This is a genomic window from Microbacterium binotii, assembly GCF_021398715.1.
GTDB classification, from domain to species: Bacteria; Actinomycetota; Actinomycetes; order Actinomycetales; family Microbacteriaceae; genus Microbacterium; species Microbacterium binotii_A.
Map to the genome: position 1 here is coordinate 1,968,944 of NZ_CP090347.1, position 56,822 is coordinate 2,025,765.

Below are 56,822 nucleotides of genomic sequence, written 5' to 3' on the forward strand. Positions count from 1 at the left end.
TGCCCATCGATGTTGGTGTCTGTAACATTCCCGTGACAGCGCCTCGCTACCGTGACCGTGTGCGAGTCATCATCATCGGAGCAGGCATCGGCGGAACGAGCGCGGCGATCGCGCTCGCTCGGCTCGGCCACGACGTCCACGTCTACGACCAGATCCGCGAGAACCGCCCCGTAGGCGCCGCGCTGTCGCTGTGGCCGAACGGAGTCAAGGTCCTCAACTGGCTCGGCCTCGGCGACGAGGTGGCCGCGCTGGGCGGCCGCATGGACTACATGGCCTACGTCGACGGGCTCGACGGCGACGAGATGTGCCGCTTCAGCCTCGACCCCGTCACTCAGCAGACGGGCCAGCGCGCCTACCCGGTCGCCCGCGCCGACCTGCAGGCACTGCTCATGGACACGGTGGGTGCCGACCGCATCCATCTCGGAATGCGGATGACCGGCATCTCGGAAGCCGACGACGAGGTCACCGTCGCATTCGAGGACGGCAGCAGCGCCCGGGCCGATCTCGTGATCGGTGCAGACGGCGCACGATCCCTGACGCGCGAGTATGTGCTGGGCACACCGACCGAGCGCCGCTACTCGGGCTACACCAACTTCAACGGACTCGTCCCCGCTGATCCCCGCATCTCCCCCACCGACCAGTGGACCACGTACGTCGGTGAGGGCAAACGCGTCTCGGTCATGCCCGTCGCCGGCGACCGCTTCTACTTCTTCTTCGACGTGCCCCAGCCCTCGGGGATCCCCTACGACCGCAGCGAGGGCGTCGCACCGCTGAGGGAGGCATTCGCCGGGTGGTCCGAGGGCGTGCAGGTGCTCCTCGACACGATCGACCCGACCGCGTCGCTCAACCGCGTCGAGATCTGGGACATCGATCCGTTCCACACGTGGACGCGCGGTCGCGTTGTTCTCCTCGGGGATTCCGCGCACAACACCGCCCCCGACATCGGTCAGGGCGCCTGCTCGGCTCTCGAGGACAGCTTCGTGCTCGGGCTGGTCTTCGCCACCACGACCCTCGGTGTCGCAGATGCGCTCCGGCGATACGAGGCGGCCCGTACGGCGCGTGCCGGCGACCTCGTGCTCCGGGCGCGCAAGCGGGCGGCCGAGACCCATGGCTTCGACCCCGAGACGACCGCCGCCTGGTATGCGGGGCTGCGCCAGGAGACCGGCGAGAACGTCATCCGCGGAATCGTCGGCAACATCGTCGACAGTCCCGTGACGATCGGTGGGCTCCTGACCTGACAGGCAGGATCCCGCTGATCGGCGACAGTCTGATCGCTATCGTCCGACCGCGCACTCCCTAGAGTCGAACCATGCAGGATGCACGCAGCTACTTCTCCGCGAAGCTCGCCCACGAGACCGACGCCTCGGATGTCTACGCCGCTCAACGTGCCGGTGAGGAGCTCGTCCTCGTAGATGTGCGCAGCGCCGCCGCCTGGGATCAAGGTCACATCTCCGGCGCGATCCACCTGCCGTACCGGGATATCGCCGAACGCGCCGCGGAGCTGATTCCCGCCGGGTCCTCGGTCGTCGTGTACTGCTGGAGCCCAGGATGCAACGCGGGTACGAAGGGCGCGCTCGCTTTCACCGAGGCCGGCTACGAGGTGAGAGAGATGATCGGTGGATACGAGTACTGGGTGCGCGAAGGTTATCCCGCCGAGAACGCCTCCGGGCCTCTCCCGCGGCATCGTGACCCGCTCGTGTCGATCGTCGCGCCCGAGTAGTCTCCGCGCTCAGGCGGAGACGTCCAGGCTCTCCTGGAAGAGCTCACCGGCCGAGCCGCTGAACACGGCGGGCTCTGCGGCGGCGTCGCCGTCCACGACGTCGCAGACCACGGCCGTGACGTTGTCGCGCGATCCGCTGTCGAGAGCGAGAGCTACGAGGGCCGCAGCGGCCTGCGCAACGCCACGGTGGCGGAGCAGTGTCAGGCCGATCTCCTCGTCGTCCAGGTAGTCGCTGACCCCGTCACTGCACAGCAGCCACCGGTCGCCGATGACGGTGTCGCGCTCGGCGATGGACACGACGTCTTCCTCACCGCCGCCGAGCGACGCCGTGATGATGTTGCGCCGCGGATGCGACGCTGCGGCCTCGGGCGTCAGCAGACCGCTGTCGACAAGCGCCTGCACGTACGAGTCGTCTCGCGTCTCCCGACGCAGCTGGGCGTGCCGGAGAAGATACGCACGGGAGTCCCCTGTGTGGGCGAGCAGCAGCCGATCCTCGGGTGCGACGAAGACACCGGTGAAGGTCGTCGCCATGCCCTGAAGTGAAGGATCACGCCGTACATGGGCGCGCAGGTCCCAGTTCGCCTCGCGGATCTGCACCAGCAGCTGCTCGGCATCCGTCGCCGCCAGCGGCGAGGGGACGAGCCGGTGCACGAAGGCTGCGGAAGCGAGATCTCCCGAGGGCCCTCCCCCGACGCCGTCGGCGACGGCAGCCCCCCAGGACGCGGTGAAGGCCGCATCCTGGTTGGAGGTGCGGTAGCGGCCGATGTCTGAAACGGCGGCCGCGTCGAGCCTGATCGGCACGGATCAGTGCGCGAAGTACCCGCGGTAGTACTCGTACACCCAGCCGACGATCGCCACGGCGAAGATGCCGAGACCGATCGGAAGCATCCAGGTGCCGACCGCGAGACCGATCGCCGCCACTGCTGCGGATGCCGCGAGAACGAGCGGCCACCACGACCACGGGCTGAACTCGCCGAGCTCAGGATCGCCGTCGTCGATGTCGGCCGTCAGCGTGTCCTCGGGAAGCTCGCCCTGCTGCGCCTTGTAGACGCGGTGGGTGTAGAACCCGATCATGAGCGCCATGAAGGCACCGAACAGCAGGGCGACCGACCCGACCCACTCGATGGCGTTGTGCCAGGCGAGATCGGGGTGGGCCAGGATGTTCCAACCGGTGTAGACGACGTCGATGAAGACGAAGAACCCGACCAGGATCCACCACAGGTTGATATTGGTGCGCACTTACTTGACCTCTCCGTCGGCCGCATCGACGACCGGGGCGTCAGGGGCATCCTTCGCGGGTCCCACACCCACCGGCACGGCGGCCTCGGGGTGGTTCAGATCGAAGGCGGGACGCTCGGAACGGATGCGCGGGATGGACGTGAAGTTGTGGCGCGGAGGCGGGCAGCTCGTGGCCCACTCCAGCGATCCGCCGTAGCCCCACGGGTCGTTGACGGTGACCTTGGGCGCGGTGCGCGCGGTGATCCAGACGTTCAGCAGGAACGGGATGACCGATGCGGCCAGAATCATCGAGCCGATCGTCGAGACCTGGTTCTGCCATGTCCAGCCATCGGCGGACGAGTAATCCGCGTAGCGGCGGACCATGCCGTCGACGCCCAGCCAGTGCTGGATGAGGAAGGTCATGTGGAAGCCGATGAACAGGATCCAGAAGTGGATGTACCCGAGACGCTCGTTGAGCATCTTGCCGGTCCACTTCGGCCACCAGAAGTAGAATCCGGCGAACATCGCGAAGACGACGGTTCCGAAGACGACGTAGTGGAAGTGGGCGACGACGAAGTACGAGTCGCTCAGTGCGAAGTCGAGCGGCGGCGAGGCGAGGATGACACCCGTGAGACCACCGAAGACGAACGACACCAGGAAGCCGAGCGAGAACACCATCGGTGTCTCGAACGTGACTGATCCTCGCCACATCGTCCCGATCCAGTTGAAGATCTTCACACCGGTCGGCACCGCGATGAGCATCGTCATGAAGGCGAAGAACGGCAGCAGCACTGCGCCCGTCACGTACATGTGGTGCGCCCAGACGGCGACCGACAGGACGGCGATGGCGATGGTTGCGTAGATCAGCGTCTTGTATCCGAAGATCGGCTTACGGCTGAACACCGGGAAGATCTCCGACACGATGCCGAAGAACGGCAGCGCGATGATGTAGACCTCCGGGTGACCGAAGAACCAGAACAGATGCTGCCACAGCAGGACGCCGCCGTTGTGCGGGTCGTAGATGTGAGCGCCGAGCACGCGGTCCGCGGCGGCAGCGAAGATGGCCGCGGCCAGAACGGGGAACGCGAGCAGGATCAAGATGCTCGTGACGAGCGTGTTCCACGAGAAGATCGGCATGCGCCACATGGTCATGCCGGGGGCACGCATCGTGACGATCGTGGTGATGAAGTTCACCGCACCCAGGATCGTTCCGAAGCCCGAGATGCCCAGACCCAGCATCCAGAGGTTTCCTCCGGCGCCTGGGGTGAAGGATGCGCTCGCGAGCGGCTGATACGCGAACCAGCCGAAGGAGGCGGCGCCCGCGGGCGTGAGGAACCCGGCGACGGCGATCGTGGAACCGAACAGGAAGAGCCAGAAGGCGAAGGCGTTCAGTCGCGGGAACGCGACATCCGGGGCACCGATCTGCAGCGGCAGGATCGCGTTCGCGAAGCCCGCGAACAGCGGCGTCGCGAACATGAGCAGCATGATCGTGCCGTGCATCGTGAACAGCTGGTTGTACTGCTCCTTGGTCGGGATGATCTGCATCCCGGGCTCGAACAGCTCGGCGCGGATGATCAGCGCCATCACGCCGCCCAGCAGGAAGAACAGGAACGACGCGATCAGGTACATGTACCCGATGGTCTTGTGGTCAGTGGAGGTGATCCACTTGACGATGATGTTGCCCTTCTGCTCGATCCGCGAGGAGCTCAGCAGAGCTGCCTGACGCGGCGGCAGGGTCGTCGGGCGGGAAGGCGCTTCCTGAAGCGGGACTGTCGTCGCCATGATCACTCGTCTCCCTTGGCGGTTGCGCCGGTGCCCGGCAGGTTGCCCAGTCGGTCGTAGGCGTCCTGGATGTCGCCGGTCTGACCCTTGTCGCGCAGGCTCTCGAGGTACTGCTCGTACTCGGCGTCGCTGACGACCTTGACGTTGAAGAGCATCATCGAGTGGTACTCGCCGCACAGCTCGGCGCACTTGCCGGCGTACGTGCCCTCACGGGTCGGCGTGAACGACCAGTAATTGTCACGGCCGATGTACATGTCCTTCTTGTACAGGAAGTCGATAATCCAGAAGGAATGGATGACATCGCGGGACTCGAGCTTGATCTTGACGCTCTTGTCGACGGGCAGGTAGAGCGTCGGCAGCTGCGACTGGTCGACGTTGCCGGCGGCGTCGGTCTGAGCCTGGATGCCCATGGACCAGACGGCGTCGTCGCCGGAGGCTTCCTCGCCGTTGTACTGGAAATCCCACGCCCACTGCTTGCCGATCGCGACGATCGACACGTCGGGGTCGTCGGTCTGGGTCTCGAGGGCCGCCTGGTCACGCGCGGTGAAGGCGAAGAAGCCGACCACGAGGATCAGCGGCACGATCGTGTAGAAGATCTCGATCGGCATGTTGTAACGCAGCTGGACCGGCAGGCCCGTCTGGCCGCGGCGACGACGGTAGGCGATCATCGCCCACAGCATCAGACCCCACGTGATCACGCCGACGGCGAGCAGGACGATCCAGGAGTTGACCCACAGCCCGGCGACCATGTCGGTGTGGTTCGTCGCAGCCTGGCCGTCCTCGGTGAATCCGGGAAGGAAGCCGTGCAGCTGGGTCGGGCTGCATCCGGCGAGGATGGCAGCCGTCGCGATCCCCAGCGGAAGAACGGCTAGTCGGATTCGACGTTTCGAAGGCACGGTGCACCTTTCCAGGTCACGAATAAAGCTTCCTTCAGTCTAGAGCAAGCTCACACCTGATTCAGGCCACGCTTCCAGCCCGGAACGACGAATCGGCGCGGCCGGATCGCGTGAAAGCGAGCCCGACCGCGCCGATTCTCGGCGTGTCGCGGGGTCAGTGGAAGCTGTCGCCGCAGGCGCAGGATCCCGCCGCGTTGGGGTTGTCGATCGTGAACCCCTGCTCCGAGATGGTGTCCTTGAAGTCGATCTTCGCCCCGTCGAGGTACGGGACGCTCATGTCGTCCACGACGACCTCGACGCCGTCGAAGTCGACGGTCTGGTCGCCGGCGAGCAGGCGCTCGTCGAAGTAGAGCTGGTAGATCAGTCCGCTGCACCCGCCGGGCTGCACGGCCACGCGCAGACGCAGATCGTCGCGGCCTTCCTGCTCGAGCAGGTTCTTCACCTTGGCGGCGGCGTCGTCGGTGAGGGCCACGCCGTGTGCGCGGGCCGTCGTTTCGTTCGACAGGGCGGTGTCGGTCATGACTCTCCTTGTGTACTGCTGGGTACGGTGCGATGACGTCGGATGCAAGGCGGTGCGCCCGCACGGGGACGGATCACGCCGATTCTACGCCGCCGATCCGCATCGAGGGCGGGTTCAGCGCCGTTCGTTCAACGACTCCAGCAACGACGCCTCGGCCAGCACGGCGTGACGGAAGGTGTCCAGGTGCAGGGACTCGTTCGGGCTGTGCGCCCGCGAATGCGGATCCTCCACTCCGGTCACCAGGATCTGCGCACCCGGGAACTGCTCCACGAGCTCCGCGATGAACGGGATGGAACCGCCCACGCCGACATCGACCGGGTCGACGCCGTAGCCGGTGGCGAGGCTCGTGCGGGCCACCTCGACGGCCCAGCCCTCGGTGTCGACGAGGAAGCCGTCGCCGAGGTCGATTTCGGAGAAGGTGAGCTCCGCACCGAACGGAGCGCGACGGCGCAGGTGGTCCTCGATCGCGGCGTACGCCTCGCTCGCCGATTGCCCGGGAGCCACGCGGGCGCTCACCACGACCGAGATCTCCGGCGCCAACGTGTTGGATGCGGCGGCGACGCTCGTCGCGTCGATGCCGGTCACCGTCACCGAGGGCTTGTTCCAGATGCGCGACAGGATCGTGCCACGTCCGATCGGCGCGACCCCGGCCGGAAGACCCGCCTCCGAGCGGAGGGTCTCCTCCGTGTAGTCCGGGGTGGGCGCGTCGCGTTCCGTGAGACCTTCGACGGCCACGGCGCCGTCGTCGTCCCAGAGCGTCGCGAGCAGCTTGATCGCCGCCATGGTCGCGTCGGGAACGGCGCCGCCGAACATCCCCGAGTGCGAGGCGTGCTCGAGCGTGCGCACCGTGAGCGTGAAACGGGCGTTGCCGCGGAGCGACACCGTCAGCGCGGGAGTCACCGCATCCCAGTTGCCCGAGTCCGCGACGACGATCACATCGGAGCGCAACTGATCACGGTGATCGGTGAGGAACTGCGCGAAGGAGCGGGAGCCGTACTCCTCCTCACCCTCGATGAACAGCGCGATACCCAGCGCGAGGTCTTCGCCGTGAACCTCGTGGATCGCGCGCAAGGCGGCGATGTGCGCCATCACCCCTGCTTTGTCGTCGGCGGCGCCGCGTCCGTACAGACGCCCGTCGCGCACCGTGGGCTCGAAGGGAGGCGTCTCCCAGAGGGCGTCGTCTCCGGGCGGCTGCACGTCATGATGCGCGTAGAGGAGCACGGTCGGCGCACCGTCGCGCGCGGCGCGCGTGGCGAGAATGGCGGGCTGACCCACCTCGTCGGTCCCGGGCACGGCCGAGCGGGCGATCTCCACCGAGTCGAAGATGCCGATCCCCTTCGCGAGCGCGGCGATCGCCTCGGCGCTGCGCACGAGTGCGTCCTGGTCGAAGGCGGGCCACGCGATCGAGGGGATGCGCACGAGCGCACCCAGATCGGCGAGGGCGACGGGGATGCCGGCGGCGGCCGCTTCGTGAACGGCCCCGTTCCTGGGATTCTCGGAGGTCATGCGGGTAATCTTAAGGCGCACCCCTCCCCCGTTCTTTTGAGGACCATCGTGGCCAAGACCTCTGCCGACTCCGCCGCGCACGACGCGCCGAGCACTCCGACGACCGGCAAGGGGCGCGCGACGCCCACCCGTGCCGAGCGCGAAGCCGCGCGCAAGCGCCCCCTCGTCGCCGACACGAAGGAAGCGAAGGCCCGGGCCCGCGCCGAGCTGCGAGAGCGGCAGGAGAAGGCGCGCATCGGCATGGCCAACGGCGACGACCGCTACCTGCAGGCGCGCGACAAGGGCCCGCAGCGCCGCTTCGTGCGCGACTGGGTCGACTCCACGTGGCACGTCGCGGAGCTCGTGATGCCGATCATGGTCGCGGTGCTCCTGCTCATGTTCGTCGGCATCCCGGCGATCCAGGTCTACGCGTACCTGGTCCTGTGGGCCTTCATCATCGTGGCTGTGCTCGACATGGTGATCACTTCGATCCGGGTCAAGCGCGCCGCACGAGCGAAGTTCGGCGAGGACCGCATCGAGAAGGGGCTCGGCTTCTACGGCGCCATGCGGACGGTCCAGATGCGCTTCATGCGCCTGCCCAAGCCCCAGGTGAAACGCGGACAGCGTCCCGCCTGATCGAATCGAGGAAGCGGCCGGCCCCTCTGGGACCGGCCGCTTCCTCGTCTCAGCGCACGCGCGACGACGAGACGGCGAGGCCCCTGTTGATCTGCCGCGCCCAGAACGGTCCCCGGTACAGGAATCCGGTGTACCCCTGCGTCAGGGTCGCGCCGGCATCCAATCGGTCCTGGACATCCTGCGCGGTCTCGATGCCGCCGGCCGCGATGACGCAGAAGTCCGAGGGCACCTCCTCGCGGACGATCCGCAGCGCCTGGATCGCGCGCTCGCGCAGCGGCGCGCCCGACAGACCCCCGGCTCCCGCGGCCTCGACGATGTCGGGCGCTGTGCGCAGCCCTTCACGGGAGATCGTGGTGTTGGTGGCGATGACTCCGTCGAGCCCCAGCTCCACCGCCAGGCGGGCAACGGCGCGAATGCCGTCGTCGGAGAGGTCGGGAGCGAACTTGACCAGTAGCGGCGTCGTGCCGGATGCGGCGCGCACCGCCTGCAGCAGGGGCCGGAGCGTGTCGATCTCCTGCAGGCCGCGCAGCCCCGGCGTGTTGGGCGACGACACGTTGACGACCAGGTAATCGGCGAGGGGCGCCAGCAGACGCGCGCTGCGGACATAGTCGTCGACGGCATCGTCGACCTCGACGACGCGGCTCTTGCCGATGTTGACGCCCAGAACGGGTCGCTTGCGCCTCCGGCGCAGTCGCCGCAGACGCGCAGCAGCCGCATCCGCCCCCGCGTTGTTGAAGCCCATGCGATTGATGACGGCGCGATCGGGGATCAGGCGGAACAGACGCGGGCGGGGGTTGCCGTCCTGCGGCACGGCGGTCACCGTCCCGACCTCGACGTGTCCGAAGCCGAGCGCGTACAGACCGGCGGCGGCCACCGCGTTCTTGTCGAAGCCCGCGGCGACGCCGAAGGGCGAGTCGAACTGCAGCCCGAGGGCGCGAACCCGGGACTGGGGGGCCGGACGCGTCAACGCACGCGCGATCGGCGTGAGCGGACGCACCCCCAGCGCCCGGATGACGAGCATGGCGGCGTGGTGCGCCGTTTCAGGATCCATGCGGGACAGGACGCGGCGAAAAAGCAGGTCATACATCGCCAGCCAGGCTATCGCTGCCGAGCCCGGCGTCGCGCACCGTCAGTCGGCGGCCGGCTCCGAGGCGGCGGCCGCGCGCAGCTCGTGATCGGCGCGCAGCTGCGCGATCGACGACTCGAAGTCCTCGAGCGACTCGAAGGCCTGATAGACGCTCGCGAACCGCAGATAGGCGACTTCGTCCAATTCGCGCAGCGGATCGAGGATGGCCAGTCCGATCTCGTTGGTGTCGATCTGCGAGCTGCCGGTGCGGCGCAGGATCTCCTCCACGCGCTGCGCCAGCAGGGCCAGATCGCCGTCGGTGACCGGGCGTCCCTGGCAGGCTTTGCGCACCCCGGAGACCACCTTGTCGCGGCTGAAGGGCTCGATGACCCCCGAGCGTTTGATGACGTTCAGGCTCGCCGTCTCGACGGTCGAGAAACGCCCGCCGCATTCTGGGCACTGACGACGACGACGGATGCTGAGTCCGTCATCGGTCGTACGGGAGTCGATGACGCGGGAATCGGGATGGCGGCAGAACGGGCAATGCATGACCAGGCCAGATTAGTCCTCGAAACGGGCCTCGACGGCCTCGCCGTGCGCGGGCAGCGCTTCGGCGCGGGCGAGCGTGACGATCGCGTCGCGCACCTCGGCGAGGGCGGCGCGGTCGTACTCGATGACCTGTTGCGGTCGGAGGAACGTCGATGCGGACAGACCCGCCGCGTACCGCGCCTGGCCACCGGTCGGCAGGACGTGGTTGCTCCCGGCGAGGTAGTCGCCGAGGCTGACGGGTGCGTGATCGCCCACGAAGACCGCACCCGCGTTGACGAACTCGTCGACGCGGGGCTCGGACAGGTGTATCTCGAGGTGCTCGGGCGCGTAGGCGTTGCTGAAGGCGATCGCTTGGTCGATGTCGTCGACGAGGACGATCGCCGACTGCGGGCCGGACAGCGCCGCCGCGACCCGCTCCGCGTGGCGGGTACGCGGCTGCCGGACGGTGAGCTCGACGCTCACCCTCTCGGCGAGCCCGGCGGACGGGGTGACCAGCACGGCTGAGGCCTGCTCGTCGTGCTCGGCCTGGCTGATGAGATCGGCGGCCACGAGCGCCGGCTGCGCCGAGTCGTCGGCGACGATGAGGATCTCGGTCGCCCCGGCCTCCGCATCCGTCCCGACGAGCCCCGCCACGGCACGCTTGGCCGCGGCGACGAAGTTGTTGCCGGGGCCGGTGACCACATCGACCGGGTCGAGATCGAGCGACGCCACGCCGTAGGCGAGGGCTCCGATCGCGCCCGCACCACCCATCGCGTAGACCTCGTCGACGCCCAACAACCGTGCCGCCGCGAGGATCACGGGGTGGATGCGGCCGCCGAACTCCCGCTGCGGAGGCGATGCCAGCGCAACGACGGATACGCCCGCCACCTGCGCGGGCACCACGTTCATGACGACGCTCGAGGGATAGACGGCCTTCCCCCCGGGCACGTACACGCCGACGCGTCGAACCGGCTGCCACCGCTGCACCACGCGTGCGCCGGGGGCGAGCTCGGTCGTCGTGGGCGGCGGGACCTGGGCCGCAGAGGCGGCCCGCACCCGGAGGATCGCCTCGTCGAGCGCCTCGCGGACCTCGGGGGCGAGCTCCGCGAGAGCCTCGTCGAGGTGGGAGGCCGGAACCCGTACCGCGTGGTCGGCGACGCCGTCGAAACGCTCCGCCTGCTCGCGCAGCGCCTGCTCGCCGCGCGCGGCGACATCATGGACGATCTGCGCCGCCGCCGTCAGAGCAGCTTCGCGCGCCATCTCGGCACGCGGGACAGCGGCCAAGAGCTCGCTCGCGGAGAGCGTGCGACCGCGCAGATCGATCGTCTGAAGCATCCCTTCAGGCTACCGTCTCGAGCATCCGGTTCCGCGCGTACGTCAGCCGCGCGTGACGCCGGAGACGTCGTGCAGGTAGCCGATGCGACCGTCCTCGTGGCGCACCACGAACACCTCCCCGCGGTCCTCGATGACCAGCGCCCACGCCGTCGCGTCCACGCGGAAGATCGGCACGCCCATCTCGTCAAGCACCTCGCGCTCCTCGGGCACGAGCGCCCAGAACGCCTGCGACACCGGGATCTGCTCGGTGGCGGGCTCCGCGGCGGGAGTGAGGCCCTCGTCGTATGCGGCGGTCTGCGCGTGTGGGTCGGCGTACACGTCACCCGTGGTCGCGAACAGCGCGGCTGCCTCGTCACGGACAGGCTCGGCGGACGGCGCCCATCCTGCCTCCGAGTGCGCGACCGGGTACGTCGCGGCGGGTGCGGCGGTGTACGCGACGGGCTCAGGTGCCGGACGCTGCGCGATGGGGCGGGCGCCCCTCGCGACGCGGTGGGAGACGGTCTCCGCGCGGTACTCGAAGTCGTCCTTGAGGCCGGGGATGAAGGGGGCGATCGCCGTGAAGACGACCCCGGCGGCCATCAGCACGAGTTCGACCCAATGGACCCAGCTGCCCAGCCCCGGAAGCGCGAAGGATTCCCAGATCATCTGCACCCACACGACCGCCGAGACGGCGAACGCGACGGATGCGAACTGGTCGATGCCCAGCGAGCCCACGCGGCGGATGCCCTGGGGCGAGAGCCGACGCAGCACGATCAGGAACACGGCCACGGTGGGCAGGCCGATCGTCAGCACCCATGCGATGCCCATCGTCCAGACCGAGACGGGGGCGAAGTAGCTCAGGGAGAAGAAGGAGACGATGAACGCGAGGGCCCAGATCCCGAGGAGCACGACCTCGCGGATCGAGAACGGCCAGACGCCGTACTGCGGGGGCGCCGCCGGCTCGTCGTCTTCTTCGAGCGCGTCGAACTGGTCGTCCTCCACGGCGTCGACGAACTCGTCGTCACCGCTCACGACGGGGTTCTCATCGGTCATGTCGCATCCTCTCGGCGCGGGCAGGGGAAAGAGCGAGTCGATCCTAACGGCGACGGCTATGAGAGCTCATAGCGTCCACAGGACGGTCAACCCAGACAGCTGGGACCGAGCAGACCCTTGAGGTCGCCGAACAGATCGGCGCTGATCGTGACCGGATGCGGCACCTCGAACACCTTCGCGGTGCCCGCGCGGTGCAGCTTCAGCGTCACCTCGGTCTCGCCCGGGTGGCGGTGCAGCACGGCGGCCAGCTCCTCCACCACGGACTGCGTCGCCTTCTGCTCGGGGACCACGAGGACGAGAGCGGATGTGGCGTCCACCGCTCCCAGATCCGGGCTGAAGCAGCTCTGGGCGTGCAGGTTCAATCCGTCGTCCCGGCGCGACACGCGCCCCCGCACGACCAGGATCGAATCCGCCTGCAGCACCGACTGGAACTCCGTGTACGTACGACCCATGAACATCACGGTGACCTCGCCGTTGAAATCCTCGACGGTGATCATGCCGTACGGATTGCCGCTCTGCTTCGCCACGCGATGCTGGACGCTGGTGACCAGGCCCGCCACCGTGACCTGATCGCCGTCCTGCACGCTCTCCGAGGACAGCAGGTCGTGGATCGAGGTCGAGGCGTGCTTCGCGAGCGGGATCTCAAGACCGGCGAGCGGGTGATCGGACACATAGAGCCCGAGCATCTCCCGTTCGAAGGCCAGCTTGTCCTTCTTGGTCCATTCCGGCCGCTCCGGCACCTTCGAGACCTGTTGGGGCTCGTCGTCGCCCCACAGACTGTCGAAGTCGAACCCGACCTCGCCGTTGGCCTCGCGCCGTTTGTCGAGCACCGCCTGTTCGGTCGCGTCCTCGTGGATCTCCAGCAGCGCACGCCGGGTGTGGCCCATGGAGTCGAACGCGCCGGCCTTGATGAGCGACTCGACGGTGCGCTTGTTCGCGACGTGCATCGGCACCTTCGCGAGGAAGTCGTGGAAGGAGGCGAAGCCCTCCTTCTCTCGAGAGGCGACGATTCCGTCTACGACGTTCGACCCGACGTTGCGCACCGCTCCGAGCCCGAAGCGGATGTCGTCGCCGACGGCGGCGAAGAAGTTGATGGACTCCCCCACATCCGGAGGCAGGACGCGGATCCCCATGCGACGGCACTCGTTCAGATAGATCGCCATCTTGTCTTTGGAGTCGCCGACGCTGGTCAGCAGCGCCGCCATGTACTCGGCGGGGTAATGCGCCTTCAGATAAGCCGTCCAGTAGGACACCAGGCCGTAGGCCGCGGAGTGCGCTTTGTTGAAGGCGTAGTCGGAGAAGGGCAGCAGGATGTCCCACAGCGCCTTGACCGCGCCGTCGCCGAACCCGCGTTCCTTCATTCCGCCCGAGAAGCCCTCGTACTGCTTGTCGAGCTCGGACTTCTTCTTCTTGCCCATCGCGCGGCGGAGGATGTCTGCTTGACCGAGCGAGAAGCCGGCCACTCGCTGCGCGATCGCCATGACCTGCTCCTGATAGATGATCAGGCCGTAGGTCGTGTCGAGGATGTCTCGCAGCGGCTCTTCGAGTTCAGGATGGATGGGGGTGATGGGCTGCAGCCCGTTCTTGCGCAGGGCGTAGTTGGTGTGCGAGTTCGCCCCCATGGGCCCGGGCCGGTACAGCGCGATGACGGCCGAGATGTCTTCGAAGTTGTCGGGCTTCATGAGCCGCAGGAGCGACCGCATGGGCCCGCCGTCGAGCTGGAACACGCCGAGCGTGTCGCCGCGGGTGAGCAGGTCGTAGGCGGGCCGGTCGTCCAACTCGAGATGCTCGAGGTCGAGCTCCTCGCCGCGGTTGCTGCGGATGTTGTCGAGCGCGTCGGAGATGATCGTGAGATTTCGCAGCCCGAGGAAGTCCATCTTGATCAGCCCGAGCGTCTCGCAAGACGGATAGTCGAACTGCGTGACGATCTGGCCGTCCTGCTCGCGGCGCATGATCGGGATGATGTCCAGCAGCGGTTCCGACGACATGATGACGCCGGCCGCGTGCACGCCCCACTGACGCTTCAGGCCCTCGAGCCCCAACGCGCGGTCGAAGACCGTCTTCGCCTCGGGGTCGGTCTCGATGAGCGTGCGGAACTCGCTGGCCTCCTTGTATCGCGGATGCTCCTTGTTGAACATGCCGCCGAGCTCCATGTCCTTGCCCATGACGGCGGGGGGCATGGCCTTGGTGAGCTTCTCTCCCATGGAGAACGGGAAGCCGAGCACGCGGCCCGCATCCTTCAGCGCCTGCTTCGATTTGATCGTGCCGTACGTGACGATCTGGGCGACGCGCTCCGAGCCGTACTTCTCGGTGACGTACTCGATCACCTCGCCGCGGCGACGATCGTCGAAGTCGACGTCGAAGTCGGGCATGGAGACGCGGTCGGGATTGAGGAAGCGCTCGAAGATGAGCCCGTGCTCGAGGGGGTCCAGATCGGTGATCTTCATCGCGTAGGCGACCATGGATCCGGCGCCGGAGCCGCGACCGGGACCGACGCGGATGCCGTTGTCCTTGGCCCAGTTGATGAAGTCGGCGACCACGAGGAAGTAGCCGGGGAATCCCATCTGCAGGATGATGCCGGTCTCGTATTCGGCCTGCTTGCGCACCTTGTCGGGGATGCCCTGCGGATAGCGGTAGTGCAGCCCCTTCTCGACCTCTTTGATGAGCCAGCTGTCTTCGGTCTCGCCGTCGGGCACGGGGAACCGCGGCATGTAGTTGGCGGAGGTGTTGAACTCGACCTCGCAGCGCTCTGCGATCAGCAGCGTGTTGTCACACGCCTCCGGGTGATCACGGAAAAGCTGACGCATCTCCTGCGCGGTCTTGATGTAGTAGCCGTCGCCGTCGAACTTGAAGCGGTTGGGGTCATCGAGGGTGGACCCGGACTGCACGCAGAGCAGGGCCTCGTGCGCATCGGCCTCGTGCTGGTGGGTGTAGTGCGAGTCGTTCGTCGCGACGAGCGGGATGTCGAGATCCTTCGCCAGGCGGATCAGATCGCTCATGACACGTCGCTCGATGGAGAGGCCGTGGTCCATGATCTCGGCGAAGTAATTCTCCTTGCCGAAGATGTCCTGGAACTCCGCCGCGGCCGCGCGCGCCGCGTCGTACTGCCCCAGACGCAAGCGCGTCTGCACCTCGCCAGAGGGGCAGCCCGTCGTCGCGATCAGCCCCTTGCCGTAGGTCTGGAGGAGTTCGCGGTCCATGCGGGGCTTGAAGTAGTACCCCTCCATGCTCGACAGGGAGCTCAACCGGAAGAGGTTGTGCATGCCCTCGGTGGTCTGACTCCACATCGTCATGTGCGTGTACGCGCCCGAGCCCGATACGTCGTCGCTCTTCTGGTCGGGCGATCCCCAGGCCACGCGCGACTTGTCGCTGCGGTGCGTTCCGGGAGTCACGTAGGCCTCAAGCCCGATGATCGGCTTCACGCCTGCGCCCTGCGCGGCGCGGTAGAACTCGAACGCCGCGAAGGTGTTCCCATGGTCGGTCACGGCGATCGCCGGCATCCCGTATTCGGACGCCGCCTGCGTCATCGCGCCGATCTTGGCGGCGCCGTCGAGCATCGAGTACTCGCTGTGCACATGGAGGTGAACGAAGGAGTCTGCCACCTGTCCAGGGTACGCGCAGCCCCCCGACATCGGACGCCCGATGAGCGCCTTGGACTAGCGTTGCGGCATGGCCACCCCCGAGTTCATCCTCGAACTGCGCCGCATGGTCGGCACGCATCCCCTCACCCTCACGGGCGTGACGGCGGTGATCGTGCACGAGGAGCGCATCCTGCTGGGGCGGCGCAGCGACAACGGCGCGCTGACCCCGATCACGGGGATCGTCGATCCGCACGAGGAGCCCGCCGATGCCGCGCGCCGGGAGGCCGAAGAGGAGGCGGGTGTCCGCATCCGGGTCGATCGCCTCGCCTGGGTGCACCAGATTCCTCGCGTCGTCTACGCGAACGGCGATCAGACGGACTACCTCGACCTCACCTTCCGATGCACATGGCTCGACGGAGACCCGTACCCCGCCGACGGCGAGATGACCGACGTGGGCTGGTACCCGCTCGACGACCTCTCCGGGCTGGATGACGAGATGCGCGCGCGCGTCACCGCGGCGCTCGAGGACGGACCGACGCGCTTCGCCGGGGGTCGGTGATGGCCGCGGACGCGTTGATGACGCGGACGCTCGACGCGTTCCTCCGAGGGCTGCGCCGGGCGACCGGGAACCCGGGCGGCGGCGCCGCGGGAGGTGTCGTGGCGGCGATCGGCGCGGCGCTCGGGACGATGGTCTGCCACTACACGCCCGGTGAGCCTCGCGCACGCGAACGGGCGCTCGCCCTCGATCTGCTGGGCGATCGACTCGTCGCGGGCGCTGACGCGGACGCCGAGGCCTCGGAGAGGCTGGGCGCGGCGCTCGCGCTGCCCGAGTCCCCGGACCGGTCACCGACGGTGTTCGACGCCGCGACGGATGCCTGCGCCGCATCCGCTGCCCTCGGCGAGCTCGCGCTCGCTCTGGCGCGGGAGCTTCGGACGGTGGCGGATGTGGGCAATCGCCACCTCATGTCGGATCTGGCCGTCGCGGCCGACATCGCCGCCGCGGGTCTCGGCGCCGCCGCGACGAACCTCCGCGGCGGGCTCGAGCTGGCTGCGGCGCACGGCGATCCCACCGCGCTGGAGACCGCGCACCGCTCGCTGGTCGACGCGCTGGTCGCCGCCCGCGCCGACACGCGCGCGCTGGCCGACCGCCTCGGCGAGCCCTGACGCTCCCCCTCCCGCGTCTCGCGGTCTCCTGTCTCGCGAGACTGCACTTCCCGCACGAGATCACGGGTGAAGACCGTGATCTCGTGGACGAGATGCAGTCTCGCGGACGAGAGCGCGCGGAAGATGCGGGTCAGTCGCGCCGGAGGATCGCGAGAGCGGCGGCGAGATCCGGCGCGTACTCGGAGGTGAAGGTGACCCATTCCCCGGTCAGCGGATGCGTGAACGAGAGCTCGCGGGCATGGAGCCACTGGCGGGTGAGGCCGAGGCGCGCCGACATCGTGGGATCGGCGCCGTAGAGCGGGTCACCGACGCACGGATGCCGGTGCGCGGCCATGTGCACGCGGATCTGGTGCGTGCGGCCGGTCTCGAGGTGCACTTCGAGCAAGGATGCGCCGGGGAAGGCCTCCAGCGTCTCGTAATGAGTCACCGAATCCTTGCCCTCGGGGCGGACCGCGAACTTCCACGAGTGCGACGGATGCCGCCCGATCGGCGCGTCGATCGTGCCCGCGAGGGGGTCGGGGTGTCCCTGGACGACGGTGTGGTAGATCTTCTCGACCTCGCGCTCCTTGAACGCGCGCTTCAGCGCGGTGTAGGCGCTCTCGGTCTTCGCGACCACCATGAGGCCGCTGGTGCCGACATCCAGGCGGTGCACGACGCCCTGCCGCTCGGCGGCACCGGTCGTCGCGATTCGATAACCGCCGGCCGCGAGGGCACCGAGCACGGTCGGACCGTCCCACCCGAGGGAGGGATGCGCCGCCACGCCCGACGGCTTGTCGACCACCACGATGTCGTCGTCGTCGTGGACGATGCCGAGATCCGGCACCTCGACGGGAACGACCTCGGGCTCGCGTTTGGGCTCCCAACTGACCGAGAGCCAACCGCCTGCGCGCAGGCGGTCAGAGCGTCCGACGATCCGGCCGTCGAGCTCCGCGCCGCCGGCGTCGGCGATCTCTGCAGCGAACGTCCGTGAGAAGCCGAGCATCTTCGCGAGCGCGGCGTCGACACGGACGCCGTCGAGCCCGTCGGGAACGGGCAGGCTGCGCGACTCCATCAGCTCTCGCGGCGGCCGTCACCCGCCGCCGGCGGAGCGCCCGCGTCGGGGTCTGCCGTGGGGAACAGCGGATCGCGCAGCTCACCCGTGCCGAGCGGCGTCACGTCGCCCGACTCGGACGCGTCCTCCGCCTGCGCAGCGGCATTCGAGCGACGCTCGCGCGTCCCATCGAAACGAAGTCCGACGAGGACGAGCAGGGCGACGGAGATCATCATCGTCACGATGAAGATGTCGGCGACGTTGTAGATCGCGGGCATCATCCACGGCGTCGAGATGTAGTCGATCACGTGGCCGACCGCGAATCCGGGTTCGCGGAACAAGCGGTCAGTGAGGTTGCCCAGGACACCGCCGAGGAGCAGACCCAGAACGACCGCCCAGATCCGAGAGCGGATGCGACGAGCGATGACCACGATGGCCACGGCGACAGCCGCCATCGCGATCGTGAAGATCCAGGTCACACCCTCACCCAGCGAGAACGCGGCCCCGGGATTTCGCACGAGGTAGAAGATCAGGAAGTCCCCGATGACGGGCACCGGCTGCTCCGGGGGCAGCTGGGCGATCGCGAGGAGCTTCGCAAACTGGTCGGCGGCCAGCACCAGCACCGCGAGAGACGCGATGATGATGCCGGCCGCCGCCTGACGCAGGGGTCGTCGGTCCGACAAGGCCTTACTCAGAGACCGATGGCCGAGACGGGCGTGCTGGACGAACCGCTGGGCGAGGTCTCGAGGTCGCGGAGCTTGCCCTCGATGAAGCTGCGCAGCTCGGCGCGGTAGTCGCGCTCGAACTGACGGAGCTCGGTGATGCGGGCCTCGAGCGCCTTGCGCTCCTTCTCCTGGCGGGCGATCTCGTCGCGGCCCTTGGCCTCGGCCTCGGCGACGATGGTCGCGGCCTGGGCCTGGGCGTCGGCGATGAGCTGGTCGCGCTGCGCCTTGCCCTCGGCGACGTGCTCGTCGTGCAGACGCTGCGCAAGCTCGATGATGCCGGCCGTGGCTGCGGCACCCTCGGCGGGAGCCGGAGCCGGAGCCGGAGCGGGGGTCGGAGCGGGAGCCGGCGTCTCTGCGACGGGCTCCTCGACGACGGTCTCCGCGGCAGCGGGAGCGGCGGGGGCGCCGGACTCGAGGGCCGCGACCTTCGCCTTCAGCTCATCGTTCTCGGCGATGGTCTTACGCCATTCGACGACGATCTCGTCGAGGAAGTCGTCGACCTCGTCCGGGTCGAAGCCCTCCTTGAACCGGACGTGCTGGAACTGCTTGGTGACGACGTCATCCGGAGTCAATGCCATGATGATTCCTCTTTCGGGGCGTGGCGGCGTGCCGATTTCAGGGGGATGATGCCCGCGGACGGGCCGCTTCAGCCAAGCATAGTCGGCCGTGAATCACCTTGCGAGGGAACCGGTGACCGACAGCAGGATGAAACAGAGCAGCATCGTCAGCGTGAACGCGAAGTCGATCGCGATCGGGCCGACGCGCAGCGGGGGAATGAAACGACGGAACAGCTTGATGGGCGGGTCCGTGACCGTGTAGACGAGCTCAGCGGCCACGAGACCCGCACCGCTGGGGCGCCATTCGCGGTTGAAGATGGGGATGTAATCCAGCACCAACCGCGCGAACAGCACCAGCAGGTAGATCAGCAGCAGGATGTTCGCGATCGAGGCGACGAGGCGGACGACCTCCACGACGCGTTACTGCTGTGCAGCGAACGGCGTCGCTTCGGGGTCGGCCTGCGCGACGGCTCCGTCGCCCGAGACGGCGACGTTCTCCGGCGAGAGCAGGAACACCTTGCTCGTCACGCGCTCGATGCGGCCGTAGAGGCCCAGCGAGAGTCCGCTCGCGAAGTCGATGAGACGGCGCGCGTCGGCGTCGCTCATCTGCGACAGGTTGATGATGACCGGCACGCCCTCGCGGAAGTTCTCGGCGATGATCTGGGCATCGCGGTACTGCTTGGGGTGCACGGTGAGAATCTCGGTCACCGCGCCGACGGACGGCTGACGGACGACCGCGGGGCGGTGGATGGGGGTCACGGGCGCGGCTTTCTCGACGACCTGCTCGGGCTTGCTGCGGCGCTCGCGCACCGGAGCGGGCTGCTCCTCGTAGACCTCTTCCTCGTCAGCGAGGCCCAGGTAGACCATGGTCTTCTTCAGCGGGTTCGACATCGCATCCTCCGTTTGCTCGTCCTCTTCGAGGCTAACCGTGTAGCGGGCGCGGACCCGTGATTGCCGACCCGATCCGCAGGTGTGTCGCGCCCGCGGCGATCGCTTCGACGAAATCACCGGTCATCCCGGCAGAGATCCAGCTCGCCGCGGGCTCGAGTCGGCGCACGCGCGCAGCGTACTCGGCCACGCGGGCGAAAGCCGCGGCGGGTTCTTCGTCCAGGGGCGCCACCGCCATCACCCCGCGCAGGCGGAGGGTGTCGCAACCGAGGACATGCTCGACCAGCGCCTCGAGATCACCCGGGGCGACTCCCCCGCGTCCCGGGTCGTCGGTGAGGTTGACCTGCACCAGCACGTCGAGCGGGGCATCACCCTCGCCGCCCGCCCGCTGCAGCGCGTCGGCGAGGCGCGCGCGATCGATCGTGTGCACGGCGGAAGCGGCATCCCGGATGGCGCGCGCCTTGTTGGTCTGGGCCTGACCGATGAAATGCCAGACGAGATCCAGGAGGTCGGACGTCTCCTCGCGCTTGGTCGACAGCTCCTGCTGACGGTTCTCCCCCACCTCGCGCACGCCGAGCGCGTGAAGCTCACGCACGAGCGACGCGGGGTGGAACTTGGTGACCACGATCCGGGTGATGTCGGTCGCGTCTCGGCCCGCGGCTCGCGCCGCATCCGCGATGCGCTCGTCGATCGATGCCAGACGGGATGCGAGGGTGTCGCCCACTCGTCCTCCAGGAGAATCGGAACGGGCGGGTCGCGGATGTCCGCGACCCGCCCGTTGCGTGCGGCTTACTTCAGGAAGTCGGGGATGTCGAGGTCGTCATCGCCGAAGGCGGAGTCGTACGAGGACGACTCCGACACACCCGCGGTGACCGGCACGGCCGGCGGCTCCTCCGCGGCGGGAGCCTGGGTCGACGCGGCGGCTTCCTCGGCGGCGACGGCCGGCGCGGCCGGCGTCGTGAGCGGATTGACCGCGGGGCGCGTCGCCGTGACGGGCTCGAGGCGCGGGCTGGGCTCGCCGCCGTCGAATCCCGCCGCGATGACCGTCACGCGCACCTCGTCGCCGAGGGTGTCGTCGATGACCGTACCGAAGATGATGTTCGCCTCCGGGTGCGCCGCTTCCTTCACGAGCTGAGCCGCATCGTTGATCTCGAAGATGCCGAGGTTCGAACCGCCCTGGATGGACAGCAGCACACCGTGCGCACCCTCGATCGACGCTTCGAGCAACGGCGACTCGACGGCCAGCTCGGCAGCCTTGATGGCGCGGTCCGCGCCGCGAGAGGATCCGATGCCCATGAGGGCGGAGCCGGCCCCCTGCATGACGGACTTCACGTCGGCGAAGTCGAGGTTGATGAGACCCGGGGTCGTGATGAGGTCCGTGATGCCCTGCACACCGGCGAGCAGCACCTGGTCCGCGGTGGCGAAGGCCTCGATCATCGAGATGCCCCGGTCGCTGATCTCCAGCAGACGGTCGTTGGGGACGACGATGAGGGTGTCGACCTCTTCCTTCAGCTTCGCGACGCCCGCTTCGGCCTGGCTCTGGCGACGACGGCCCTCGAAGGAGAACGGCTTGGTGACGACACCGATCGTCAGGGCGCCGATCGACTTGGCGATGCGTGCCACGACGGGCGCGCCGCCCGTGCCGGTCCCGCCGCCCTCGCCGGCGGTCACGAAGACCATGTCGGCACCGGCCAGCGCCTCCTCGATCTCCTCGGCGTGATCCTCGGCGGCACGTCGGCCGACCTCGGGATCCGCTCCCGCTCCGAGACCGCGCGTGAGTTCGCGACCGACGTCGAGCTTGACGTCCGCGTCGCTCATCAGCAGCGCCTGGGCGTCGGTGTTCACCGCGATGAACTCCACTCCGCGCAGACCCAGCTCGATCATCCGATTGACGGCGTTGACTCCACCGCCACCCACCCCGACGACCTTGATGACCGCGAGGTAGTTCTGGTTCTGGCTCATCCCAGCCCTTTCGTCTCGTTGAACCGACGTCCCTACCGAAGCGTTGAACCTTAAACCTCATGTAAAGGGTTAAAGTATTGCTCGGTATGCAATTCCTGAATCGAAGGTATGCGCCGCACGTCGTGGCGCCCGCAGGCGCGCGGGCGTGTCGCCCAAGTCCCTCGGGATTCGTTGCCGCGGACGTCAGCGGATGACCGGGACCTCGGGCGAGGAGACGTCGTAGACGGCCACGCCGTCCGGTGGCCGCGTCGCCGTCAGCTTCTGGAGCACGAGCGCCTTGAGGGCGGACTCGTCCGCACTCCCCCACACCACGCGGGTGTTCGTCCCCCCGAGGGTGAGCGTCACATCGTCGGCGGTCTTCGCCTCGACCTGCGTCACCTGCGCGCGCAGATCGGCCGGCAGGGCGCGCATCGTCCTGCCGATCGCGGCGAACGCGACGCCGTCCTCACCCCCCGCCGCGTCGACGAGGGGGTATCCCGCGGGCGGTGTCGGCGAGGTCGAGAGCGCGACACCGGCCGCGTCCACGAGGGTGTAGCCGGCCGCACCGGAGATCACCCCGATCGGCGTCCGCTCCACGATCCGCACGACGAGCTCATGCGGCGGGCGTGCTTCCAGCGTATAGCTCTCCACGAGCGGGAACGCCACCAGCGCCGCCTTGATCGAGGACGTGTCGATCGCGGCGAGCGGGGTGCCGCGCTGATCGTCGAGAGCGGCCTCGACGTCGGCGGCCGCCAGCTGCGACGTCCCCACGACGGTGATCTGCTGCACCGCGAACAGGGGGCTGTAGGCCGCGCCGACGGTCGCGATCGTGACGAGCACGAGGGATGCGGCGACGCTCAGCCAGATGATGCGCCGACGGCGCTGGCGGACCGTGAACCGTCGGACCTCGGCTCGCAGCGCCTTGCGGCGGGAGCGGGCGGCGCGCCACACGTCACGCCACCCGACGGGGGCCGTATCCGTGTCGGCGCGTGCGGCGCTCTCACCGCCGGCGGTCGGCGCCGCGTCGGTCGTCGGGGCCGCGGGCGCGCCCTGGTTCAGGAACAGCGGCGCGATCGGCGCCGTCTCCTGGACATCCGCATCCGCGTCGGGGCGAGGAGTCTCCTCGCGCGGCGGCTTCGCCGGGCGCGCGCGCAGGGGCGCGTCGGCGGGCTTCCCGCCTTGCGGTGGCAACGGCGCGGGTCGACGCATTCTCAGTCCTCGGGCGTCGCCGAGGCGGAGAGCGCGCTGAGCACCTGCGGAATGATCTGGTACACGTTCCCGCAGCCGAGCGTGATGACGAAGTCACCCTCACGGGCGATCTCGGCGGTGTAGTCGGCGGCCTCCTGCCAGTCGGTGACATAGTGCACGCGCGCGGGGTCCACGAACGCGTCGCTGACGAGCTCTCCCGTCACGCCGGGGATCGGATCCTCGCGGGCTCCGTAGACGTCGAGCACGACCGTGTGATCGGCGAGTTCCTCGAGCACGCGGGCGAACTCGCCCGACATGAGCTGCGTGCGCGAGTACGTGTGCGGCTGGTGGAGCGCGATCAACCGCCCCGAGCCCACGACCGTGCGCGCGGCGCTCAGCGCGGCCTGCACCTCGGTCGGGTGATGCGCGTAGTCGTCGTAGACGCTCACACCGCGCTCGACGCCGTGCAGCTCGAACCGGCGTACGGTGCCCGAGAATCCGGCGACGGCCCGCACGGCGTCGGCGAACGCGTATCCCCGCGCGAGGAGGACGGCGATCGCGCCGGCCGCGTTGATGGCGTTGTGCTCGCCCGGAACGGAGAGCGACACACGCTCAGACTGCCCCTCGAAGCTCACGGTGAACGACACCGCTGCCGCGGCGTTGATGTCGGTGGCGCGCACATCCGCGCTCTCGTCTGCGCCGAAGCTCAGCACGTTCTCGTGTCGGATGCGGGCGCGCACGTCACGGGCACCGGGGTCGTCGGATGAGATCACGACGGCCTCGGAGGCCTCGTCGGCGAAGCGGACGAAACCGTCGAAGAAGGCCTCGCGACTTCCCCAGTGATCGAGGTGATCGGGGTCGACGTTCGTGATGAGCGCGACCGAGGTGTCGTACAGCAGGAACGTGCCGTCGGACTCGTCAGCCTCGATGACGAAGAGGTCGTCCGCGCCCGAGCCGCTGGACGTTCCGAGCTGTGCGATGACGCCGCCGTTGACGTAGTTCGGGTCGGCGCCGAGCGACTGCAACGCCGTGACGATCATCCCGGTCGAGGTCGTCTTGCCGTGCGCCCCCGCGACGGCCACCAGCGGGCGGGACCCGATGAGCCAGTGCAACGCCTGCGAGCGGTGGATGACGCTCAGACCGCGCTCCTTGGCCGTGACGAATTCGGGGTTCTCCGGCCAGATGGCGCCGGTGTGCACCACCGTGTCCGCATCCCCGAGGTGGGCGGCGTCGTGCCCCACGTGCACGTCGGCGCCGGCCGCGGCGAGCTCACGCAGCGCGCGGGAGTCGGCGCGGTCCGACCCGGACACGCGGATCCCGCGCTCGAGGAACATCTTCGCGAGTCCGGACATCCCGGATCCGCCGATGCCGATGAAATGGGCCGCCGTGATATCGGTGGGCAGGGGAAGGCTCAGGTCGGGTCTGATCATGACCGTCAAAGTCTACGTTCGCCGCGTCCGAGCACGGCTCCGGCGCGCGCGGACGGAGCCGGTCCGCATTGACGACGCACTGCGCCGACGCTACGAAGGAGAGCATGCTCTCGCTGAACGTCGACGCGACTCTTGCCGAACCGCCCTACGCGCAGTTGCGCTCGCAGATCGTCAGCGCGATCTCCGCGGGCTCGCTCGCCCCGGGCGCGAAGCTGCCCACCGTGCGCGCGCTCGCCGACCGGCTCGGCGTGGCGCCCGGAACGGTGGCGCGCGCATACAAGGAGCTCGAAGCGGACGGCGTGATCGAGACGCGAGGGCGTGCGGGGACGTTCGTGTCGTTCGCGGAGGATCCGTTGCGCAGCCAGGCCCAGCGGGCCGCGACGGCGTACGCCGCACACGTCCGTTCGCTCGGCATCACCGAGGAGGACGCGGTCACGCTCGTGACCGACGCGCTGAGCGCGATGCGCTGAGCCCGGTTCAGGCCCGCGCGCGGTCGATCAGCGCGACGACGTTCTCCGTGCCGTGGCGCGTGCCGACACCGACCGATGCCTCCCGCATCCGTGCGATGCGGGAGCGATCCGAGATGAGCGGCAGAATCTCGGAGCGCACACGGTCGGCGTCCAGGTCGGCATCCGGGATCAGTACCGCCGCTCCCGCGGCGACGGCGGATGCGGCATTCAGACTCTGCTCGCCGTTTCCGACCGCATACGGCACGTACACAGCGGGGATGCCGAGCGCGCTGATCTCGCTGACCGTCGCCGCTCCCGAGCGGGAGACGATCGCATCGGCGACCGCGAAGGCGTAGTCCATCCGGTCGATGTAACGTCGCACGACGTAGCCGCGCACCGCCGGGTCGGGGAGCTCCGAGCGCTCCCCGGTGATGTGCAGCAGTTGCCAGCCCGCCGCGAGCACGTCCTCGTAGGCGGCGCCGAACGCGTCGTTCAGCCGCTGTGCGCCGAGCGAACCGCCGAAGACGAGAAGGGTGGGACGCGCGGGGTCGAGGCCGAACGAGGCGGCGGCCTGCGGTCGCAGCGCTGCGGTGTCGAGCGACACGATCTCTCGGCGCAACGGCATCCCGACGACCTCGGAGCGGCGCAGCGGCGTCCCCTCGAAAGCCACCCCTACGGCGGCGGCGCGACGCGCCCCGAGGACGTTCGCCAGACCGGGCTTCGCGTTCGCCTCGTGGACGACCACGGGAACACCCGCGCGCCGAGCCGCGACGTACGCGGGAGCTGCGGCGTACCCGCCGAAACCGACCACGACGTCGACGCCGCGCTCGCGGATGTAGCCGCGCACCTGCGCCACGGCACGCCGCCACCGGGCGGGAAAGCGCAGGGCAGCGGCGTTCGGACGACGCGGGAAGGGAACCTTGTCGACGATGAGAAGCTCGTAGCCGCGCGCCGGGACCAGGCGGGACTCGAGCCCTTCGCGAGTGCCCAGTACGAGGATCTGCGCATCCGGCTCGCGCTCGCGGAGCCCATCGGCGACCGCGAGCAGGGGATTCACGTGGCCGGCGGTGCCGCCGCCGGCGAGGAGATACGTCGTCACCGGGTGATTGTGCCACGAGGCGACGGGGATGCCGCTGAGCGCGCCCGGGGCGGGATGGTGCGCGCGAACGAGAGCAGCACACCGCAAGCTATGAGCACGGACATGAGCGAGGTCCCGCCCTGCGAGAGGAACGGTAAGGGGACGCCGAAGACGGGCAGAAGTCGCAGCACGACGCCGATGTTGAGCAACGCCTGGCCGATGATCCAGACGGTGATGGCGCCGGCCGCGATCCGCACGAACGGATCGTCGGTCTTGCGCACGATGTGGAACGCGCCGACAGCGAAGATCGCGAAGAGGATGAGCACGACGATGCAGCCGATGAGCCCCAGCTCCTCGCCGACGATCGCGAAGATGTAGTCGTTCGCGGCCGCGGGCAGCCAGCTGTACTTCTCTTTCGAGTTGCCCAGGCCCACACCGAACACGCCTCCCCCCGCCAGCCCCCAGATGCCGTGCAGCGGCTGGTAGCAGTCGCCGTAGTAGTCGGCGAGGCAGTCGTTGGAGAGGAAGCTCATGTACCGACGCATGCGGTCCGGGCTCGAGATCGCGAAGTAGGCGACGCCGCCCGCGAAGAGCAGGAGCGGAAGCAGGAAGACCCGCAGCTTCACACCGGAGAAGAACAGACCCGCGAGCATGATGAGCACGAGGATGATCGCGGTCCCGAGGTCGTGACCGGCCATGACCGTGCCGATGACGGCGATGCCCACCGGAACGGCGGGGATGAAGACGTGGCGCCAATCGGCCAGTAGTGTGCGCTTGCGATAGAGGATGTATCCCAGCCAGATCGCCAGCGTGACCTTCAGGAACTCCGACGGCTGCGCCTGCAGGCCGGCGATGCGGATCCAGTTCTGATTGCCGTCGTTCGTGATGCCCAGCGGGGTGAAGACGAGCAGCTGGAAGACCGTCGCCCCGATGAGAGCCGGCCATGCCATGCGCTTCCAGAACCGCAGGGGCATACGAGACGCCAGGAACATGAGCGGGATGCCGATCAGGGCGAACACGCCCTGCTTGATCACGGCGTCGTAGGGTCCACCTCCCGCGTCCTCGCTCGTCGCCGATGTGGCGGAGAGCACCATCACGAGCCCGAAGCCGGTGAGGATCAGCGCCGTCGACGCGATGAGGAGGAACTCGCTGGGAACCGGAGCGAAGACGCGTCCGAGAGAGACCCGTGCGGCCAGTCCCCGCTTCGCGGGCTCAGGCTCCTGCGGAAGGGGCCTGGTCCTCGTCGTGTCGACCACCCGCATCCCTTCCGATCCTCGTGCGCACGGCGTCCGCGAAGCGCGTCCCGCGGTCCGCATAGGACGTGAACTGATCGAAGGATGCGGCGGCGGGGGCGAGCAGAACCACGTCCCCGTCGTGCGCGATCTCCGTCGCCAACTCGACGACCTGCGCCATGACGTCTTCAGTCTCCGTGTCAACGACCTCGAAGACGGGAACCGCGGGCGCGTGTCGCGCGAACGCCGCCAGCACCTCGGTGCGGTCGACGCCGATGACGACGGCGGCTTTCGCCAGGACGCCGCGCGTGGCGACGAGATCCGAGACGTCCACGCCCTTCAGTTGACCGCCGACGATCCAGATGGCGCCGGGGTATGCCGCGAGCGAGGAGGCGGCGGCGTGCGGGTTCGTGGCCTTGGAGTCATCGACCCAGGTCACGCCCGCCGAGGTCGCGACGATCTCGATGCGGTGGGGGTCGAGACGGAACCGGGCGAGCGCCTCACGGATCGCGGCGGGCTCGGCGCCGACCGACCGGGCGAGCGCCGCGGCGGCGAGCACATTGGCGACCATATGGGGCGCGGCGAGCTGCTGGCGGGAGAGCTCCTCGAGAGTCGTGAGCTCGAGGGCGCTGTTGCGGCGGTCGTCGAGGAAGGCCCGATCGACGAGGATGCCCTCCACGACGCCGAGGTCGCTGGGCCCCGGCATCCCGAGGTCGAAGCCGATGGCGCGCGCGCCGTCCACGACGTCGGCCTCCTCGACCATCAGCCGCGTGGCCTCATCGGCCTTGTTGTAGACGCAGGCCATGCGCGTGTGGGAGTAGACGACGGCCTTCGCGTCACGGTACGCGGCGAACGACCCGTGCCACTGCAGGTGGTCGTCGGCCAGGTTGAGACACACGCTGGCCCACGGCGACACGGGCTCGGGCCCCGCCTGCAGCGAGAGGTACCAGAGCTGATGACTGGACACCTCGACGACGAGAACGTCGAAGCCGGCGGGGTCGCGCACCGCATCCAGCACCGGCACTCCGATGTTGCCGACGGGCGCGACGCGGTAACCCGCGGTCTGCAGCATCGTCGCGGTCAGTCGCGTGGTCGTCGTCTTGCCGTTGGTGCCCGTGACGAGGATCCACTCGTGCGGGGAGCCGTCCGGCCGTCGCACCTTGTCGCGCACACGCCAGGCCAACTCCAGATCTCCCCAGAGCGCGATGCCCTCGGAGCGTGTCCAGGAGATGACCGGGTGATGCGGCGCGAAGCCGGGCGAGGCCACGACGAGGTCGGGGCGGTGCGCGATCAGCGCCTCCGGGACCGTGTCCAGCGGGCCGGTCCAAAGACCCGCGCCGATGACCGGCAGCAGCCGCGCGTACTCCTCGTCGGCGCTCTCGCTGAACACGAGCACGTCGGCGCCGAGTTCGGCCAGGGTGTCGGCGACCGAGAATCCGGTCATCGACAGGCCGAGCACGACGACGCGCAGCCCCTTCCAGTCGGCATGCCAGCTGTTCAGGGTGTCCAGACGGGCGTCGGTCACGATCGCACGAGCCATTCCACGTAGAAGAGGCCGACACCCGTCAGCGCCAGCAGGCCCGCGATGATCCACATCCGCACCACGATCGTGATCTCGGGCCAGCCGCGCATCTCGAGATGGTGGTGGAGAGGGCTCATCAGGAACAGGCGCTTGCCGCGCGTGAGCTTGAAGTAGAACCGCTGCAGGATGACGGATCCCGATGCGATGACGTAGACACCGGCGATGACCGCGAGCAGGATCTCGGTGCGGCTGAGGATCGCGAGAGCGACGATGACACCGCCGATCGACATCGAGCCCACGTCGCCCATGAAGACGCGCGCCTTGGGTGCGTTCCACCAGAGGAAGCCGACGAGCGCGCCGATGAAGGACGCGGCGATGATCGCGAGATCGAAGGGGTCCCGGGTCTGATAGCAGGCGTCCTGCAGTCCGCGGGCGATCGCGTCGAGGTCGCACGGTTGCTTGAACTGCCAGAAGGAGATGAGGGCGAGAGCGCTCGTGACGAAGATTCCGGAGCCGGCGGCGAGGCCGTCGAGACCGTCGGCGACGTTGACCGAGTTCGACGCGGCGACGCCGAGGAAGGCGATCCACGCCAGATAGAGCACCCATCCGACGACGGCACCCAGCGCCATGAAGGAGAGCACCGGGATGTCGCGGAACAGCGAGACGAAGGGGCTCGCCGGCGTCTGTCCGTCGCTGTTGGGGAAGCTCAGCCCGACGATGCCGAACGGGACGACGACCAGGATCTGACCGATGATCTTGCGCCAACCGGAGAGTCCGAGGCTGTTCTGGCGACGCACCTTCATGAAATCGTCGATGAATCCGACGACGCCGAAGCCGACCATCATCCAGATGACGAGCAGACCGGAGATCGTGGGCGGGTTGCCGCCCGCGTAGGTGCCGATGAAGTAGCCGACGAGGCTGCCCACGATGAAGATCGTGCCGCCCATCGTGACCGTGCCGCGCTTCGCGCCGTGACTCGGATTGTGCTCGTTCTCCGGGGTGCGGATCACCTGACCCCACCCCCACGCCCGGAACAGCCTCAGGAAGACGGGCGTCAGGAACAGGGTGAAGGCGAGCGAGATCGCGGCGGCTGTCAGGAGTGATCTCACGAGAACGATTCTCCCAGACGGTCGCCGAGGAAGCGGAGCCCGGCGGAGTTGGACGACTTCACGAGCACGCGGTCGCCGTCTCGCAGTTCCCCCATGAGGTAGCTGTATGCCGCATCCGCGTCGTCGAAGAACACGGCCTCGTCGCTCCACGAGCCCTCGGCGACCGCGGCGAGGTACATGCGCCGCGCGGCCTGACCGATGATGACGATGCGCGGGATGCGCAGACGGACGGCGAGCTCGCCGATACGATCGTGCTCCTCCCCCGCGTACTCGCCGAGCTCGCTCATCGCGCCGAGGACGGCGACCATCCGCTCGTCCGGCGCGGTGATCTGCGCCAGGGTGCGCAGTGCCGCGACCATCGAGTCGGGGCTCGCGTTGTAGGCGTCGTTGATGATGCGCACGCGATCGGAGCCCAGCGGTTGCATGCGCCACCGCTCGGCGAGCTCCACCGACTCCAGGCGGGTCACGACATCGTCGATCGCAACTCCGAGGGCGGTCGCGGCCGCTGCCGCGGCGAGGGCGTTCATCACGTGGTGGGCGCCGAGGACGCGCAGCGCCACCGGGCGACTCTCACCGTCGATCGTGAGGACGAACCGGGTGCCGGACGCGGTGACCTCGACCTCGCTGCCGCGCACGGCGGCATCCTCGCCGAGACCGAACCAGCGCACACCGGCGGACTGTTCGGCCGCGATGGGGGCCATGGCCCGTACGCGCGCGTCGTCGACGTTGAGCACGGCGAGTCCGCCCGGGCGCAGCGCCCGCACGAGCTCGCTCTTGGCGTGGAAGGTGGCCTCGATACCGCCGAATCCGCCGGCGTGAGCCATGCCCACCATCAGCACGACGCCCATGTCCGGTTCGACGAGCCCTGCCAGGTGTGCGATCGCGCCGGGAGCGCTCGCGCCGAATTCGCTCACCAGGAAGCGCGTGTCGTGGCTGACGCGCAGCATCGTGAGCGGGGCGCCGACCTCGTTGTTGAACGAGGCGCGGGGAGCGACGGTCTCGCCCTCCGACTCCAGGATGCGGGCGAGCAGGTTCTTGGTGGTCGTCTTCCCGTTGGAGCCGGTGATCCCCACGATCCGCAGGCGCCCGCCGGCGCGCACCTCGGCGACGACGGCGCGCGCGAGGTCCGCGAGGGCGGCGACGGCGTCGGGCACGACGATCTGGGACACCGCGGTGTCGACCGGGTGCTCGACGATCGCGAGGACGGCGCCGAGGGAGACGGCCGCGTCGACGAACAGATGCCCGTCGGTCACTTCGCCGGGCTTCGCCACGAAGATGCCGCCCGGGCGCATCTGACGCGAGTCGGTGTCGACGTCGCCGGAGACGACGGTGTCGGCATCGTCCGAGCCGGCGGGGAGCAGAGTGCCGCCGAGGATCTCGGCGATGCGGGAGAGTGTGAGTGCGATCATGTCCTGGAGGGCGCCGCTCAGCCGATCTTCGGCAGCAGCTCGGGCTGCGAGTCGGAGGGCAGGACCCGGTAGGTCTTCAGCACCTGGGTCATCGCCTTCTGGAAGGCCGCAGCGTTGGCCGCAGACGAGCGTACCGCAGTGGGCTGATCGAGGGTGACCGCGACGATGTACTGCGGGTCGTCCACGGGCGCCATGCCGATCATGGTCGTGAAGTAGACGCCACTCTTGTAGCCCGAGCCGTCGGAGATCTCACCGGTTCCGGTCTTCAGCCCCACCCGGTAGCCGCTGATCGCCGTGGCCTTGGCGTTGCCTCCCTGGACCGCGACGTTCTCCAGCAGCTCGCGCACCTGGCTCGCCGTGCTCGCACTCACGACCTGCGTGCTCGCGCCGGCATCCGAGTCCTGGACCGTCCCGTCCGCCGCCGTGCACGATTCGACGAGCGAGAGCGGGATCTTGGTGCCGTCGTTCGCGATCGCCTGGTACGCGCCCATCAGCTGCGGCAGGGTGGTTGCGACGCCCTGACCGAACGAGGTGTTGTAGAAGGTCTGGTTGTCCCACTGGTCGACGGGCCGCAGCGTGCCCTTCGCCTCGCCGGGGAAGTCCACGCCGCTGATCTGGCCGATGCCGAACTTCTGCAGGTAGTCGTAGCGCGTCTGGGCGGGGACCATCTCGGCGAACTTCGAGATGCCGACGTTCGAGGAGTCGATGAGCACACCCGCGAGCGTGTAGTTCAACGCCCCGTGCGGGATCGCGTCCTGCACGCGGGCACCGTTGGGGAAGGTCTCGCGACCGGAGGCGGTGACCGTCGAGGTCGGCGTCGCGGCGCCCGCGTCGATCACTGTCGCCGCCGACAGGGCCTTGAACGTCGAACCGGGCTCGAACGTGCCGCGGAAGATCCGGCTGGAGCGATCCTCCGGCGCGGTCGCCGAGACGTTGTTCGGGTCGACGGTGGGCCACTCGGCTGCCGCGCGGATCTTGCCCGTCTTGGCCTCCACGACCATGATCTGCCCGTGCTGAGCACCCTGATTGGTCGCCTGCTCCGCGATCAGTTGCTGCAGGTAGTACTGCAGGTCTCGGTCGATCGTGAGGGTGAGCGTGCCACCGTCGACGGCGGGTGTGACCTGCTCCGTGCCGGGGATGATCACGCCGTCCTTGCCCCGTTGGAAGACGCGCTCGCCCTCGGTCGGTGCGAGGCACGAGTTCTGGGCGGACTCCAGTCCTTCGAGCGGCTCTCCGTCCGAGCCCACGAAGCCGACGAGGTTGCCGGCGACGGCGCCGTCGGGATACGTCCTGGCGGGATGCGGTCGCATCGTCAGGTAGGGGATGCGCAGATCGAGCAGCTGCTGGTACTTCTCGGTCGAGAGCCCGTTCTTGAGCGATGCGTATTGGGACTTCGGGTTGACGGCGAGAGCGTCCGCGACGATCTTCTGCACGTCCTCGGCGCTTTGACCGGTGATCTGGGCGATCTCGCCCGCAACGGTGGGCCAATCCACCTCGATCTCGTCGCCCGCGGCGTCCTTGCGCTCGATCGGTCCCACGTTGCTGGGGTCCAGCTCCGCGTCGTAGGTGAGGATGCTTCCCGCGAGGACGTTGCCGTTCTCGTCGACGATCGATCCGCGCGTGCCGTACAGGGTGGTCTTGCCGCCCATGGCGATGCGCAGGGAGTCGTCGATGTGCTCTCCCGCGTTCACGACCTGGATGTCGACCAGGCGCACCACGAAGGCGACGAGGACGGCCAGCACCACGGCCAGGGCGATGACGGTGCGGCGACGGGGGGTTCGCGTGCTTCTCGTCGTCATGGTCTCAGTGTGTGGCAGGGGTGGGCAGTCCGTCGGTCAGCGCGGGGGGTGTCGCCGGATCGGTACCCGTGCCCGTCTCGGTCTCGGCCGCCGGCGGCGCCTGGACGCCGTTGATCGTGGCATCCGGCGCGGTGACGAGCGGAGTCTGGGTGATGAGCGCGTTCGACACGGCGCCGCGCCCCAGCGGGTCGATCGTCGAGGTGTAGACGGATGCCTGCTGCGCACCGAGCACCGCCCCGTCGCTGAGGCGGAGGTAGCTCGGGGACTCGTTGATGACCATGCCCAGCGCGGCCGCGTTCGCGGCGAGGTACTGGGGCGAGCTGAGGCCGGCGACCTGGTCGTAGAGGATCTGCTTCTGCACGGTGAGGTCGCGCTGCTGCTGGGTGAGGCTCGCGAGCTCGAAGGAGCTCTGCGTCGACAGGACCGACAGCACCATCTGCGCACCCGCGATGGCGAGCGCACCCGCGACGGCGATGATGCCGTACACCAGGCGGGGCCGACGTCGTCGGGCGGGTGCCTCGACGGGGCGCAGGGTGCGCTCCGTCCGGCGTCCGGTATCGGGTCGCTGCTCGAGAGGATCGATAGCCCAGGCTGCGCTCGTGGTGGTGCTCATACGATCTCCCGGACTCGTTCGGCGGCACGAAGTCGTACCGGGGTGGCGCGCGGATTCGACTCGCGCTCGGCGTCGGAGGCGAGTTCGGCCCCCTTGACCAGCAGGCGGAACTGGGGCGCGTGCTCGGGCAGCTCGACGGGCAGGCCGGCGGGAGCGGTGGAGCTGCTCGCGCGGGCGAGTTCACGCTTGACGAACCGGTCCTCGAGCGACTGGTAGCTGAGCACGACGATGCGACCGCCCACCGTCAGCAGCTCGAGGGCCGCGGGAAGCGCCTGCTCGAGGGCGGCGAGTTCTCCGTTGACCTCGATGCGCAGCGCCTGGAACACCCGCTTGGCAGGGTGACCCGCGTTGCGCAGCGCCGCGGGTGTGGCGGCGTCGAGGATCTCGACGAGCCGGCCCGAGCGGACGACGGGCTCCGTCTGGCGGGCGGCGATGATCGCGCGCGCGTAGCGTGCCGCGAGCTTCTCCTCGCCGTAGCGCTCGAAGATCCGACGAAGATCGCCTTCCCCGTAGGTGGCGAGCACGTCCGCCGCGGTCGCACCGGAGGACTGGTCCATGCGCATGTCCAGCGGCGCGTCCTTGGCGTAGGCGAAGCCGCGCTCGGCCTCGTCCAACTGAAGCGACGAGACACCCAGATCGAAGAGGATGCCGTCGATGCGGTCGACGCCCGCCGACGCGACGGCGGCTCGGATGCCGTCGTAGACGGTGTGCACGAGGGTCGTCCGGTCGCCGAACCGGGCCAGTCTCTCCCCCGCGATGCGCAGGGCGTCGGTGTCGCGATCCAGGCCGATCAGCCGGAGTCCGTCGAACCGCTCGAGGAACGCCTCGCTGTGACCGCCCATGCCGAGGGTCGCGTCGACGAAGACGGCGCCCTCGCGATCGAGGGCGGGCGCCAGAAGCTCGACGCAGCGCTCGAGCAGGACCGGGGTGTGGATGTCGCGGAAGTCCATGATGCGGGGCCGGGTCCCTCGATCCTGATCCCCATCCGCTCCGACCTGACACCGGGGAAGTGCGTCAGGGCTCGAGCGGCTGGGAATCGGGGTCGAGGGCTCAGAACAGGCCCGGGATCACCTCCTGCTCCATCTCGGAGTACGTCTCTTCGTTGCTCTCTGCGTAGGAGTTCCAGGCCTCGGCGTCCCAGATCTCCGCGTGCGCGCCGACGCCGGTGACGACGAGCTCGCGCTCGAGACCGGCGTAGGTGCGCAGCGCCGGCGGGATCGTGATGCGGTTCTGGCCGTCCGGCTTCTCGGCGCTCGCGCCCGAGAGGAACATGCGCAGGAAGTCACGCGCCTGCTTGTTGGTGAGAGGCGCCTCGCGAATGCGCTCGTGCACCTTCTCGAACTCCTCGGTCGCGAAGACGTAGAGACAGCGATCTTGGCCACGGGTGATCACGACGCCACCGCCGAGGTCGTCGCGGAACTTGGCCGGGAGGATGACCCGCCCTTTGTCGTCGAGCTTGGGGGTGTGCGTGCCGAGCAGCATTCGCGCATCCCCCCTCCTTCGTCCGGCCCACGTGTGAGGTGATCACCACTTTACTCCACTTCCCTCCACTTCACTACACATTCGCCGGCGTATCTGGGCGGACGCTCCCCGGACACGAAAAAAGCGCCGACCCCGAAGGGTCGGCGCTTTGTGAGAAGCGGTGGGTCAGCGGCCTTCTTGGCGGCGGTCCCATCGGTCGTTCATGCGGTCCATGAATCCGGCCGAGGGCCGGGAGGACGAGCCGCCGGCACGGGGGGCGGCGCTGGGACGAGCGGTCTTCGAGGGGGTGAGCGCGAAGATGACGCCGCCGAGCATGACGATGAAGCCGATGACGCCCACCACGATCAACTGCGTGGAGAGCCCGACGATCAGCCCACCCAGTCCCACGAGCACGAGGATCGTCCCGTAAACGATGTTGCGGTAGCTGAGCGCGCGTCCGCCCTGCGGGGCGCTGACGACGTCGGCGTCATTGCTCATGAGATGGCGTTCCATCTCGTCGAGCAGGCGCTGCTCTTGTTCGGAGAGAGGCATTCGTCCCCCTAGGGTCACGGCGATGCTTGGATTCTACGCGCCGCCTGTCGAACTAGGCTAGGCCCGTGTCGAGGACCACAGACGCGATCGAAGCGGTTTCCCAGCGACTGGATACGTTCTTCGGATCGCAGGAGCAGGCCGCGGGGGCGATGGGACCCGACGCTCTGGCCTTCGTCGAGGATGTGCGCGACACCGTCACCGGCGGCAAGCGCCTGCGCGCGCGGTTCTGCGTGACGGGATGGCGGGCCGTCGCCGAGCGCGTCGCACCCCGAGCGACGCCGCCCGACGCGGTCGTCGCGACGGCTGCCGCGCTGGAGATCTTCCAGGCAGCGGCCCTCGTCCACGACGACCTGATCGACAACTCCGACACCCGCCGCGGACGCCCCGCCATGCACCGCGCCCTGCAGGCGCAGCACTCCGCGCGGTCATGGGCGGGCGACGCCGCCGGCTTCGGCCGTTCGGCTGCCCTCCTCGGCGGGGATCTGCTCGTGGCCTTCAGCGACGACCTCCTCGAGGAGGGGCTCGCGCTGACGGACCATGCGGCCGCGGCGCGCGCCGAGTACGCCCGGATGCGGCGCGACGTCACCATCGGGCAATACCTCGACATCGCCGAGGAATCGGCCTTCGCGGTGGCCGACGACACGACGCACGCCGATCGTGCGCTGCGCGTGGCCTCGCTCAAGTCCGCCCGCTACAGCGTGGAGCAGCCGCTGCGGATCGGAGCGGCCCTGGCCGGCGCCGATCGCACACAGCTCGACGCGCTGAGCGCGTTCGGACATCCGGTCGGCATGGCGTTCCAGCTTCGCGACGATGTCCTCGGAGTCTTCGGCGACGCCGCCGAGACCGGCAAGCCGTCCGGCGACGATCTGCGCGAAGGAAAGCGCACGGTACTCATCGCCTACGCCCGCGAGGCGCTCGGGCCGGGCCCGCGCCGCACCCTGGACGAGCTCTTGGGCGATCCGGGCCTCGACGCACAGCAGATCGGCGCGCTGCAGCGAACGATCATCGACAGCGGTGCCGTCGACCGCGTGGAGCGGCTGATCACCGCCTATGTGCACGAGGCGGATCGTGCGCTGTCGGCCGCTCCGCTGGCGAACGCGACGGTCAGCGAGCTGCGCGATCTCGCCCGCGCGGCGACCCAGCGGCGCTCCTGACGGCGACGGCGCTCAGCCGAGGGCTCGGGCGACGCGGCGCACTTCGCTCTTGCGCCCCTGAAGCAGCGATGTGATCGGCGCCTGCCCGATCGAGTCCTCGAAGGCCAGGAGCCAGTCGATGGCCTCATCGTCCGTCAGTCCCGCATCCCGCAGCGCGAAGATCGTGCCGCGCAGCGACGACAGCGGCGCTCCGTCGACGAGGAACACGCTGGGCACGCGGAACGAACCCTCACGACGCGAGCCGATCAGATAGCCCTCGTCGAGCAGACGCCGGACGCGGCTCAGCGACTCACCGGTCAGCTCGACCAGATCGGGCAGCGCAAGCCATTCGGTGGGGACAGGGGTGTCGGAACTCACCCGTCCATGTTCTCATCCGCGCACCGCGCACCGCGCCGAGCGCGTGTCGAAAGATGGGAGAGATCTCATCTGTCACACCCGTCACTTCCGTTGACCTCCGTACACACGCGTGTCAGGGTGGCGGAACCCCCGGATGTGAAAGAGAGGACGACCATGTTGGTGGACGTCTCCCCCCACCCGCGCGCCGTCATCGGCGCCTCCGCCCTCGTGAGCACGGTCGCGCTCACCCTCATGGCCACGCCCGCGCACGCGGCGACGGTGGAACCGTCGCGTCAGGGCGTTCCCCGCCCCGCCCAGACCCCGCCGCCGGCCACCCACACCGTCGCGTCCGGCGAATCGGTCGCCGCGATCGCTGCGCGCTACGGACTCGCCACGGCCGACGTGCTCTCGTGGAACGGGCTGTCGTGGGAGAACTCGCTCATCCGTCCCGGTCAGGTGCTGTCTCTCGTCGCTCCCATCGCGGCCACGCCGGCTCCGGCACCCGCCCCCGCACCCGCACCCGCCGGCACGTCCTACACGGTGGTCGCGGGCGACACGATCAGCGGCATCGCCGGTCGTCACGGCGCGACGGCGGCGGCGGTGCTCGCCGCCAACGGTCTCACCTGGGACTCGATCATCTACCCGGGTCAGACGGTCACCGTGCCGGCCGCCTCAGCACCGGCCGCCGCACCGGCACCGGCCGCCGTGGCTCCGGCCGGCCTGGAACTGGACGCCGAGCAGGCTCAGAACGCACGCACCATCATCCGTGTCGGGCGCGAGATGGGCGTTCCCGAGCGCGGGATCGCCATCGCACTGGGCACCGCCATGCAGGAGTCGTGGCTGCGCAACCTCGACTGGGGCGACCGCGATTCGCAGGGCCTGTTCCAGCAGCGCCCCTCCACCGGGTGGGGCACGATCGAGGAGGTGCGCGACGCGGAACGCGCCACCCGTGCGTTCTTCGGCGGTCCCGCCGACCCCAACGGCAACCGGACGCGCGGACTGCTCGACATCCCCGGGTGGGAGTCGATGACCTACGCGGACGCGGCACAGGCGGTGCAGATCTCGGCGTATCCGGATCGTTATGCCCGGTGGGAGCAGCCTTCTCTCGCCTGGCTGGCCGCCCTCGGGTGACGCACGAGGGCGGGATCAGCGGTGAGCCGCTGCCGGAGCTCACAGCGACCGCTCCGTAGACTCTCACCGTGAGCACGAGCCAGCGCACCGACCCGCTGATCGGCCGTCTCGTCGACGGCCGATACCGCGTGCGCTCCCGCATCGCCCGCGGCGGCATGGCGACCGTCTACGTCGCCACCGATCTGCGCCTCGAACGACGCGTGGCCCTGAAGGTCATGCACGGCCACCTCAGCGACGACACCGTCTTCCAGAGTCGCTTCATCCAGGAAGCCCGGGCGGCCGCCCGCCTCGCCGACCCGCACGTGGTCAACGTGTTCGACCAGGGCCAGGACAGCGACATGGCGTATCTCGTCATGGAGTACCTCCCGGGCATCACCCTGCGCGAGCTCATGAAGGAGCAGCGCCGCATCCCGGTTCCGCAGACCATCACGATCATGGATGCGGTGCTCTCCGGTCTGGCCGCCGCGCATCGCGCCGGCATCGTGCACCGCGACGTCAAGCCCGAGAACGTGCTCCTCGCCGAGGACGGGCGCATCAAGATCGGTGACTTCGGCCTCGCCCGCGCCACGACCGCGAACACGGCGAGCGGGCAGATGCTGCTCGGAACGATCGCGTACCTCGCGCCCGAGTTGGTCACCCGCGGCAGCGCCGACGCGCGCAGCGACATCTACGCCCTCGGCATCCTGCTCTACGAGATGCTCACCGGCGAGCAGCCGTACAAGGGCGAGCAGCCCATGCAGATCGCCTATCAGCACGCCACCGATTCGGTTCCCCGACCGAGCGTGAAGAACCCGGCGGTGCCGGAGCAGCTCGACGAGCTGGTGCTGTGGGCGACGGAGCGCTCCCCCGACGCCAGGCCCGTGGACGCGGATCAGATGCTGCAGCGTCTGCGCGCGATCGAGCGCGAGCTCGGGATCGCGCCGCAGGTCGCGCGCACGCTCGCCGTCGGCACGGCCGTGAGCGACGACCGCCTGGACTCCGGCGAACTGACCAAGGCCCTTCCGCTCGGAGCCACCGGGCCCACGGCGGTCGCGGAGGACGTCGACAACGCCACGCTGCTGCGCCGGCGCGCGCGTCGACGATCGGTCAAGGGGGCATGGCTGCTGACACTCGTCGTGCTGCTGGCAGCGCTCGCGGGCGGGATCGGCTGGTGGTTCGGCTCCGGCCCCGGCTCGCTGGTGGCCGTACCCGCGCTGGAGGGGCAGAGCTTCGAAGCCGCCCAGGCCGAGATCGTCGATCGCGGTCTGCAGGTCGAACGGGCGGACGAGTACAGCTTCGACGTCGCCGCGGGCGCCGTGATCCGCACCGAGCCCGGAAGCGGTGAGCGCGTCGAGAAGGAATCGCTCGTGCGGGTGGTGGTGTCCCAAGGACCGCAGCCGCACGACGTCGGCGCGTTGGCCGGCATGACACTGGATGCGGCGACCGCCGCGATGCAGCAGGTGCGCGTCTCCGTCGGCGATCCGCAGTACGTGTTCACCGACGCGGCCGACGGTACCGTCGTCGCCGCGGCCGTCACCCCTGCCGCCGGCGGCGACGCGATCGATTGCTCGAACGGCTGCACCCTGCACGAGGGAGACGGCGCGAGTTTCACCGTCTCCCGCGGCCCGGTACCCGACGTCGCCGGGATGAGCGTGTCGGACGCGACCAAGACCCTCACGTCGGTCGGTCTGGCGGTATCCAGTGACAGCGCGTCTCAGACGAGCGAGACGATCGATGAAGGTCGTGTGATCGGGATCTCCGCGCGTGAGGGCGGCGGTGACTGGCGTCCGGATGACACCGTGCAGCTCATCATCTCGGACGGCCCTCCCCTGTTCCCCGTACCCAACGTGGTCGGTATGACGCTGAGCGAGGCGAAGAAGACGCTCGAACAAGCCGGATTCAAAGCGAAGTACGCAGGCTACTGGGACGCTGCGCCGAACGTCGCGAAGGTCGTGTCGCAGGATCCGACCGACGAGGACAGGATCCGCAAGAACGCGAATGTCAGCCTCGTTCTCAGCCTGACCGGCTGAGCCGCACCGCTCCCCCGCATGTAACGCGAGAGCCGCCCCGCAGGGATGCGGGGCGGCTCTCGACGTTCGAGCTCAGCGCTTCTCGAGCTCCTCCGCCACGAGGAAGGCGAGCTCCAGGCTCTGCATGTGGTTCAGGCGCGGGTCGCACAGGCTTTCGTAACGGGTCGCGAGGGTCGCCTCGTCGATCATCTCCGAACCGCCCAGGCACTCCGTCACGTCGTCGCCGGTGAGCTCGACGTGGATCCCGCCCGGGTGGGTACCCGTGGCGCGGTGGGCCTCGAAGAAGCCGCGCACCTCGTCGACCACGTCGTCGAAGCGACGCGTCTTGTAACCGGTGGGTGTCGTGATGCCGTTGCCGTGCATCGGGTCGGTGACCCACAGCGGCGTGGCGCCCGCGTCCTTCACTGCCTCCAGCAGCGGCGGCAGTGCGTCGCGGATCTTGCCCGCACCCATCCGGGTGATGAAGGTGAGGCGGCCGGGCTCCCGCTCGGGGTCGAGCTTGTCGATGAGCGCCAGCGCGGTCTCGGGGGTCGTCGACGGACCGAGCTTCACACCGATGGGGTTGCGGATCTTCGAGAAGTAGTCGACGTGGGCGCCATCGAGATCGCGCGTGCGCTCCCCGATCCACAGGAAGTGAGCCGACGTGTTGTACGGCGTCCCCGTGCGGGAGTCGATGCGGGTCAGCGGCCGCTCGTAGTCCATGAGCAGGCCCTCATGGCCGGTGTAGAACTCGACGTGGCGCAGCTCGTCGAAGTCGGCTCCCGCCGCCTCCATGAACTTGATGGCGCGATCGATCTCCGCAGCCAGGCCCTCGTAGCGCTGGTTGGCCGGGTTCTCGGCGAAGCCGCGGTTCCAGCTGTGGACCTCGCGGAGATCGGCGAAGCCGCCCTGCGTGAACGCGCGGATGAGGTTCAACGTCGAGGCGGCCGTGTGGTAGGCCTTCTCGAGCCGTCGGGGGTCGGCGGTACGCGAGCCCTCCGTGAAATCGTAGCCGTTCACGATGTCGCCGCGGTACGCCGGCAGCGTGACGTCGCCGCGCGTCTCGGTGTCGCTCGAGCGCGGCTTGGCGAACTGTCCCGCCATACGCCCCATCTTCACGACCGGCATCGACGCGCCGTAGGTCAGCACCACCGCCATCTGCAGCAGCGTCTTGATGCGGTTGCGGATCTGCTCGGCCGTGGCACCGGCGAACGTCTCGGCGCAGTCACCGCCCTGCAGGAGGAAGGCTCGCCCGTAGGCCGCGGTTGCGAGGCGGTCCCGAAGACGGTCGACCTCTCCCGCGAAGACGAGCGGCGGAAGGGTGGCGAGTTCGGCCGAGACGGCCGCGACAGCGTCGGCGTCGGGCCAGGAGGGCTGCTGCTTGATCGGCAGTGAGCGCCAGTGATCGAGCGGGTCCAAGCTGTGGGGCATTCGCTCAGTCTAGCGACGCCGCGGGCGTGTCGAGCCCGTGCTGCGAGGACGTCGCCAGCCGGTCCTTGACCGTGGAGGCGTAGACGTCGTCGTAACGCTGCGCGCCCAGGCGCTGCAGGGCGACCATGATCTCGTCGGTGACGGAGCGGAGAACGTAACGGTCGCCCTCCATCCCCGCGAACCGGGAGAAATCCAGCGGCTCGCCGATCACGATGCCGACGCGGCCGATACGCGGAAGACGCTGGCCGATCGGCATGACCGTGTCGGTGTCCACCATCACGACCGGGATGACGGGGACGCGGGCCTCCAGCGCCATGCGCGCGATGCCCGTGCGCCCGCGGTACAGGCGTCCGTCGGGGCTGCGGGTGCCCTCCGGGTAGATGCCGAGCAGGTCACCCCGCCCGAGCACCTGCAGGCCCGTGTTGAGAGAGCCCTCCGAGGCCTTGCCGCCGGAGCGATCGATCGGGATCTGCCCCGTCGCCTTGAAGAACACGCGTGTGGCCCAGCCCTTGATGCCGCGGCCGGTGAAGTAGTCGCTCTTGGCGAGGAAGGTCATCGGCCGGTCGATCATCAGCGGCAGGAAGATCGAGTCGGCGAAGGAGAGGTGGTTGCTGGCGAGGATGGCCGCGCCGTTTGCGGGGATGTTGCGCCGGCCCACGATCCACGGCCGGAAGATCGCCTTCACGATCGGTCCGATCACGATGTACTTCATCAGCCAGTAGAACATTGTCAGCCCCCTGCGACCGCCCGGCGTCGAGCCAGATCCGCGACACCGATCACGCCGGCATCGTTCGTGAGACGGGCCACCTGGAAATCGGCGACCGGACGATAACCATACGCGGGCATCGCGGCGGCGAAGGCCTCCCGCATCGGCTCGAGCAGCACATCGCCGAGCTGGGACACTCCCCCGCCGATGACGAAGCGCTCCGGGTCGAGGATGGCGGCGAGACCGCCGCACGCCGTGCCGACGGCGACGGCGATCCGGCGAAGCGCCTCGAGCGCGCCGGGGTCGCCGTCCTGGACGAGGCGCGAGATGGCGGAACCGGTGAGCCCGCCCTCCTCGCGGGACGCCGCCGCGAGGCGCGCACCGATGCCGAACTCCGCGTCGACGGCGATCTCCCGCGCCTCGAGCTGGAGAGCACGACCCGAGCCGTACACCTCGAGGCAGCCACGCTGACCGCATCCGCACGTACGCCCCTCGGGGACGAGGCGCATGTGCCCGAGCTCCGCGGCCACGCCGTGGCCACCGGAGAGAAGATTGCCGTCGACCACGACGGCGCCGCCGACGCCGGTGCCGAGCGTCAGCATGACGACGTCGCGCAGATCCTCGCCGGCTCCGAAGCGGTACTCCGCCCAGCCTGCCGCGTTGGCGTCGTTCTCGATGTGCACGCGCGCGCCGGTGCGCTGTTCGATGCGCTCGCGCAGCGGCTCGTCGCGCCAGGCGATGTTGGGGGCGAAGTAGACCGTCGAACGCTCCCGGTCGATGAAGCCCGCGGCCGCGACACCCGCCACGAGCTGCTCGCCCGCAGACAGTTCCGTGATCATCTGCGCCACGGCGGCCTCGATGCCCGCCACATCCGCGGGCGTCGCGATACGCGCCCTGCGGACGATGGTGCCGTGCTCGTCGACCACGCCACCGGCGATCTTCGTTCCGCCGATGTCGATTCCCACTGCGAACACTGTCGTCCCTTCGTCCGGTAAGGCCTCCAGAAGCTTAGTCGGCGCACGGCAGATCGCCTTCCGCAGGGCCGGAACAAGTCCTCGCGACGCTCGCAACGGTGGGACTCAGTTCCACGCATGCGTAGACTTGCGTCTCATAGCAACCCGTCCGGTACCGAAGGAGCTGCCGACATGAGCGCAACAGTGTTCGAAGTGCCCGCGATCGTCCCCGCCGACCCGCACGCCAACGTGAGCGACCTGCTCGTGGAGCGCGTGCGCGCGACTCCCGACCGCCCCCTGTTCGCCGTACCCGACGGAGACGGTTGGCGCGACATCACGGCGCGGGAGTTCGAGCGCCAGGTCGTCGCGCTCGCCAAGGGCTTCGTCTCGGCAGGTGTGGCGCCCGGCGACAAGGTGGGCTTCCTCGCCCGCACGACCTACGACTGGACCCTGGTCGACTTCGCGCTCTTCTACGCGGGCGCCGTCATGGTGCCGATCTACGAGACGAGCTCGCCCAGCCAGATCGAGTGGATCCTGTCCGACTCCGGCGCGGTGGCCTGCCTCGTCGAGACGGCCGAGCACGCGGCCCGCCTCGCCGAGGTGCGCGACAAGCTCCCGCTCGTGCGCTCCTCGTGGCAGATGTTCGCCGGCGACCTGGACACGATGGTCACGGCCGGTTCCGCCGTGCCCGGCGAGGAGATCGAGCGCCGGCGCGCTCTCGCCGAATCCGCCGACATCGCCACACTCATCTACACCTCGGGATCGACCGGCCGACCGAAGGGATGCGTGCTGACGCACGGCAACTTCGTCGAGCTCGCGCGCAACTCCGCGACCTCGCTGAAGGAGGTCGTCAACACCCCCGGCGCATCCACCGTCCTGTTCATCACGACGGCGCACGTGTTCGCGCGCTTCATCTCGATCCTCAACATCCACGCGGGTGTCAAGACGGGCCACCAGCCCGACACGAAGCAGCTGCTGGCCGCTCTCGGCTCCTTCAAGCCGACCTTCCTGCTCGCCGTCCCGCGGGTGTTCGAGAAGGTCTACAACTCGGCCGAGCAGAAGGCGGAAGCCGGTGGCAAGGGCAAGATCTTCCGCGCGGCCGCGCAGGTCGCAATCGATCACTCCGCCTACCTCCAGGACGGACGACGCATCCCGCTGGGGATGAAGATCAAGTTCGCCCTGTTCGACAAGCTCGTCTACAGCAAACTGCGCGACGCGATGGGAGGCCAGGTGCGCTACGCCGTCTCCGGTTCCGCGCCCCTCGGTCCGCGCCTCGGCCACTTCTTCCACAGTCTCGGCGTGCACATCCTCGAGGGTTACGGCCTGACCGAGACCACCGCGCCCGCCACGGTGAACCTCGCCACACGGTCCAAGATCGGCACCGTCGGCCCCGCGATCCCCGGTGTCGGCATCCGGCTCGCCGAGGACGGCGAGATCCAGGTCCGCGGCGTGAACGTCTTCAAGGAGTACTGGCGCAACCCGGAGGCGACGGCCGCGGCGTTCGACGGCGACTGGTTCAAGACCGGGGACCTCGGTTCGCTCGACGACGACGGCTACCTGACGATCACCGGCCGCAAGAAGGAGATCATCGTCACGGCGGGCGGCAAGAACGTCGCGCCCGCCGCCCTCGAGGATCCGATCCGGGCCAACCCGATCATCGGTCAGGTCGTCGTCGTGGGCGATCAGAAGCCGTTCATCTCGGCCCTCGTCACCCTCGACCCCGAGATGCTGCCGACCTGGCTGGAGAACAACGGCCGCCCCAAGGACCTCACCCTCGCCCAGGCGGCTCATGACCCCGCCGTCCGGGCCGAGGTGCAGCAGGCCATCGACAAGGCCAACGCCGGCGTGTCCCGCGCGGAGTCGATCCGCAAGTTCGTCATCCTGCCCACGGAGTGGACGGAGGCCAGCGGCCACCTCACGCCGAAGCTGTCGATCAAGCGCAATGTGATCCTCGCGGACTTCGCCGACGACGTCGAGCAGCTGTACCGGGCTCCCGAGGAGACCACCCAGAACGTCCCGCTGCCCTGAGAGACGGAGGAGGGGCCCGCATCCGATATCGGATGCGGGCCCCTCCTCCGTGCGTCAGAACCAGTCGCTCTCGCGCACCTCGCGCAAGGCCACACGTCGGCGCTCCTTGTCGAGCCGGTCCAGGTACAGCATCCCGTCGAGATGGTCGGTCTCGTGCTGCAGCGCCTGCGCCATGAGGCCGTCGCCCTCCAGCACGAGTTCGTTGCCGTCGAGATCCACCCCGACGACCTTCGCGTGCGGGTAGCGGGAGACGTCGTGCCAGAGACCCGGCACGGAGAGGCATCCTTCGCCCGTCAGCTGCGGCTCCCCCGAGACCTCGACGAGCACCGGGTTCAGGATGTACCCGATCTCGCCGTCGACGTTGTAGCTGAACGCTCGCAGGCCCACACCGATCTGCGGGGCAGCCACCCCGGCCCGGCCCGGCAGCTCGACGGTCTCGACGAGGTCGCGCACGAGCGCCCGCACGCCCTCGTCGATGTCGGTGATCTCGCTCGCGCGGGTCTTGAGCACGGGGTCCCCGAAGAGTCGGATGGCGCGTACCGTCATGATGCCGCCGCCGCGCGCAGCCCCTCGACGGCGACGGCGGCGAGCTGGCGCGCCGCGGCACGTGTCGCCGGCTGGAGGTCGCGGAAGGAGATCGCGCTGCCCGTGGCGATGCGCGCGTCATAGGGCACGCGCACGACCTGACGCACACGCGAGCGGAAGTGCTCCTCCAACTCGTCCAGACGCACAAGCGGCGCACCCGGGCGCGACGCGTTCAGCACGACGACCGCCGAACGCGCCAGAGCCGTGTAGCCGTTCGTCTCCAGCCAGGTGAGCGTCTCGGACGCCAGACGCGCCTCATCGACGCTGAGCCCGGACACGATGACGAGCGAATCGGCGGCCTCCAGCGTCGCATCCATCACCGAGTGCACGATGCCGGTGCCGGTGTCGGTCAGCACGATGGAGTAGTAGTGCGCGGCGAGAGCGGCGACCTCGCGGTAGTCCGCGTCGTCGAACGCCTCTGACACGTGGGGATCGGTGTCGGAGGCCAGGACGTCCAGGCGGGTGTCGTCGCGCGCCACGATCGCCGAGATCTCGTTGAATCCATGGATCGGGGCGGCATGGGTTGCGAGATCGCGCACGGTCTTGCCGCTGGGGCGACCCACGCGCTCGGCGAGCGTGCCGCGGTCGGGGTTCGCGTCCAGCGCGATGACCCGGTCATCGCGGGCGTCCGCCAGCGCCATGCCGAGCAGAGCGGTCACGGTGGTCTTGCCGACACCGCCCTTGCGCGAGAGCACAGCTACGAAGCGTGCACCGCCGTCGAGGGGCGCGGCGATCCGCTCATCGAGCGCGCGCCGCTCGCGCGAGCGGCGGCTGTCGCCGAGGCGCACCCGTCCGCGGCTGAGCGTGTAGACCAGGTTCGGCCACGCACCCTCGGGCTCGCGTCTGGGCAGACGGTCGGTCTCCAACAGGCGATCAGCCGTCAGCAGATCGGCGCTCTCGCGCTTCGACTCCTCCTGATCGACGCGTCGTGCCGCGAGCGTGACGGGGGCGGGCGTGGCGTCCACGGGTGCCGGCTCGGATCGCGTCGCGACCGTGGGCACAGCCGTCGCGGGCGGAGCAGGCGTCGCCGCCGGCGCCGGCACCGGCTCGGCCGCCGCCGCGGGAACACGCACCCGCGTGGTCGGAGTCGCCGCGGCGGGTTCGGGCGCGCGCACGACCGGGGTCGGGGGCTCTTCGGCCACGGGAGGCTCGATCTCCGCATCATGGACGTCCAGGTCGACGGTGCGCACAGGCGAGAACTCGCCCGTGTCCTCCAACGTGGCGATGACGACGGGCTCGGCCGCGGGGACCGTCTCGTCGGCGACGACGTCGTCGTCGAGTCCGTCGTCGTCATCGGCGACCGGCAGAGTCACCGCGACCTGCGCGGTCTGGGTTCCGAGAATGTCGATGCCGGCCGCGTCGACGCGGACCGGTTGGTCCAGGATGTCGTCGTCGTGGCCGGTCATCTGATCGTCACGATCAGGCATGGCTTAGGTACTCCCAACGGGCCGCCGCAGAGCCGGCGCCCACCTCAGGCTAATGCGCGCCTTTGACGACGACCAAAAGGTCGCCCGCTTCGACCTGCTGGGTCGACCCGATCGCGAGCCTGTCGACGACGCCGTCGATGGGGCTCGTGATGGCCGCCTCCATCTTCATCGCCTCGATCGATGCGACCGCCTCTCCCGCCCGCACCCTCGCCCCCGGCATCACCTTGAGCGTGACGACACCGGAGAACGGCGCGGCGATCTGACCGGCCTTGGACGTGTCCGCCTTCTCCGCAGGGGCAGCCTCCACCGCGATGGAGCGGTCCCTCACGAAGACCGGTCGCAGCTGACCGTTGAGGGTCGTCATGACGGTGCGCATGCCCTTGTCATCGGGCTCACCGATGGCCTCGAGACCGACCCACAGCTGCACGCCTCGTTCGATCTCCACGACGTGCTCGCCGCCGGGGGTCAACCCGTACAGATAGTCCGCCGTGTCGAGCACGGCCAGATCGCCGTAGGCGTCGCGGGCCTCGTGGAACGTGCGGGTGGGGCCGGGGAACAGCAGCCGGTTGAGGGTCGTGCGCCGGGTTGCGCCCGGCTCGGCCAGCGCCGCCGAATCCGCTTCGTCGAGGGCTCCCGAGGCGTCGGCGACCGTGCGGCCGGCGAGCACCTTCGTGCGGAACGGCTCGGGCCATCCGCCCGGCAGGTCGCCCAGCTGACCCGCCATGAACGACACGACGGAGTCGGGGATGTCGTAGTTCTGCGGGTTCTCCGCGAAGTCGGCGGGGTCGGCGCGGACCGCGGCCAGGTGCAGCGCGAGGTCGCCGACGACCTTCGATGACGGAGTCACCTTGGGAACGCGTCCGAGGATGTCGTTCGCCGCGGCGTACATGTCCTCGATCAGCTCGAAGTCCTCCGCCAGCCCGAGGGCGATGGCTTGCTGACGCAGATTCGACAGCTGGCCGCCGGGGATCTCGTGCCGGTACACGCGTCCCGTCGGGCCGGGCAGTCCGGACTCGAAGGGGTGGTAGAGGTGACGCACCGCTTCCCAGTAGGGCTCGAGGTCGGCGACGGCGGCGAGAGGGATGCCGGTGTCGCGCTCGGTGTGGGCGAGGGCGGCCACCAGCGCCGAGAGCGACGGCTGGCTCGTGGTGCCCGACATCGGCGCGGCCGCGGCATCCACCGCGTCGGCTCCTGCCGCGCTGACGGCGAGGAGCGTCGCCAGCTGGCCGCCGGCTGTGTCGTGGGTGTGCACGTGGACGGGAACGTCGAAGCGCTCCCGGAGTGCGCTGACCAGGCGAGCTCCGGCGGCGGGACGCAGCAGGCCCGCCATGTCCTTGATTCCGATGATGTGCGCTCCGGCGGAGACCATCTCGTCGGCCAGACGCAGGTAGTAGTCGAGGGTGTACAGATCCTCGCCCGGATCGAGCATGTCGCCGGTGTAGCAGAGCGCGGCCTCGGCGACGGCCGTTCCCGTGGCGAGCACGGCGTCGATCGCCGGGCGCATCTGTGTCACGTCGTTGAGAGCGTCGAAGATGCGGAAGATGTCGACCCCGGATGCGGCGGCCTCCGCGACGAAGGCGTCGGTCACCGCCGTCGGGTACGGCGTGTAGCCGACCGTGTTGCGCCCTCGCAGCAGCATCTGGATCGCGATGTTGGGCAGGCCCTGGCGCAGTGCATCGAGGCGCTCCCAGGGGTCCTCGCCGAGGAAGCGCAGCGCGACGTCGTACGTGGCGCCGCCCCAGGCCTCCACGGAGAGGAGTTGCGGGGTCAGCCGGGCGACGTAGGGGGCGACGGTGGCGAGATCCTTCGTGCGCACCCGCGTGGCCAGCAGCGACTGGTGCGCGTCGCGGAACGTCGTGTCGGTGACCGCGAGCCGCGTCTGGGCGCGCAGATCGGCCGCGAATCCGGCCGGCCCCAGCTCCTGCAGGCGCTGCCGGGAGCCCGCCGGCGCGGGCTCGCGCAGGTCGAGGTGCGGGAGCTTCGCCGTCGGCGACGCCGTCACCGGCCTCGTCCCGTGCGGTTGGTTGACCGTGACGTCGACGAGCCAGTTCAGGATCTTCGAACCGCGATCCTTCGACTCGCGGCCGCGCAGCAGTTCGGGACGTTCGTCGATGAAGGAGGTGCTGATGTCCCCGGCCGCGAACGCCGGGTCGTCCAGCACCGCCTGCAGGAACGGGATGTTGGTCGAGACGCCGCGGATGCGGAACTCCGCCAGCGCCCGGCGCGCCCTGGCCACGGCCGCCGGGAAGTCGCGACCGCGACACGTCAGCTTGGCGAGCATCGAGTCGAAGTGCGGACTGATCTGCGAACCCGCCGCCGTCGTCCCGCCGTCGAGCCGGATCCCCGCGCCACCCGGCGACCGGTACGTCGTGATCTTGCCGGTGTCGGGGCGGAAGCCCTGCGTCGGGTCCTCGGTCGTCAACCGGCACTGCAGCGCAGCGCCGCGCAGCGGGATCTCGGGCTGTGTGAGACCCAGTTCTGCCAGCGTGGCTCCCGCGGCGATCCGCATCTGGGCCTGCACCAGGTCGACGTCCGTGACCTCCTCGGTGACGGTGTGCTCGACCTGGATGCGGGGATTCATCTCGATGAAGACGACCTCGCCGGTGCGAGGGCCGGCGGTCTCCAGGAGGAACTCCACCGTGCCGGCGTTCTCGTAGCCGATCGATCGGGCGAAGGCGACGGCGTAGCGGTGCAGGTCGGCGCGCACGCTGTCGTCGAGGTTGGGCGCCGGCGCGATCTCGATGACCTTCTGGTGGCGGCGCTGCACCGAGCAGTCGCGCTCGTACAGGTGGACGGTCTCCCCCGCCACGTCGGCGAGTACCTGCACCTCGATGTGCCGGGGGCGCTGCACGGCCTGCTCCAGGAACATCCGCGGGTCGCCGAAGGCGCTCTGCGCCTCGCGCATCGCCTCGGCCAGCGCAGGACCGAGCTCGGCCACGGTCTCGACGCGCCGCATCCCTCGCCCGCCGCCGCCGGCGACGGCCTTCGCGAACAGCGGGAACCCGATCTCCTCCGCCGCCGCGAGGAGCGCGTCGACGTCGTCGGAGGCCTCGCTCGAGCGGAGCACCGGCACACCCGCACCCCGCGCGTGCTGCTTGGCGGTGACCTTGTTGCCGGCCATCGCGAGCACGCGGGCCGGCGGGCCGATGAAGGCGATGCCCTCCTGGGCCGCGCGGGCGGCGAGCTGAGGGTTCTCGGAGAGGAAGCCGTAGCCCGGATAGATGGCGTCCGCCCCCGACTCGACCGCGACGCGGATGATCTCCTCGACGTCGAGGTACGCCCGCACCGGGGCTCCCCGGGTGCCGATCTGGTAGGCCTCGTCGGCCTTCAGCCGGTGGAGGGAGAACCTGTCCTCGTAGGGATAGATGGCGACCGTGCGGGCCCCGACTTCGAATGCCGCGCGGAAGGCGCGGATCGCGATCTCGCCGCGGTTGGCGACCAGGATCTTCCGGAACATGGGGACCTCGCATCCGTCGTGGGGCGGGGGGCGTCCGGCGGCCGGGTTCGCCGCCTCACACATCGTTGAGTGTGCTCACAGCCTAGGGGACGGTAACGTAGGGAAGCGTGCACGTCCTTTCCGTCAGTTCCCTCAAAGGCGGCGTCGGCAAGACGACCGTGACACTCGGTCTCGCCTCGGCGGCCTTCGCGCGCGGCGTGCGGACCCTCGTGGTGGACCTCGACCCGCAGTCCGATGTCTCCACCGGCATGGACATCCAGGTCGCCGGCCGCCTCAACGTGGCCGACGTCCTCGCCAACCCCAAGGACAAGGTCGTCAAGCAGGCGATCACCTCCAGCGGCTGGACGAAGGTGCACCCGGGCACGATCGACGTCATGATCGGCAGCCCGTCCGCCATCAACTTCGACGGACCGCACCCGAGCGTGCGCGATGTCTGGAAGCTCGAAGAGGCCCTCGCCACGGTCGAGGCGGACTACGACCTCGTCCTCATCGACTGCGCGCCGTCCTTGAACGCACTCACCCGAACGGCCTGGGCGGCCAGCGACCGGGTCGTCGTGATCACGGAGCCGGGCCTGTTCTCCGTCGCCGCCGCCGACCGCGCCCTCCGCGCGATCGAGGAGATCCGCCGCGGTCTCTCGCCGCGGCTTCAGCCCTTGGGCATCGTCGTGAACCGCGTTCGGCCCCAGTCCATCGAGCACCAGTTCCGCATCAAGGAGCTGCGCGACATGTTCGGTCCGCTCGTGCTCTCCCCCCAACTGCCCGAGCGCACCTCGCTGCAGCAGGCACAGGGTGCGGCGAAGCCCCTGCACATCTGGCCCGGCGACTCGGCTCAGGAGCTCGCGGCCGACTTCGATGCACTGCTGGACCGGATCATGCGCACGGGGCGTATCGCGACCCCCGAGGACGCGCCCGCGCAGTGACTCTCGTGCGAGAGCCGTCGACCTGAGGGTCGGCGGCTCTTTTCACATCCCGAGCAACCACCGCGCTGCCCACGCGGTGCCGGCGGCCGGATCTCAGGCCGTGCGGCGCGTGCGGCGAGCAGCGAGCTCGTCGGAGGGGTCCGGCACCTGCGGATCGAACGAGACGAGCGTGGACTCGACCTCGCGCAGGACCTTGCCGACGGCGATGCCGAAGACACCCTGGCCGCGGCTGACGAGGTCGATGACCTCGTCGTTGGACGTGCAGAGATACACCGACGCACCGTCGCTCATGAGAGTCGTTCCGGTGAGGTCGCGGATGCCGGCGACCCGCAGCTGCTCGACCGCGGTGCGGATCTGCTGCAGTGAGATGCCGGTGTCGAGCAGACGCTTGACGAGCTTGAGCACGAGGATGTCGCGGAAGCCGTAAAGACGCTGCGATCCCGACCCCGACGCACCGCGGACCGTGGGCTCGACGAGCTCGGTCCGCGCCCAGTAGTCGAGCTGGCGGTAGGTGATGCCGGCTGCGCGCGCTGCGACGGCGCCGCGATATCCGACCTCGTCGTCCATCTGCGGCAGACCGTCAGTGAAGAGGAGGTCGGCAGCGAGGGGGATCTCGCCGAGCGGTTCGCCAGCGGTCATGCGGGCGCCTCCTTCGTGTCGCGGGTTACTCCCACGCTAGAGGAGGCCTCCCCCTCCGGCAATGACATCCGCCTCGAAGATTCGGCGTGTCGCGCGATCATCCTTCGAGCCGCTCGAGCGAGGCGCGCACGAGCGCCTCGCGAACATCGGCGATGCGCCGGGCGAGCTCGGGAGCGGTCTCCGCGGCGCGCCCGCGCGAGGCCGCATCCGTGCGGCGACGCAGCGGCGCGAGCGCCGATTCCACGAGCGAGACATCACGATCGGCGCTCTGCTTGACCGCACGCAGGTGGCGCGGTTCGATGCCGTGACGGTCGAGGGCGACGAGCGCACGCAGCATGGCGAGCGCCTGCTCGTCGTAGGTCTCTCCGCCGACGATGAGTCCCGTGCTCAGTGCGTCGTTGAGCAACTGGGTCCCGGCCCCCGCCGTCCGCAGCAACTCGTCACGGCGGTAGCGACGCGCGGCGGGGACGATCGATCGCGGCACGCCGCCCGCGGGAGATGCGGGATCGCGCCCCGCATCCAGGTCGTCGAGGTACTCGCGGATGACCACGAGCGGCAGGTAGTGGTCGCGCTGCAGAGTGAGCGCCAGCCGCAGCCGCTCGAGGTCTTTCGGCGTGAACTTGCGGTAGCCGGTCTCGGTTCGTCGCGGTGTGACGATGCCCTGCACCTCGAGGAAGCGCAACTTCGACGAGGTCAGCGCGGGGAACTCGGGGGTCAGCCGCGCAAGCACCTGCCCGATACTGAGCAGGCCCGTGGCCTCACTGCGGCCGCGGGCGGAGACCGCCGCCATCAGCCTTCGACTGCCGGAAGGTCTGCGGGCGAGACGAAGAAGTTGAGTCGGAACTTGCCGATGCGCACCTCTGCGCCGTTGCTGAGCGTGTCGCGGTCGACGCGCTCGCCGTTGACGTAGGTGCCGTTGAGCGAACGCTGGTCGACGATCTCGAACGCACGCCCGACACGGGTGATCTCGGCATGACGGCGCGAGACGGTGACGTCGTCGAAGAAGATGTCGGCGTCCGGATGCCGGCCGACCGTCGTGACATCGGTGTCCAGCAGGTAGCGGGCTCCCGCGGTGGGCCCGGAACGCACGATGAACAATGCGGCACCCGAAGGGAGTGCCTCGATCGCCTCGAGCTCGGGTTCACTCAGCTCGCTTCCGAACGGCACGAACGACAGGTCCGAGTCGTGCCCGAAGGTCTGCGTGGTGTCGTGCGCCGGCACGGCTCGGTCGCTCTCGCGACGGATGCTGTCCGGGCGGGGCCTGTACTGCTCGTCCACGTCGTCCTCCTCTCACCCAGCCTAACCGATCGGACCCTCTGCCTGACATCGCGGACGGGAGCGGATTCTTCGCGCGGCATGCATCCCCGCGATCCCGCGTCCCGTGACGCACAGCCGGTCGAAAGCACGCGGCGATAGGCTCGTCGCCGTGACTTCCCAGACCTCTCGCCGCCGTCCCGTGCGCGCACTCGTCGCCGCTCTCGCCACGCTTCTGATCGCTTCCGGCGGGGTGCTGCTGGGCACAGCGCCCGCGTTCGCCCACGACGAGCTCGTCTCCTCGGACCCCGCGTCGGGTTCCACGGTCGACGCGCTTCCCGCGGCGCTCACCCTCACCTTCAGCGGGGACCTGCTCTCCGACGCGTCCACCACCGTCGTCCAGGTCACCGACGCCTCCGGCGCCTCGCTGACGGACGGGGCGCCCACCGTCAGCGCCAACGTCGTCACCCAGCCGCTGACAGGTTCCGCCAGCGGCGCCATCTCGGTGGCCTGGCGCGTCGTCTCCAGCGACGGCCACCCGATCGCCGGCGAGTTCGCGTTCACGTCCGACGCGGCCCCGGTGGCGACTCCGACCCCGACCGAGACCGCCGCCGCGACGCCGGAGGCGACCGCCACGCCGGAGCCGGAGATGACGACCCTCACCACACCGACCCCCACCTCCGACCAGTCCGCGCCGATCTGGCCCTGGATCGTGGGAGCCGTGGTCGTGCTCATCGCGATCGGCCTCGTGGTGTGGCTTCTGGGGGCCAGGGCGCGCCAACAGAAGCAGGCCGCGAGCGAGCGGACGGCAGGCCGTTCGAACTCCACCGAGCGATAGGCTGGACGCATGCCTCATTACGACGTCGTCATCCTCGGCGCGGGCCCCGGCGGGTACGTCGCGGCCGTGCGCAGCGCACAGCTCGGCCTCTCCACCGCCGTCATCGAAGAGAAGTACTGGGGCGGTGTCTGCCTCAACGTCGGCTGCATCCCCTCCAAGGCGCTTCTCAAGAACGCGGAGCTCGCCCACACCTTCGCCCACAAGGCCAAGCTGTTCGGCATCACCGGTGAGGTGAACTTCGACTACGGCGTGGCGTTCGACCGCAGCCGTGAGGTGGCGGAGGGCCGTGTCAAGGGCATCCACTACCTGATGAAGAAGAACAAGGTCACCGAGTACGACGGCCGCGGGACCTTCGTCGACGACCACTCCATCGACGTCGCGAAGAGCGACGGCTCGACCGAGCGCGTGACCTTCGACAACGTCATCATCGCCACGGGGTCCACGGTGCGTCTGCTTCCGGGCGTGACCCTCAGCGAGAACGTCGTCACCTACGAGGAGCAGATCCTCTCCCGCGGGCTCCCGTCCTCGATCGTCATCGTCGGTGCCGGCGCGATCGGCATGGAGTTCGCGTACGTCATGTCGAACTACGGCGTGAAGGTCACGATCATCGAGTTCCTCGACCGCGCGCTTCCCAACGAGGACGCCGACGTGTCGAAGGAGATCCAGAAGCAGTACCGCAACTACGGCATCGACATCCTGACCTCCACCAAGGTCGAGTCGGTCGTCGACTCCGGCGACAAGGTCACCGTGACCTACACCGACAACAAGAGCGGCGCGCAGAGTTCGATCGAGTCCGACAAGGTGCTCATGTCGATCGGGTTCGCCCCGCGCGTCGAGGGCTTCGGACTCGAGAAGACCGGAGTCGCCCTCACCGACCGCGGCGCCATCGCGATCGACGACTACATGCGCACGAACGTGCCGCACATCTACGCCATCGGCGACGTCACCGCCAAGCTGCAGCTCGCCCACGTCGCCGAGGCGCAGGGTGTCGTTGCGGCCGAGACGATCGGCAAGGCGGAGACCATGGCGCTCGGCGACTACCGGATGATGCCCCGGGCGACGTTCTGCTCGCCGCAGGTCGCCTCCTTCGGCCTCACCGAGGCGCAGGCGCGCGAGACCGGTCGCGAGATCAAGGTCGCGACGTTCCCGTTCATGGCCAACGGCAAGGCACACGGACTCGGCGAGCCCGTCGGGTTCGTCAAGCTGATCGCGGACGCTGAGCACCTCGAGCTGCTCGGCGGCCACATGATCGGACCGGACGTGTCGGAGCTGCTGCCCGAGCTGACGCTGGCCCAGAAGTGGGACCTCACCGCACTCGAACTGGCGCGTAACGTGCACACGCACCCCACGCTGTCCGAGGCGCTGCAGGAGGCGTTCCACGGCCTCGCGGGACACATGATCAACTTCTGATCCTCGAATCTCACGCAGAAGGCGCCCTCCGTGAGGAGGGCGCCTTCTGCGTTCAGGGGTCAGCGCCCGAGAGCGCGACCGAGCTTCGAATCGGATGCCGACACCGTGCCGCCCGCGGCGGTCACCAGTGCGTCGGCCGCGGCGAAGAACCTCGTCCGCCACTCGGGGTCGGCCGGAGCGGCCGGTCCGAGCTCCACCTCCCACTCCCGCCACGCCCTCTCGGCACCCGTCGCGGCCTGGCTCGCGCGCACGCGATCGTCCACCACCTCCGCGACCACTCCACCGTGGGCGTCGCGGAGCAGGTACGCCGTGCGGTTGTTGCGGATGCGGGCGATCTGCACGAAGGGACCCGATGCCCAGTTCGCGACCGCGTCCGCGACTGCATCCGGCACCGCCAACTCCTCGTCGACGATCGGCCAGCCCCATTCGTGACGGCCTTCGGGCGCGCTCGATTTCACATGCCAACCGGCGTCGTGACCGCCCGTCCGGCGGCGGACGGCCACCTTCGCGCGGGCGAGGTCGAGGGCGGGAGTGTCGAAGTACCGCGCGTCGAGGTCACGCCGTTCGGCCGCATCGACGCTCGCCACGTCGGGCAGGGTCGACCAGTCGGGCAGCGGGG

The 56,822-nt window shown here is 69.2% G+C and carries 54 protein-coding genes (1 of these 54 cut by a window edge); 13 read left to right on the forward strand and 41 right to left on the reverse strand.

All coding sequences use genetic code 11. From position 1 onward, the window contains the following. Positions 1 to 59: 59 nt before the first annotated feature. Together hpxO and LXM64_RS09885 are read left to right on the forward strand one after the other, a co-directional pair. Positions 60 to 1,238 carry an FAD-dependent urate hydroxylase HpxO gene (gene hpxO / locus LXM64_RS09880; RefSeq protein WP_234073064.1) on the forward strand — a complete coding sequence of 393 codons (1,179 nt, stop codon included), beginning with the start codon at positions 60 to 62 and terminating at the stop codon, positions 1,236 to 1,238. Between the two features lie 71 nt (positions 1,239 to 1,309). Next, on the forward strand, positions 1,310 to 1,720 hold the full coding sequence (locus LXM64_RS09885) for a rhodanese-like domain-containing protein (protein ID WP_234073065.1): 411 nt from the start codon (positions 1,310 to 1,312) through the stop codon (positions 1,718 to 1,720). 9 nt (positions 1,721 to 1,729) lie between these two features. Here the strand turns inward: LXM64_RS09885 and LXM64_RS09890 are convergent, their stop codons facing one another. The 6 genes from LXM64_RS09890 to LXM64_RS09915 all read right to left on the reverse strand — a co-directional run bounded on the left by LXM64_RS09890 (position 1,730) and on the right by LXM64_RS09915 (position 7,642). After that, positions 1,730 to 2,521 carry a PP2C family protein-serine/threonine phosphatase gene (locus LXM64_RS09890; protein WP_234073066.1) on the reverse strand — a complete coding sequence of 264 codons (792 nt, stop codon included), beginning with the start codon at positions 2,519 to 2,521 and terminating at the stop codon, positions 1,730 to 1,732. Positions 2,522 to 2,524: 3 nt separating this feature from the next. Next, positions 2,525 to 2,959, reverse strand: coding sequence for a cytochrome c oxidase subunit 4 (locus LXM64_RS09895; RefSeq protein WP_137416753.1), 435 nt, complete (start codon positions 2,957 to 2,959; stop codon positions 2,525 to 2,527). Then, complete coding sequence (ctaD, locus tag LXM64_RS09900; RefSeq protein ID WP_137416752.1) at positions 2,960 to 4,720, reverse strand: cytochrome c oxidase subunit I; 1,761 nt, start codon at positions 4,718 to 4,720, stop codon at positions 2,960 to 2,962. It abuts the gene before it with no gap. 2 nt (positions 4,721 to 4,722) lie between these two features. Then, entirely contained in the window at positions 4,723 to 5,616 is an 894-nt protein-coding gene (gene coxB / locus LXM64_RS09905; protein WP_234073067.1) for a cytochrome c oxidase subunit II, read from the reverse strand. 154 nt (positions 5,617 to 5,770) lie between these two features. Next, the gene (gene erpA, locus LXM64_RS09910; protein ID WP_234073068.1) at positions 5,771 to 6,136 is read right to left on the reverse strand and encodes an iron-sulfur cluster insertion protein ErpA; all 366 of its coding nucleotides are present in this window, start codon (positions 6,134 to 6,136) and stop codon (positions 5,771 to 5,773) included. A gap of 114 nt (positions 6,137 to 6,250) precedes the next feature. Beyond that, complete coding sequence (locus LXM64_RS09915; protein WP_234073069.1) at positions 6,251 to 7,642, reverse strand: dipeptidase; 1,392 nt, start codon at positions 7,640 to 7,642, stop codon at positions 6,251 to 6,253. A 48-nt stretch (positions 7,643 to 7,690) separates the two neighbouring features. On the opposite strand from LXM64_RS09915, the gene LXM64_RS09920 reads away from it, so the two are divergent. Further along, on the forward strand, positions 7,691 to 8,257 hold the full coding sequence (locus LXM64_RS09920) for a DUF3043 domain-containing protein (protein ID WP_137416748.1): 567 nt from the start codon (positions 7,691 to 7,693) through the stop codon (positions 8,255 to 8,257). A gap of 49 nt (positions 8,258 to 8,306) precedes the next feature. On the opposite strand, the gene LXM64_RS09925 is transcribed toward LXM64_RS09920, so the two are convergent. From LXM64_RS09925 to dnaE, 5 genes are all read right to left on the reverse strand, one after another. Then, positions 8,307 to 9,344, reverse strand: coding sequence for a quinone-dependent dihydroorotate dehydrogenase (locus LXM64_RS09925; protein ID WP_234073070.1), 1,038 nt, complete (start codon positions 9,342 to 9,344; stop codon positions 8,307 to 8,309). Between the two features lie 42 nt (positions 9,345 to 9,386). Further along, positions 9,387 to 9,872: a transcriptional regulator NrdR gene (gene nrdR, locus LXM64_RS09930; protein WP_234073071.1), complete on the reverse strand. Its 486-nt coding sequence runs from the start codon at positions 9,870 to 9,872 to the stop codon at positions 9,387 to 9,389. A gap of 12 nt (positions 9,873 to 9,884) precedes the next feature. After that, positions 9,885 to 11,186, reverse strand: a complete 1,302-nt coding sequence (hisD, locus tag LXM64_RS09935; RefSeq protein WP_234073072.1) for a histidinol dehydrogenase — start codon at positions 11,184 to 11,186, stop codon at positions 9,885 to 9,887. A gap of 42 nt (positions 11,187 to 11,228) precedes the next feature. Then, positions 11,229 to 12,218, reverse strand: a complete 990-nt coding sequence (locus tag LXM64_RS09940; protein ID WP_234073073.1) for a hypothetical protein — start codon at positions 12,216 to 12,218, stop codon at positions 11,229 to 11,231. An 86-nt stretch (positions 12,219 to 12,304) separates the two neighbouring features. Next, on the reverse strand, positions 12,305 to 15,775 hold the full coding sequence (gene dnaE / locus LXM64_RS09945) for a DNA polymerase III subunit alpha (RefSeq protein ID WP_234075453.1): 3,471 nt from the start codon (positions 15,773 to 15,775) through the stop codon (positions 12,305 to 12,307). Positions 15,776 to 15,887: 112 nt separating this feature from the next. Here dnaE and LXM64_RS09950 point away from each other — a divergent pair, with 112 nt between their 5' ends. Together LXM64_RS09950 and LXM64_RS09955 are read left to right on the forward strand one after the other, a co-directional pair. Next, a complete protein-coding gene (locus tag LXM64_RS09950) occupies positions 15,888 to 16,358 on the forward strand; it encodes an NUDIX hydrolase (protein WP_234073074.1) in 471 nt (156 codons plus the stop codon). A 17-nt stretch (positions 16,359 to 16,375) separates the two neighbouring features. Beyond that, the gene (locus LXM64_RS09955; protein WP_234073075.1) at positions 16,376 to 16,963 is read left to right on the forward strand and encodes a cyclodeaminase/cyclohydrolase family protein; all 588 of its coding nucleotides are present in this window, start codon (positions 16,376 to 16,378) and stop codon (positions 16,961 to 16,963) included. Between the two features lie 130 nt (positions 16,964 to 17,093). Here LXM64_RS09955 and LXM64_RS09960 read toward each other — a convergent pair whose 3' ends face one another. From LXM64_RS09960 to murC, 9 genes are all read right to left on the reverse strand, one after another. Then, the gene (locus LXM64_RS09960) at positions 17,094 to 18,014 is read right to left on the reverse strand and encodes an RluA family pseudouridine synthase (RefSeq protein WP_234073076.1); all 921 of its coding nucleotides are present in this window, start codon (positions 18,012 to 18,014) and stop codon (positions 17,094 to 17,096) included. Next, positions 18,014 to 18,676, reverse strand: a complete 663-nt coding sequence (gene lspA / locus LXM64_RS09965; RefSeq protein WP_234073077.1) for a signal peptidase II — start codon at positions 18,674 to 18,676, stop codon at positions 18,014 to 18,016. Before lspA ends, LXM64_RS09960 begins: the two co-directional genes overlap by 1 nt. A gap of 8 nt (positions 18,677 to 18,684) precedes the next feature. After that, complete coding sequence (locus LXM64_RS09970) at positions 18,685 to 19,296, reverse strand: DivIVA domain-containing protein (protein ID WP_234073078.1); 612 nt, start codon at positions 19,294 to 19,296, stop codon at positions 18,685 to 18,687. Positions 19,297 to 19,389: 93 nt separating this feature from the next. Then, the gene (locus tag LXM64_RS09975) at positions 19,390 to 19,689 is read right to left on the reverse strand and encodes a YggT family protein (protein WP_137416737.1); all 300 of its coding nucleotides are present in this window, start codon (positions 19,687 to 19,689) and stop codon (positions 19,390 to 19,392) included. A 6-nt stretch (positions 19,690 to 19,695) separates the two neighbouring features. After that, entirely contained in the window at positions 19,696 to 20,166 is a 471-nt protein-coding gene (locus tag LXM64_RS09980) for a cell division protein SepF (RefSeq protein ID WP_137416736.1), read from the reverse strand. Between the two features lie 31 nt (positions 20,167 to 20,197). Beyond that, positions 20,198 to 20,887: a YggS family pyridoxal phosphate-dependent enzyme gene (locus tag LXM64_RS09985; protein WP_234073079.1), complete on the reverse strand. Its 690-nt coding sequence runs from the start codon at positions 20,885 to 20,887 to the stop codon at positions 20,198 to 20,200. 65 nt (positions 20,888 to 20,952) lie between these two features. Continuing rightward, the gene (ftsZ, locus tag LXM64_RS09990; RefSeq protein WP_234073080.1) at positions 20,953 to 22,125 is read right to left on the reverse strand and encodes a cell division protein FtsZ; all 1,173 of its coding nucleotides are present in this window, start codon (positions 22,123 to 22,125) and stop codon (positions 20,953 to 20,955) included. A gap of 183 nt (positions 22,126 to 22,308) precedes the next feature. Then, positions 22,309 to 23,313: an FtsQ-type POTRA domain-containing protein gene (locus tag LXM64_RS09995; protein WP_234073081.1), complete on the reverse strand. Its 1,005-nt coding sequence runs from the start codon at positions 23,311 to 23,313 to the stop codon at positions 22,309 to 22,311. 2 nt (positions 23,314 to 23,315) lie between these two features. Then, positions 23,316 to 24,722, reverse strand: a complete 1,407-nt coding sequence (gene murC / locus LXM64_RS10000; protein WP_234073082.1) for a UDP-N-acetylmuramate--L-alanine ligase — start codon at positions 24,720 to 24,722, stop codon at positions 23,316 to 23,318. A 104-nt stretch (positions 24,723 to 24,826) separates the two neighbouring features. On the opposite strand from murC, the gene LXM64_RS10005 reads away from it, so the two are divergent. Continuing rightward, the gene (locus LXM64_RS10005) at positions 24,827 to 25,192 is read left to right on the forward strand and encodes a GntR family transcriptional regulator (protein ID WP_234073083.1); all 366 of its coding nucleotides are present in this window, start codon (positions 24,827 to 24,829) and stop codon (positions 25,190 to 25,192) included. A gap of 7 nt (positions 25,193 to 25,199) precedes the next feature. Here the strand turns inward: LXM64_RS10005 and LXM64_RS10010 are convergent, their stop codons facing one another. From LXM64_RS10010 to LXM64_RS10055, 10 genes are all read right to left on the reverse strand, one after another. Further along, on the reverse strand, positions 25,200 to 26,270 hold the full coding sequence (locus LXM64_RS10010; protein ID WP_234073084.1) for a UDP-N-acetylglucosamine--N-acetylmuramyl-(pentapeptide) pyrophosphoryl-undecaprenol N-acetylglucosamine transferase: 1,071 nt from the start codon (positions 26,268 to 26,270) through the stop codon (positions 25,200 to 25,202). Beyond that, on the reverse strand, positions 26,267 to 27,511 hold the full coding sequence (gene ftsW / locus LXM64_RS10015; protein ID WP_137416729.1) for a putative lipid II flippase FtsW: 1,245 nt from the start codon (positions 27,509 to 27,511) through the stop codon (positions 26,267 to 26,269). Before ftsW ends, LXM64_RS10010 begins: the two co-directional genes overlap by 4 nt. Beyond that, positions 27,462 to 29,021, reverse strand: a complete 1,560-nt coding sequence (gene murD, locus LXM64_RS10020; RefSeq protein WP_234073085.1) for a UDP-N-acetylmuramoyl-L-alanine--D-glutamate ligase — start codon at positions 29,019 to 29,021, stop codon at positions 27,462 to 27,464. The genes ftsW and murD overlap by 50 nt, the downstream gene beginning before the upstream one ends. Then, a complete protein-coding gene (mraY, locus tag LXM64_RS10025; RefSeq protein WP_234073086.1) occupies positions 29,003 to 30,112 on the reverse strand; it encodes a phospho-N-acetylmuramoyl-pentapeptide-transferase in 1,110 nt (369 codons plus the stop codon). Before mraY ends, murD begins: the two co-directional genes overlap by 19 nt. Continuing rightward, a complete protein-coding gene (locus LXM64_RS10030; RefSeq protein WP_234073087.1) occupies positions 30,109 to 31,521 on the reverse strand; it encodes a UDP-N-acetylmuramoyl-tripeptide--D-alanyl-D-alanine ligase in 1,413 nt (470 codons plus the stop codon). The genes mraY and LXM64_RS10030 overlap by 4 nt, the downstream gene beginning before the upstream one ends. A gap of 17 nt (positions 31,522 to 31,538) precedes the next feature. Beyond that, positions 31,539 to 33,320 carry a peptidoglycan D,D-transpeptidase FtsI family protein gene (locus tag LXM64_RS10035; RefSeq protein WP_234073088.1) on the reverse strand — a complete coding sequence of 594 codons (1,782 nt, stop codon included), beginning with the start codon at positions 33,318 to 33,320 and terminating at the stop codon, positions 31,539 to 31,541. 4 nt (positions 33,321 to 33,324) lie between these two features. After that, positions 33,325 to 33,933 (reverse strand): hypothetical protein, encoded by a 609-nt coding sequence (locus tag LXM64_RS10040; protein ID WP_234073089.1) that lies wholly within the window; start codon positions 33,931 to 33,933, stop codon positions 33,325 to 33,327. After that, on the reverse strand, positions 33,930 to 34,883 hold the full coding sequence (gene rsmH, locus LXM64_RS10045; RefSeq protein WP_234073090.1) for a 16S rRNA (cytosine(1402)-N(4))-methyltransferase RsmH: 954 nt from the start codon (positions 34,881 to 34,883) through the stop codon (positions 33,930 to 33,932). The genes LXM64_RS10040 and rsmH overlap by 4 nt, the downstream gene beginning before the upstream one ends. 100 nt (positions 34,884 to 34,983) lie before the next feature. Beyond that, a complete protein-coding gene (mraZ, locus tag LXM64_RS10050) occupies positions 34,984 to 35,415 on the reverse strand; it encodes a division/cell wall cluster transcriptional repressor MraZ (protein ID WP_234073091.1) in 432 nt (143 codons plus the stop codon). A 165-nt stretch (positions 35,416 to 35,580) separates the two neighbouring features. Continuing rightward, positions 35,581 to 35,946: a DUF3040 domain-containing protein gene (locus LXM64_RS10055; protein WP_234073092.1), complete on the reverse strand. Its 366-nt coding sequence runs from the start codon at positions 35,944 to 35,946 to the stop codon at positions 35,581 to 35,583. Between the two features lie 65 nt (positions 35,947 to 36,011). On the opposite strand from LXM64_RS10055, the gene LXM64_RS10060 reads away from it, so the two are divergent. After that, entirely contained in the window at positions 36,012 to 37,100 is a 1,089-nt protein-coding gene (locus LXM64_RS10060) for a polyprenyl synthetase family protein (protein ID WP_234073093.1), read from the forward strand. Positions 37,101 to 37,112: 12 nt separating this feature from the next. Here the strand turns inward: LXM64_RS10060 and LXM64_RS10065 are convergent, their stop codons facing one another. Then, on the reverse strand, positions 37,113 to 37,457 hold the full coding sequence (locus LXM64_RS10065) for an Rv2175c family DNA-binding protein (RefSeq protein ID WP_234073094.1): 345 nt from the start codon (positions 37,455 to 37,457) through the stop codon (positions 37,113 to 37,115). Positions 37,458 to 37,610: 153 nt separating this feature from the next. Here LXM64_RS10065 and LXM64_RS10070 point away from each other — a divergent pair, with 153 nt between their 5' ends. Then, the gene (locus LXM64_RS10070) at positions 37,611 to 38,567 is read left to right on the forward strand and encodes a lytic transglycosylase (RefSeq protein WP_234073095.1); all 957 of its coding nucleotides are present in this window, start codon (positions 37,611 to 37,613) and stop codon (positions 38,565 to 38,567) included. Between the two features lie 68 nt (positions 38,568 to 38,635). Beyond that, complete coding sequence (gene pknB, locus LXM64_RS10075) at positions 38,636 to 40,576, forward strand: Stk1 family PASTA domain-containing Ser/Thr kinase (RefSeq protein ID WP_234073096.1); 1,941 nt, start codon at positions 38,636 to 38,638, stop codon at positions 40,574 to 40,576. Positions 40,577 to 40,648: 72 nt separating this feature from the next. On the opposite strand, the gene LXM64_RS10080 is transcribed toward pknB, so the two are convergent. Genes LXM64_RS10080 through LXM64_RS10090 form a run of 3 tightly spaced genes read right to left on the reverse strand, consistent with a single transcriptional unit; the run spans position 40,649 to position 43,666 of the window. Then, positions 40,649 to 41,986: a class II 3-deoxy-7-phosphoheptulonate synthase gene (locus LXM64_RS10080; RefSeq protein ID WP_234073097.1), complete on the reverse strand. Its 1,338-nt coding sequence runs from the start codon at positions 41,984 to 41,986 to the stop codon at positions 40,649 to 40,651. A 4-nt stretch (positions 41,987 to 41,990) separates the two neighbouring features. Next, positions 41,991 to 42,713: a lysophospholipid acyltransferase family protein gene (locus LXM64_RS10085; RefSeq protein WP_234073098.1), complete on the reverse strand. Its 723-nt coding sequence runs from the start codon at positions 42,711 to 42,713 to the stop codon at positions 41,991 to 41,993. 2 nt (positions 42,714 to 42,715) lie between these two features. Continuing rightward, positions 42,716 to 43,666: an ROK family glucokinase gene (locus LXM64_RS10090; protein ID WP_234073099.1), complete on the reverse strand. Its 951-nt coding sequence runs from the start codon at positions 43,664 to 43,666 to the stop codon at positions 42,716 to 42,718. Positions 43,667 to 43,837: 171 nt separating this feature from the next. Here LXM64_RS10090 and LXM64_RS10095 point away from each other — a divergent pair, with 171 nt between their 5' ends. Further along, positions 43,838 to 45,673, forward strand: a complete 1,836-nt coding sequence (locus LXM64_RS10095) for an AMP-dependent synthetase/ligase (RefSeq protein ID WP_234073100.1) — start codon at positions 43,838 to 43,840, stop codon at positions 45,671 to 45,673. A gap of 54 nt (positions 45,674 to 45,727) precedes the next feature. Here LXM64_RS10095 and def read toward each other — a convergent pair whose 3' ends face one another. Genes def through LXM64_RS10110 form a run of 3 tightly spaced genes read right to left on the reverse strand, consistent with a single transcriptional unit; the run spans position 45,728 to position 51,142 of the window. After that, a complete protein-coding gene (gene def, locus LXM64_RS10100; RefSeq protein ID WP_234073101.1) occupies positions 45,728 to 46,219 on the reverse strand; it encodes a peptide deformylase in 492 nt (163 codons plus the stop codon). Continuing rightward, positions 46,216 to 47,685 carry a MinD/ParA family ATP-binding protein gene (locus LXM64_RS10105; protein WP_234073102.1) on the reverse strand — a complete coding sequence of 490 codons (1,470 nt, stop codon included), beginning with the start codon at positions 47,683 to 47,685 and terminating at the stop codon, positions 46,216 to 46,218. Before LXM64_RS10105 ends, def begins: the two co-directional genes overlap by 4 nt. A 49-nt stretch (positions 47,686 to 47,734) precedes the next feature. Continuing rightward, a complete protein-coding gene (locus LXM64_RS10110) occupies positions 47,735 to 51,142 on the reverse strand; it encodes a pyruvate carboxylase (protein ID WP_234073103.1) in 3,408 nt (1,135 codons plus the stop codon). A gap of 107 nt (positions 51,143 to 51,249) precedes the next feature. On the opposite strand from LXM64_RS10110, the gene LXM64_RS10115 reads away from it, so the two are divergent. After that, on the forward strand, positions 51,250 to 52,062 hold the full coding sequence (locus LXM64_RS10115) for a ParA family protein (protein WP_137416710.1): 813 nt from the start codon (positions 51,250 to 51,252) through the stop codon (positions 52,060 to 52,062). A gap of 93 nt (positions 52,063 to 52,155) precedes the next feature. On the opposite strand, the gene LXM64_RS10120 is transcribed toward LXM64_RS10115, so the two are convergent. The 3 genes from LXM64_RS10120 to LXM64_RS10130 form a co-directional block, all read right to left on the reverse strand. After that, the gene (locus LXM64_RS10120; RefSeq protein WP_137416709.1) at positions 52,156 to 52,701 is read right to left on the reverse strand and encodes a MerR family transcriptional regulator; all 546 of its coding nucleotides are present in this window, start codon (positions 52,699 to 52,701) and stop codon (positions 52,156 to 52,158) included. Between the two features lie 97 nt (positions 52,702 to 52,798). Further along, a complete protein-coding gene (locus tag LXM64_RS10125) occupies positions 52,799 to 53,491 on the reverse strand; it encodes a MerR family transcriptional regulator (protein ID WP_234073104.1) in 693 nt (230 codons plus the stop codon). Then, the gene (locus LXM64_RS10130; protein ID WP_137416707.1) at positions 53,491 to 53,979 is read right to left on the reverse strand and encodes an FHA domain-containing protein; all 489 of its coding nucleotides are present in this window, start codon (positions 53,977 to 53,979) and stop codon (positions 53,491 to 53,493) included. The genes LXM64_RS10125 and LXM64_RS10130 overlap by 1 nt, the downstream gene beginning before the upstream one ends. Positions 53,980 to 54,127: 148 nt before the next feature. Between LXM64_RS10130 and LXM64_RS10135 the strand changes: the two genes are divergently transcribed. Continuing rightward, complete coding sequence (locus LXM64_RS10135) at positions 54,128 to 54,793, forward strand: copper resistance CopC family protein (RefSeq protein ID WP_234073105.1); 666 nt, start codon at positions 54,128 to 54,130, stop codon at positions 54,791 to 54,793. 9 nt (positions 54,794 to 54,802) lie between these two features. Beyond that, a complete protein-coding gene (gene lpdA, locus LXM64_RS10140) occupies positions 54,803 to 56,203 on the forward strand; it encodes a dihydrolipoyl dehydrogenase (RefSeq protein ID WP_234073106.1) in 1,401 nt (466 codons plus the stop codon). Positions 56,204 to 56,262: 59 nt separating this feature from the next. Here lpdA and LXM64_RS10145 read toward each other — a convergent pair whose 3' ends face one another. Then, positions 56,263 to 56,822, reverse strand: partial view of a CYTH domain-containing protein gene (locus LXM64_RS10145; RefSeq protein ID WP_234073107.1) — the 3' portion only. The gene runs 67 nt beyond the window's last position; the window shows 560 of its 627 coding nt (coding positions 68-627); the start codon falls outside the window, past its right edge; the stop codon is at positions 56,263 to 56,265.

Coding starts and splice junctions, on each gene's coding strand:
- LXM64_RS10055 (WP_234073092.1), bottom strand. CDS start 35,946: ATGCCTCTCTCCGAACAAGAGCAGCGCCTGCTCGACGAGATGGAACGC.
- ftsZ (WP_234073080.1), bottom strand. CDS start 22,125: ATGAGCCAGAACCAGAACTACCTCGCGGTCATCAAGGTCGTCGGGGTG.
- LXM64_RS09955 (WP_234073075.1), top strand. CDS start 16,376: ATGACGCGGACGCTCGACGCGTTCCTCCGAGGGCTGCGCCGGGCGACC.
- LXM64_RS10110 (WP_234073103.1), bottom strand. CDS start 51,142: ATGTTCCGGAAGATCCTGGTCGCCAACCGCGGCGAGATCGCGATCCGC.
- LXM64_RS10030 (WP_234073087.1), bottom strand. CDS start 31,521: ATGATCGCACTCACACTCTCCCGCATCGCCGAGATCCTCGGCGGCACT.
- LXM64_RS10095 (WP_234073100.1), top strand. CDS start 43,838: ATGAGCGCAACAGTGTTCGAAGTGCCCGCGATCGTCCCCGCCGACCCG.
- LXM64_RS09940 (WP_234073073.1), bottom strand. CDS start 12,218: ATGACCGATGAGAACCCCGTCGTGAGCGGTGACGACGAGTTCGTCGAC.
- LXM64_RS09980 (WP_137416736.1), bottom strand. CDS start 20,166: ATGTCGAACCCGCTGAAGAAGACCATGGTCTACCTGGGCCTCGCTGAC.
- LXM64_RS09950 (WP_234073074.1), top strand. CDS start 15,888: ATGGCCACCCCCGAGTTCATCCTCGAACTGCGCCGCATGGTCGGCACG.
- LXM64_RS10105 (WP_234073102.1), bottom strand. CDS start 47,685: ATGCCTGATCGTGACGATCAGATGACCGGCCACGACGACGACATCCTG.
- LXM64_RS10120 (WP_137416709.1), bottom strand. CDS start 52,701: ATGACCGCTGGCGAACCGCTCGGCGAGATCCCCCTCGCTGCCGACCTC.
- LXM64_RS10125 (WP_234073104.1), bottom strand. CDS start 53,491: ATGGCGGCGGTCTCCGCCCGCGGCCGCAGTGAGGCCACGGGCCTGCTC.
- murD (WP_234073085.1), bottom strand. CDS start 29,021: ATGGCTCGTGCGATCGTGACCGACGCCCGTCTGGACACCCTGAACAGC.
- LXM64_RS10070 (WP_234073095.1), top strand. CDS start 37,611: ATGTTGGTGGACGTCTCCCCCCACCCGCGCGCCGTCATCGGCGCCTCC.
- LXM64_RS09915 (WP_234073069.1), bottom strand. CDS start 7,642: ATGACCTCCGAGAATCCCAGGAACGGGGCCGTTCACGAAGCGGCCGCC.
- def (WP_234073101.1), bottom strand. CDS start 46,219: ATGACGGTACGCGCCATCCGACTCTTCGGGGACCCCGTGCTCAAGACC.
- dnaE (WP_234075453.1), bottom strand. CDS start 15,775: ATGCTCGACGGCGCCGCCAAGATCGGCGCGATGACGCAGGCGGCGTCC.
- LXM64_RS10080 (WP_234073097.1), bottom strand. CDS start 41,986: ATGCCCCACAGCTTGGACCCGCTCGATCACTGGCGCTCACTGCCGATC.
- erpA (WP_234073068.1), bottom strand. CDS start 6,136: ATGACCGACACCGCCCTGTCGAACGAAACGACGGCCCGCGCACACGGC.
- LXM64_RS10085 (WP_234073098.1), bottom strand. CDS start 42,713: ATGTTCTACTGGCTGATGAAGTACATCGTGATCGGACCGATCGTGAAG.
- LXM64_RS09960 (WP_234073076.1), bottom strand. CDS start 18,014: ATGGAGTCGCGCAGCCTGCCCGTTCCCGACGGGCTCGACGGCGTCCGT.
- LXM64_RS09995 (WP_234073081.1), bottom strand. CDS start 23,313: ATGCGTCGACCCGCGCCGTTGCCACCGCAAGGCGGGAAGCCCGCCGAC.
- ftsW (WP_137416729.1), bottom strand. CDS start 27,511: ATGCGGGTGGTCGACACGACGAGGACCAGGCCCCTTCCGCAGGAGCCT.
- mraZ (WP_234073091.1), bottom strand. CDS start 35,415: ATGCTGCTCGGCACGCACACCCCCAAGCTCGACGACAAAGGGCGGGTC.
- LXM64_RS09925 (WP_234073070.1), bottom strand. CDS start 9,344: ATGTATGACCTGCTTTTTCGCCGCGTCCTGTCCCGCATGGATCCTGAA.
- LXM64_RS10040 (WP_234073089.1), bottom strand. CDS start 33,933: ATGAGCACCACCACGAGCGCAGCCTGGGCTATCGATCCTCTCGAGCAG.
- LXM64_RS09970 (WP_234073078.1), bottom strand. CDS start 19,296: ATGGCATTGACTCCGGATGACGTCGTCACCAAGCAGTTCCAGCACGTC.
- LXM64_RS10035 (WP_234073088.1), bottom strand. CDS start 33,320: ATGACGACGAGAAGCACGCGAACCCCCCGTCGCCGCACCGTCATCGCC.
- LXM64_RS09885 (WP_234073065.1), top strand. CDS start 1,310: ATGCAGGATGCACGCAGCTACTTCTCCGCGAAGCTCGCCCACGAGACC.
- ctaD (WP_137416752.1), bottom strand. CDS start 4,720: ATGGCGACGACAGTCCCGCTTCAGGAAGCGCCTTCCCGCCCGACGACC.
- murC (WP_234073082.1), bottom strand. CDS start 24,722: ATGATCAGACCCGACCTGAGCCTTCCCCTGCCCACCGATATCACGGCG.
- hisD (WP_234073072.1), bottom strand. CDS start 11,186: ATGCTTCAGACGATCGATCTGCGCGGTCGCACGCTCTCCGCGAGCGAG.
- nrdR (WP_234073071.1), bottom strand. CDS start 9,872: ATGCATTGCCCGTTCTGCCGCCATCCCGATTCCCGCGTCATCGACTCC.
- rsmH (WP_234073090.1), bottom strand. CDS start 34,883: ATGGACTTCCGCGACATCCACACCCCGGTCCTGCTCGAGCGCTGCGTC.
- lpdA (WP_234073106.1), top strand. CDS start 54,803: ATGCCTCATTACGACGTCGTCATCCTCGGCGCGGGCCCCGGCGGGTAC.
- LXM64_RS10005 (WP_234073083.1), top strand. CDS start 24,827: ATGCTCTCGCTGAACGTCGACGCGACTCTTGCCGAACCGCCCTACGCG.